The sequence below is a fragment of the Kitasatospora sp. NPDC053308 genome, from assembly GCF_055585785.1.
Window position 1 is genome coordinate 1 of the sequence record NZ_JBVJJY010000008.1, and the last position, 55381, is coordinate 55381.

The 55381-nt window shown below is 73.1% G+C and carries 53 protein-coding genes (1 of these 53 cut by a window edge); 14 read left to right on the plus strand and 39 right to left on the minus strand.

Annotated elements, in window-relative coordinates; all coding sequences use genetic code 11:
* Positions 1-488: 488 nt before the first annotated feature.
* Positions 489-1757, minus strand: a complete 1269-nt coding sequence (gene tyrS / locus ACZ6Y7_RS19410; protein WP_465759385.1) for a tyrosine--tRNA ligase — start codon at positions 1755-1757, stop codon at positions 489-491.
* A gap of 290 nt (positions 1758-2047) precedes the next feature.
* On the opposite strand from tyrS, the gene ACZ6Y7_RS19415 reads away from it, so the two are divergent.
* On the plus strand, positions 2048-2578 hold the full coding sequence (locus ACZ6Y7_RS19415; protein ID WP_465759134.1) for an HNH endonuclease: 531 nt from the start codon (positions 2048-2050) through the stop codon (positions 2576-2578).
* A gap of 113 nt (positions 2579-2691) precedes the next feature.
* Here the strand turns inward: ACZ6Y7_RS19415 and ACZ6Y7_RS19420 are convergent, their stop codons facing one another.
* From ACZ6Y7_RS19420 to ACZ6Y7_RS19450, 7 genes are all read right to left on the minus strand, one after another.
* Positions 2692-4758: an outer membrane protein assembly factor BamB family protein gene (locus ACZ6Y7_RS19420; RefSeq protein WP_465759135.1), complete on the minus strand. Its 2067-nt coding sequence runs from the start codon at positions 4756-4758 to the stop codon at positions 2692-2694.
* A 97-nt stretch (positions 4759-4855) separates the two neighbouring features.
* Positions 4856-5161 carry a 4a-hydroxytetrahydrobiopterin dehydratase gene (locus ACZ6Y7_RS19425; RefSeq protein ID WP_465759136.1) on the minus strand — a complete coding sequence of 102 codons (306 nt, stop codon included), beginning with the start codon at positions 5159-5161 and terminating at the stop codon, positions 4856-4858.
* A gap of 55 nt (positions 5162-5216) precedes the next feature.
* Positions 5217-5396, minus strand: coding sequence for a DUF1272 domain-containing protein (locus tag ACZ6Y7_RS19430; protein ID WP_465759137.1), 180 nt, complete (start codon positions 5394-5396; stop codon positions 5217-5219).
* A 134-nt stretch (positions 5397-5530) separates the two neighbouring features.
* Entirely contained in the window at positions 5531-6289 is a 759-nt protein-coding gene (locus ACZ6Y7_RS19435) for a sulfite exporter TauE/SafE family protein (protein ID WP_465759138.1), read from the minus strand.
* Between the two features lie 185 nt (positions 6290-6474).
* Complete coding sequence (locus tag ACZ6Y7_RS19440; protein ID WP_465759139.1) at positions 6475-7527, minus strand: SPFH domain-containing protein; 1053 nt, start codon at positions 7525-7527, stop codon at positions 6475-6477.
* Positions 7528-7537: 10 nt separating this feature from the next.
* A complete protein-coding gene (locus ACZ6Y7_RS19445; RefSeq protein ID WP_465759140.1) occupies positions 7538-7960 on the minus strand; it encodes an NfeD family protein in 423 nt (140 codons plus the stop codon).
* Between the two features lie 173 nt (positions 7961-8133).
* Positions 8134-8925 (minus strand): ABC transporter ATP-binding protein, encoded by a 792-nt coding sequence (locus ACZ6Y7_RS19450; RefSeq protein ID WP_402226527.1) that lies wholly within the window; start codon positions 8923-8925, stop codon positions 8134-8136.
* Positions 8926-9073: 148 nt separating this feature from the next.
* On the opposite strand from ACZ6Y7_RS19450, the gene ACZ6Y7_RS19455 reads away from it, so the two are divergent.
* Entirely contained in the window at positions 9074-9877 is an 804-nt protein-coding gene (locus ACZ6Y7_RS19455; RefSeq protein WP_465759141.1) for a hypothetical protein, read from the plus strand.
* Between the two features lie 993 nt (positions 9878-10870).
* On the opposite strand, the gene ACZ6Y7_RS19460 is transcribed toward ACZ6Y7_RS19455, so the two are convergent.
* From ACZ6Y7_RS19460 to ACZ6Y7_RS19470, 3 genes are all read right to left on the minus strand, one after another.
* Entirely contained in the window at positions 10871-11527 is a 657-nt protein-coding gene (locus tag ACZ6Y7_RS19460) for a response regulator (RefSeq protein ID WP_402226531.1), read from the minus strand.
* Complete coding sequence (locus ACZ6Y7_RS19465; protein ID WP_465759386.1) at positions 11520-12617, minus strand: GAF domain-containing sensor histidine kinase; 1098 nt, start codon at positions 12615-12617, stop codon at positions 11520-11522. The genes ACZ6Y7_RS19460 and ACZ6Y7_RS19465 overlap by 8 nt, the downstream gene beginning before the upstream one ends.
* 407 nt (positions 12618-13024) lie before the next feature.
* On the minus strand, positions 13025-15601 hold the full coding sequence (locus ACZ6Y7_RS19470; RefSeq protein WP_465759142.1) for an FHA domain-containing protein: 2577 nt from the start codon (positions 15599-15601) through the stop codon (positions 13025-13027).
* 223 nt (positions 15602-15824) lie between these two features.
* On the opposite strand from ACZ6Y7_RS19470, the gene serB reads away from it, so the two are divergent.
* The gene (gene serB, locus ACZ6Y7_RS19475) at positions 15825-17087 is read left to right on the plus strand and encodes a phosphoserine phosphatase SerB (protein ID WP_465759143.1); all 1263 of its coding nucleotides are present in this window, start codon (positions 15825-15827) and stop codon (positions 17085-17087) included.
* A gap of 154 nt (positions 17088-17241) precedes the next feature.
* On the opposite strand, the gene ACZ6Y7_RS19480 is transcribed toward serB, so the two are convergent.
* From ACZ6Y7_RS19480 to ACZ6Y7_RS19490, 3 genes are all read right to left on the minus strand, one after another.
* Positions 17242-17769, minus strand: coding sequence for a SixA phosphatase family protein (locus tag ACZ6Y7_RS19480; protein WP_402226539.1), 528 nt, complete (start codon positions 17767-17769; stop codon positions 17242-17244).
* Positions 17770-17914: 145 nt separating this feature from the next.
* A complete protein-coding gene (locus ACZ6Y7_RS19485) occupies positions 17915-18037 on the minus strand; it encodes an SGM_5486 family transporter-associated protein (RefSeq protein ID WP_402226541.1) in 123 nt (40 codons plus the stop codon).
* A 138-nt stretch (positions 18038-18175) separates the two neighbouring features.
* Positions 18176-19519, minus strand: a complete 1344-nt coding sequence (locus ACZ6Y7_RS19490; RefSeq protein ID WP_465759144.1) for a CynX/NimT family MFS transporter — start codon at positions 19517-19519, stop codon at positions 18176-18178.
* A gap of 124 nt (positions 19520-19643) precedes the next feature.
* Between ACZ6Y7_RS19490 and ACZ6Y7_RS19495 the strand changes: the two genes are divergently transcribed.
* Positions 19644-20318 carry a FadR/GntR family transcriptional regulator gene (locus tag ACZ6Y7_RS19495; protein ID WP_465759145.1) on the plus strand — a complete coding sequence of 225 codons (675 nt, stop codon included), beginning with the start codon at positions 19644-19646 and terminating at the stop codon, positions 20316-20318.
* 157 nt (positions 20319-20475) lie between these two features.
* On the opposite strand, the gene fabI is transcribed toward ACZ6Y7_RS19495, so the two are convergent.
* Both fabI and fabG read right to left on the minus strand, forming a co-directional pair.
* A complete protein-coding gene (gene fabI, locus ACZ6Y7_RS19500; protein ID WP_465759146.1) occupies positions 20476-21243 on the minus strand; it encodes an enoyl-ACP reductase FabI in 768 nt (255 codons plus the stop codon).
* 2 nt (positions 21244-21245) lie between these two features.
* Positions 21246-21965, minus strand: coding sequence for a 3-oxoacyl-[acyl-carrier-protein] reductase (gene fabG, locus ACZ6Y7_RS19505; protein WP_465759147.1), 720 nt, complete (start codon positions 21963-21965; stop codon positions 21246-21248).
* Between the two features lie 314 nt (positions 21966-22279).
* Here fabG and ACZ6Y7_RS19510 point away from each other — a divergent pair, with 314 nt between their 5' ends.
* The 6 genes from ACZ6Y7_RS19510 (at position 22280) to ACZ6Y7_RS19535 (ending at position 28230) form a co-directional block, all read left to right on the plus strand.
* A complete protein-coding gene (locus tag ACZ6Y7_RS19510; protein ID WP_465759148.1) occupies positions 22280-23425 on the plus strand; it encodes an MBL fold metallo-hydrolase in 1146 nt (381 codons plus the stop codon).
* A 213-nt stretch (positions 23426-23638) separates the two neighbouring features.
* Complete coding sequence (locus ACZ6Y7_RS19515) at positions 23639-25207, plus strand: TldD/PmbA family protein (protein WP_465759387.1); 1569 nt, start codon at positions 23639-23641, stop codon at positions 25205-25207.
* Positions 25207-26604, plus strand: coding sequence for a metallopeptidase TldD-related protein (locus tag ACZ6Y7_RS19520; protein ID WP_465759149.1), 1398 nt, complete (start codon positions 25207-25209; stop codon positions 26602-26604). Before ACZ6Y7_RS19515 ends, ACZ6Y7_RS19520 begins: the two co-directional genes overlap by 1 nt.
* 32 nt (positions 26605-26636) lie before the next feature.
* Complete coding sequence (locus ACZ6Y7_RS19525) at positions 26637-27185, plus strand: RNA 2'-phosphotransferase (RefSeq protein WP_402226587.1); 549 nt, start codon at positions 26637-26639, stop codon at positions 27183-27185.
* A 165-nt stretch (positions 27186-27350) separates the two neighbouring features.
* Entirely contained in the window at positions 27351-27743 is a 393-nt protein-coding gene (locus tag ACZ6Y7_RS19530) for a DUF3099 domain-containing protein (RefSeq protein ID WP_465759150.1), read from the plus strand.
* A 262-nt stretch (positions 27744-28005) separates the two neighbouring features.
* Positions 28006-28230, plus strand: coding sequence for a hypothetical protein (locus tag ACZ6Y7_RS19535; protein WP_465759151.1), 225 nt, complete (start codon positions 28006-28008; stop codon positions 28228-28230).
* A gap of 9 nt (positions 28231-28239) precedes the next feature.
* On the opposite strand, the gene moaA is transcribed toward ACZ6Y7_RS19535, so the two are convergent.
* The 4 genes from moaA to ACZ6Y7_RS19555 form a co-directional block, all read right to left on the minus strand.
* Entirely contained in the window at positions 28240-29229 is a 990-nt protein-coding gene (moaA, locus tag ACZ6Y7_RS19540; RefSeq protein WP_465759152.1) for a GTP 3',8-cyclase MoaA, read from the minus strand.
* 74 nt (positions 29230-29303) lie between these two features.
* Positions 29304-30923, minus strand: coding sequence for a solute symporter family protein (locus ACZ6Y7_RS19545; RefSeq protein ID WP_465759153.1), 1620 nt, complete (start codon positions 30921-30923; stop codon positions 29304-29306).
* The gene (locus ACZ6Y7_RS19550) at positions 30920-31276 is read right to left on the minus strand and encodes a DUF485 domain-containing protein (protein WP_465759154.1); all 357 of its coding nucleotides are present in this window, start codon (positions 31274-31276) and stop codon (positions 30920-30922) included. Before ACZ6Y7_RS19550 ends, ACZ6Y7_RS19545 begins: the two co-directional genes overlap by 4 nt.
* 260 nt (positions 31277-31536) lie before the next feature.
* Positions 31537-32580 carry a zinc-dependent alcohol dehydrogenase family protein gene (locus tag ACZ6Y7_RS19555; RefSeq protein WP_465759155.1) on the minus strand — a complete coding sequence of 348 codons (1044 nt, stop codon included), beginning with the start codon at positions 32578-32580 and terminating at the stop codon, positions 31537-31539.
* 127 nt (positions 32581-32707) lie between these two features.
* On the opposite strand from ACZ6Y7_RS19555, the gene ACZ6Y7_RS19560 reads away from it, so the two are divergent.
* Both ACZ6Y7_RS19560 and ACZ6Y7_RS19565 read left to right on the plus strand, forming a co-directional pair.
* On the plus strand, positions 32708-33691 hold the full coding sequence (locus tag ACZ6Y7_RS19560; protein WP_465759156.1) for a DEDDh family exonuclease: 984 nt from the start codon (positions 32708-32710) through the stop codon (positions 33689-33691).
* A 31-nt stretch (positions 33692-33722) separates the two neighbouring features.
* A complete protein-coding gene (locus ACZ6Y7_RS19565) occupies positions 33723-34511 on the plus strand; it encodes an SURF1 family cytochrome oxidase biogenesis protein (protein ID WP_465759157.1) in 789 nt (262 codons plus the stop codon).
* Here the strand turns inward: ACZ6Y7_RS19565 and ACZ6Y7_RS19570 are convergent.
* Both ACZ6Y7_RS19570 and ACZ6Y7_RS19575 read right to left on the minus strand, forming a co-directional pair.
* A complete protein-coding gene (locus ACZ6Y7_RS19570; protein ID WP_465759158.1) occupies positions 34508-34840 on the minus strand; it encodes a thioredoxin family protein in 333 nt (110 codons plus the stop codon). The two genes, ACZ6Y7_RS19565 and ACZ6Y7_RS19570, sit on opposite strands and share 4 nt — an antisense overlap.
* Positions 34841-34843: 3 nt before the next feature.
* On the minus strand, positions 34844-35251 hold the full coding sequence (locus tag ACZ6Y7_RS19575) for a MerR family transcriptional regulator (RefSeq protein ID WP_465759388.1): 408 nt from the start codon (positions 35249-35251) through the stop codon (positions 34844-34846).
* Between the two features lie 244 nt (positions 35252-35495).
* Here ACZ6Y7_RS19575 and ACZ6Y7_RS19580 point away from each other — a divergent pair, with 244 nt between their 5' ends.
* A complete protein-coding gene (locus ACZ6Y7_RS19580; RefSeq protein ID WP_465759159.1) occupies positions 35496-36257 on the plus strand; it encodes an SDR family oxidoreductase in 762 nt (253 codons plus the stop codon).
* 86 nt (positions 36258-36343) lie between these two features.
* Here ACZ6Y7_RS19580 and ACZ6Y7_RS19585 read toward each other — a convergent pair whose 3' ends face one another.
* The 9 genes from ACZ6Y7_RS19585 to ACZ6Y7_RS19625 form a co-directional block, all read right to left on the minus strand.
* Positions 36344-36997, minus strand: coding sequence for an alkaline shock response membrane anchor protein AmaP (locus ACZ6Y7_RS19585; RefSeq protein ID WP_465759160.1), 654 nt, complete (start codon positions 36995-36997; stop codon positions 36344-36346).
* Positions 36994-37626 (minus strand): DUF6286 domain-containing protein, encoded by a 633-nt coding sequence (locus ACZ6Y7_RS19590; RefSeq protein WP_465759161.1) that lies wholly within the window; start codon positions 37624-37626, stop codon positions 36994-36996. Before ACZ6Y7_RS19590 ends, ACZ6Y7_RS19585 begins: the two co-directional genes overlap by 4 nt.
* Positions 37627-37766: 140 nt before the next feature.
* The gene (locus ACZ6Y7_RS19595; RefSeq protein WP_465759162.1) at positions 37767-38063 is read right to left on the minus strand and encodes a hypothetical protein; all 297 of its coding nucleotides are present in this window, start codon (positions 38061-38063) and stop codon (positions 37767-37769) included.
* A 104-nt stretch (positions 38064-38167) separates the two neighbouring features.
* Positions 38168-38359 (minus strand): hypothetical protein, encoded by a 192-nt coding sequence (locus tag ACZ6Y7_RS19600; RefSeq protein WP_189916289.1) that lies wholly within the window; start codon positions 38357-38359, stop codon positions 38168-38170.
* 107 nt (positions 38360-38466) lie between these two features.
* Positions 38467-39000 (minus strand): Asp23/Gls24 family envelope stress response protein, encoded by a 534-nt coding sequence (locus ACZ6Y7_RS19605; protein WP_465759163.1) that lies wholly within the window; start codon positions 38998-39000, stop codon positions 38467-38469.
* Positions 39001-39248: 248 nt separating this feature from the next.
* Complete coding sequence (locus ACZ6Y7_RS19610; protein ID WP_465759164.1) at positions 39249-40055, minus strand: enoyl-CoA hydratase/isomerase family protein; 807 nt, start codon at positions 40053-40055, stop codon at positions 39249-39251.
* 251 nt (positions 40056-40306) lie between these two features.
* On the minus strand, positions 40307-40540 hold the full coding sequence (locus ACZ6Y7_RS19615) for a helix-turn-helix domain-containing protein (RefSeq protein ID WP_030059940.1): 234 nt from the start codon (positions 40538-40540) through the stop codon (positions 40307-40309).
* A 327-nt stretch (positions 40541-40867) separates the two neighbouring features.
* The gene (locus ACZ6Y7_RS19620; protein ID WP_465759165.1) at positions 40868-42466 is read right to left on the minus strand and encodes an ABC-F family ATP-binding cassette domain-containing protein; all 1599 of its coding nucleotides are present in this window, start codon (positions 42464-42466) and stop codon (positions 40868-40870) included.
* Between the two features lie 215 nt (positions 42467-42681).
* Entirely contained in the window at positions 42682-43779 is a 1098-nt protein-coding gene (locus ACZ6Y7_RS19625) for a hypothetical protein (RefSeq protein WP_465759166.1), read from the minus strand.
* A 367-nt stretch (positions 43780-44146) separates the two neighbouring features.
* On the opposite strand from ACZ6Y7_RS19625, the gene ACZ6Y7_RS19630 reads away from it, so the two are divergent.
* Complete coding sequence (locus tag ACZ6Y7_RS19630) at positions 44147-45403, plus strand: glycoside hydrolase family 26 protein (RefSeq protein ID WP_465759167.1); 1257 nt, start codon at positions 44147-44149, stop codon at positions 45401-45403.
* Positions 45404-45407: 4 nt separating this feature from the next.
* Here the strand turns inward: ACZ6Y7_RS19630 and ACZ6Y7_RS19635 are convergent, their stop codons facing one another.
* From ACZ6Y7_RS19635 to ACZ6Y7_RS19670, 8 genes are all read right to left on the minus strand, one after another.
* Positions 45408-46568, minus strand: a complete 1161-nt coding sequence (locus tag ACZ6Y7_RS19635) for a GNAT family N-acetyltransferase (RefSeq protein ID WP_465759168.1) — start codon at positions 46566-46568, stop codon at positions 45408-45410.
* A complete protein-coding gene (locus ACZ6Y7_RS19640) occupies positions 46565-47494 on the minus strand; it encodes a Wzz/FepE/Etk N-terminal domain-containing protein (RefSeq protein ID WP_465759169.1) in 930 nt (309 codons plus the stop codon). Before ACZ6Y7_RS19640 ends, ACZ6Y7_RS19635 begins: the two co-directional genes overlap by 4 nt.
* Before the next feature lie 49 nt (positions 47495-47543).
* Positions 47544-48659, minus strand: a complete 1116-nt coding sequence (locus ACZ6Y7_RS19645; protein WP_465759170.1) for a glycosyltransferase — start codon at positions 48657-48659, stop codon at positions 47544-47546.
* Positions 48656-49516 (minus strand): polysaccharide deacetylase family protein, encoded by an 861-nt coding sequence (locus ACZ6Y7_RS19650; protein WP_465759171.1) that lies wholly within the window; start codon positions 49514-49516, stop codon positions 48656-48658. The genes ACZ6Y7_RS19645 and ACZ6Y7_RS19650 overlap by 4 nt, the downstream gene beginning before the upstream one ends.
* Positions 49506-51245 carry a lipid II flippase MurJ gene (locus ACZ6Y7_RS19655; RefSeq protein WP_465759172.1) on the minus strand — a complete coding sequence of 580 codons (1740 nt, stop codon included), beginning with the start codon at positions 51243-51245 and terminating at the stop codon, positions 49506-49508. Before ACZ6Y7_RS19655 ends, ACZ6Y7_RS19650 begins: the two co-directional genes overlap by 11 nt.
* The gene (locus ACZ6Y7_RS19660) at positions 51242-52552 is read right to left on the minus strand and encodes an O-antigen ligase family protein (RefSeq protein ID WP_465759173.1); all 1311 of its coding nucleotides are present in this window, start codon (positions 52550-52552) and stop codon (positions 51242-51244) included. The genes ACZ6Y7_RS19655 and ACZ6Y7_RS19660 overlap by 4 nt, the downstream gene beginning before the upstream one ends.
* Positions 52553-52557: 5 nt before the next feature.
* A complete protein-coding gene (locus ACZ6Y7_RS19665) occupies positions 52558-54081 on the minus strand; it encodes an exopolysaccharide biosynthesis polyprenyl glycosylphosphotransferase (RefSeq protein ID WP_465759174.1) in 1524 nt (507 codons plus the stop codon).
* 392 nt (positions 54082-54473) lie between these two features.
* On the minus strand, positions 54474-55381 hold the 3' portion of the coding sequence (locus tag ACZ6Y7_RS19670) for a glycosyltransferase (protein WP_465759389.1). The gene runs 247 nt beyond the window's last position; only the last 908 of its 1155 coding nucleotides appear in the window; its start codon lies off the right edge, out of view — the gene reads right to left on this strand; the stop codon is at positions 54474-54476.

A 55381-nucleotide genomic window follows, 5' to 3' on the forward strand; every position in this document is an offset into this window, starting at 1 on the left:
AAGGAATCTCCAACCCCGATCAAACGACCGAGGCCGGGGATGTCAACATATCTGGCGTTGACTTTTGGCACGCTGTTGAGTTCTCAAGGAACGGAAGCTTCCTTCGAGCCGCCTTCCAGCGGGCCCTCCAGGCTTCATTCTTTCGTGTTTCCAGCTTATCAGATGTTTTCCGCTCCGTTTCCCGGAGTTTCATTCATCAGATTTCCGAACTGGCCGGGTCGCTTTCCGCGACGACCACCACGTTAGCGCATTCCGAGACTTACTCGAAATTCACGCTCACCCCTCGGTTGACGCAACGCCAACCAGCCCAACTGAATGGGTTGAGAAGAGTGAGAGTGGGTCTTGCTGAGTGGGATGGCCGCTCCAGCGACTCGTTCAACACTAGGCCACCTGGAGGACACCGTCAAACGCCGAGGGCCGGATCTGTCCAGATCCGGCCCTCGGTGCTCTGAGCCGCAGCTCAGAGCAGGTGTGCTTTCAGCCAGGCGTCAGCCGGCGGAGACCAGCTCCGCCGCCGCCAGGTTCCGCTTGCCACGCCGCAGCACCAGCCAGCGACCGTGCAGAAGATCGGCCTCGGTCGGCACCGCCTCCTCGTCCGTCACCTTGACGTTGTTGAGGTAGGCACCGCCCTCCTTGATCGTCCGGCGGGCGGCCGAGCGGCTCGGGGCCAGGCCGACGGCGACCAACAGATCGACCACCGGCTGGAGTTCGGCCACCTCGGCCTTCGGGACCTCGGCCAGGGCGGCGGCCATGGTCGGGGCCTCCAGGTCGGCGAGGTCACCCTGGCCGAACAGCGCCTTGGACGCGGCGACGGCGCGCTCGTACTGCTCGGCGCCGTGGACGAGGGTGGTGAGCTCCTCGGCGAGGGCCCGCTGGGCGAGGCGGGCGGCGGGGCGCTCGGCGGTCTCACGCTCCAGCTCCTCGATCTCCTCCTTCGAGCGGAAGCTGAAGATCCGCAGGAAGTTGGAGACGTCCCGGTCGTCCGCGTTCAGCCAGAACTGGTAGAAGGCGTACGGAGTGGTCAGTTCGGGGTCGAGCCAGACCGTGCCGGACTCGGTCTTGCCGAACTTGGTGCCGTCGGCCTTGACGATCAGCGGCGTGGCCAGCGCGTGGACGGACTTGCCGTCGGCCTTGCGGACCAGGTCCGTGCCGGCGGTCAGGTTGCCCCACTGGTCACTGCCGCCGGTCTGCAGGCTGCAGCCGTAGCGGCGGTTCAGCTCCAGGTAGTCCATGCCCTGGAGGATCTGGTAGCTGAACTCGGTGTAGCTGATGCCCGCGTCGGAGTTGAGCCGTCGGGCGACCGCCTCCTTGGCGATCATGTTGTTGACCCGGAAGTACTTGCCCACGTCACGCAGCAGGCTGATCGCCGACATCCCGGACGTCCAGTCCAGGTTGTTGACCATGCGCGCCGCGTACGGGCCCTCGAAGTCCAGGAAGCGCGAGATCTGGCCGCGCAGGCGCTCCACCCAGCCGGCCACGGTCTCGGGGTCGTTGAGCACGCGCTCGGCGGTCGGCTTCGGGTCGCCGATCAGGCCCGTGGCGCCGCCGACCAGGCCGAGCGGGAGGTTCCCCGCCTGCTGGATGCGGCGCATGGTGAGGATCTGCACCAAGTTGCCCAGGTGCAGACTGGGGGCCGTCGGGTCGAAGCCGCAATAGAACGTGACCGGGCCGTCCGCGAACGCCTTGCGCAGTGCGTCCTCGTCGGTGGACAGGGCGATCAGCCCACGCCACCGCAGCTCGTCGACGATGTCCGTCACGGTCACGCTTCTCCTTCTATCGGGCGCCCTCCCGGTGGCGGCCCGTTCGGTCGGGCCCCGGGTCGGTGCGACTCCAGCCTGTTAGAGCCTACGCGGTTCCGGCCAGCGAGTTTTCCCCGAGGCGCGCCATCGGGCCCCGGCGCACTCCCCCGGGCCCCTCGGCGATACCGGAAATTCCGTTGTTCGTCGGCTGTGTGCCCATTCAGAGTGGTGTCACCGCCGTGCGGCGGCAGTGACGTGTGTGGAGACGGTCGTGCCGCCGTGGCACGCCCGGGGGAAGGGTGTGCCGAGTGCGCAACACGCTGGTTCTGAACGCGAGCTACGAGCCCCTGACGACGGTGTCGCTCCAGCGCGCCGTCGTCCTGGTGCTCCAGGACAAGGCGGTGGTGGAGCAGGCGCATCCGCTGCGCTCGATCAGGGGGACGGGCATCGCCGTCCCGGTCCCGAGAGTGATCAGGCTGCAACGGTACGTACGGGTGCCGTTCCGACAACAGGCTCCGTGGTCGCGGCGAGGAGTTCTGGCCAGGGACCAGCACCTGTGCGCGTACTGCGGGCGGCGGGCCACGACGGTGGACCACCTGCACCCCAGGTCGCGCGGTGGTGCGGACAGCTGGCTGAACACCGTGGCCGCGTGTGCGGAGGACAACCAGCGCAAGGCGGACCGCACACCGGAGCAGGCCGGGATGAAGCTGCTGCGTCGCCCGTTCGTGCCGACCCCGCAGGCCAGCCTGATGCTGGCGCTCGGGCTGCGCGGCTCGGAGGCGAGGGAGCTCGCCGACTGGCTGCCGCCCGTGACGGGCGTTCCCGTGACAGCCGCGTAGCCGCCGCCGTACCAGCCGCATAGCCGCCGGGGAGGGTACCGGCCGTCCTCCATCGCCACCCGCTCGGGCAGCCGCGCCGACCGGAAGCCGACCGCCGGGCGCGGGGCGCGGGCTCAGCCCTTCGCCTGGTACCCGGCCGCCGTGCCGTAGGTCGTGGAGTGCTCGGGCACCACGACCACCTGCCCACCGCCGATCAGCACCCGCCCGGAGAGCAGCAGCGAGCCGGTCCCCGGCGGGAAGTTGCCGCCGGTCGCCTCCTGGCCGCCCGCCAGCGGGAACCGGTTGAGGTGGGCGGGCTGGTCCCGGCGTTCGTCGGCGGCGAGCACCAGCGAGCCTCCGTCGATGCCGACCGCCCGGACGGTGCCCTTGGCGGCGGTCGGGACCTTCCAACGCTGCTTGCCGGTGTCCAGGTCGTAGCCGACCGCGGCCGCCGGGCCGGCGCCGTTCACCGGGGTCAGGGTGGTGGCCATGGTACGGCCGTCGAAGAACACCTCGGGGGTGGCCGCGAAAGTACCGTGGGCGACGTCCAGCCGACCGCCGTCCGTGACCACCGGGATCTCCGCGGCGGGGTCACCGGCCGGGCCCCAGGCGAACACCCGGTCGTTCGCCACCGTGTCGCCGGTGGTGAGGACCACGGCCGGCTCGGCGGACAGCACGGTCACCGTCTTCGGCTGGTTGTTCAGGCCGCGCCACCAGCTGACCTTGCCGTCCGCGGTGTTCAGCGCGACGGCCTGGTCCGCGGGGGTCGAGTCCGCGCACGTGGAGGCCACCAGCACGGTCTTACCGCTGACGCCGCCGGAGAGGGTGCAGAATTTTCCCTGCCCCGTGTACTGCCAGACGTCCTTCCCGTCGGCCGACTCCCAAGCCACCGCGTGATCGTCGCCGACCGCGACCACCTTGTCCTCGGTGACGCCGATCCGCGCGGAGTAGGTGCCCTTGGCATCCGACAAGGTCTTGGTCCACGCCGTCTTGCCGGTCTTGGTGTCCACGACGGCCACCAGCGCACAGGGGCTCTTCGGATCGGCCTGCGGACGGAACAGCGCCGCACCCAGGCCCGCCCCGTTCACGCCCGCCGACAACCCGCACGGGACGGCCCCGGCGGCCGGCGGCTCCACGGACCACGTCGGCTTGCCGCCGGCGCGGTCGTACGCGTGCACCCCGGAACCATCGGCCCGGACCACGGCGTCCGCCAGCAGCCAACTGCCCACCAGCGTGTCGTCGCCCGCGGGCTGCCCGGCCGCGACGGGCCGGGCGGACCACACCCGGGTGTGCGCCACCGTGAACCCGGGCTCGCCACCACTGCTCGCCGCCGCGCTGCCGCCACCGCCCTCGGTACCGACCATCAGCCCAGCCGCCACCAGCACCGCCAGCGCGGCCACCCCGGCGCCGGCCCGCACCAGCAGGGCCTTCCGGCTGGGCACGTGCTCACCGGTCAGCACCGCATCGGCGGCCTTGCGGGCCCTGGCCGAGAACGACGAGCCGGAGGCGGCGCCGGAGCCGCTGTCCGAGCCAGCGCCACCGTCACCGCCCCGGCGACCGGCGGCCCGGGAGCGCGCGGCGGGCCCGGCCGAGGGCTTCCGGGCTTCCTCCGGCGCTTCCCCCGCCGCGGCCGGCGCCGCCTCCTGCTCCAGCTCCTGGTCCTGGTCCTGGTCCTGGTCGGCCTGGTCGAGGTGCACATAGCCGTCGGCCGAGTACTCCGCGCCCGCCGGGACGTACAGCCCCTCCCCGGTCGGTTCCTGCAGGACGGCGTACGGCGGCGCGTAGTGGTGCTGCGCGTGCTCGGGGTACGGCTGGGGCTGCGGGTACGGCGCGAACTCCGGGAGCGGCTGGTACGGCTGTCCGACGTCGTACGGCCCCTGGCCGTAAGCACCCTCGACGTAGCCGGTCTGCCCGTGGACGCCCTGGTCGTACTGCGGGTGCTGCCCGTAGCCCGCCTGGCCGTAGCCCGCGTGGTCGTACCGAACCTGGTCGTAGCCCGGCTGTTGCCCGTACCCGCCCGGGCCGTAGTCCACCTGCGGCTGCCAGTGCGGCTGTTCGCCGTAGTACCCGCCGCCCTGCCAGTCCGCCTGCCCCTGGCCCTGGTCCTGAACCAGCCGGTCCTGAACCGGCTGCACCGGCTGCCCCTGGGGGTACCACGGCTGCTGCCCGGCGTGGGCGTCTCCGAAGGGCTCCTGCGCCATCGTTCCGTCCCTCCCGGGCCTTGCCAGCCTGCCGATTGCGGCAGTCAGCATCTCACGCCCGTCCAGAGCGACGATCTGGGCCCTCAGCCCGGAAAGCTCAGCCCGCGGACTCGGCGCGCAGGGCCTCGTCGATGCGGGCGGCCATGGTGAAGTCCAGCCCGGTGAGACCGCCGGCGCTGTGGGTGGAGAGGACGAAGCGAAGGGTGCGCCAGCGGATGTCCATGTCGGGATGGTGGTCGAGCGCCTCGGCCTGCTCGGCGACCGCGACGACCACCCGGATCCCGGCCGGGAAGTCCGGGGCGTCGGCGGTGCGGACGATGCTCTCACCGTCGCGAGTCCAGTGCGGCAGCTGCGCCAGGGCCGCCGTGATCTCGTCCTCGCTCAGCCGTGCCCTGCTGCTCATCGCTGCGCTCCTGGTGCATCGTCGGTCCGGGGGATCCCGGTCCGGGGTGCCGGGATCAGGCGGCCTTCCGGCGCGGGCGGGTGACCAGCTCGCCGCCGCAGTTGGGGCAGGTGGCGGCCATGGTGTCGGTACAGTCCGCGCAGAAGGTGCACTCGTAGGAACATATCGAGGCGGGGCCGTCAGCGGTCAGCGACACCGCGCAGCGCTCGCAGGTCTCGCGCATCTCCAGGGCCATCACGCACTCCTCCGGTCTCGTACCACTGCCATACGAACGTCCCACGAGTCCCGCACGGCCGCACAGCCTTTTGACCTCATGATCCTATGACCCCAGGGATTGGCGTCCTGACGCCCCCTCGCCCTGACGTCCGCTCACCCCGCCAGCAGCTTGGCGACGGCCGCGAGGCCGACCACCACGATCACCCCGCGCAGCACGGCCGGCGACAGGCGGCGCCCGACCTTGGCGCCGACCAGTCCGCCCACCAGCGAGCCCACGGCGATCAAACCGGCCGCAGCCCAGTTCACGGTCGAGGTGAACAGGAAGAACAGCGCGGCGACACCGTTGACGATCATCGCGAGAGCGTTCTTCACCGCATTGATCCGCTGCAGGTCCTCCTGCAGCAGCATGCCCATCAGCGCCATCAGCAGGACGCCCTGCGCAGCGCCGAAATACCCGCCGTAGATGCCGGTGAGGAACACCCCGGCCAGCAGCACGAGGCTGCCGTCCGGGTCACCGCCGGGGCGGCGACGGGCGGCGACGGCCTTGGCCACCCGGGGCTGGACGACCACCAGGACCAGCGCGAGCAGGATCAGCACCGGGACGATCGCGTCGAAGGCACCGCTGGGCAGCTTGATCAGCAGCAGGGCGCCGACCAGCCCACCGAGTAGCGAGGCGGAGCCCAGGCGCAGCACCCGACGGCCCTGGTCGGCCAGCTCACGGCGGTAGCCGATCACGCCGCTGAGCGAACCGGGAACCAAACCGAAGGAGTTGGAGACGTTGGCGGTGACCGGCGGGATGCCGACGGCCAGCAGGACCGGAAAAGTGATCAGGGTCCCGGATCCGACGATCACGTTGATCATCCCGGCCCCGACCCCGGCCGCCAAGACGGCGATCGCCTCCCAGAGCGTCACGGGTCACTTCTCCTCTCGGTCCTGTCCGATGGGATCATGCCGGACCGCCATCCCACCGGACCAGGCCCGCCCACCATTCGGGACGTACGCCACACCGCCACCTCGCACTCCCGAAAGACCCGAGGGCCAGCCGCCGTACGTGAGGCGTACGGCGGCGGGCCCTCAGCGAAGCACGGCTCAGCCGTTCACTCCGGGTCGATCTTGGGGTACTCCCGGGTCGGGTCCACCCGGGGGCGCGCGGCGCCCTTGTCGGTGTCCACCGGCCGCGGCCCGGAGGCCGGGTCGATCGGCACCTGGGTGGCCGTCGGTGCGGCCTGCGGGACGCTGGGCGCCGCGACCGCGCCACCGTTCACGCCGCCACCGTTGCCGGTCAGACCGGTGAAAGCGCCACCGAGGCCCTTGAGCGCGTCGCCGACCTCGCTGGGAATGATCCAGAGCTTGTTGGAGTCGCCCTTGGCCAGCTCGGGCAGGGTCTGCAGGTACTGGTAGGCCAGCAGCTTCTGGTCGGCGTCGCCGTCGTGGATGGCCTCGAAGACCGTCCGGATCGCGGCGGCCTCACCGTCGGCGCGCAGCACCGCGGCCTGCGCCTCACCCTCGGCCCGGAGCACGTCGGCCTGCTTCTCACCCTCGGCCTTGAGGATCTGCGCCTGGCGCTGACCCTCGGCGGTGAGGATCGCGGCACGCTTGTCCCGGTCGGCGCGCATCTGCTTCTCCATCGAGTCCTGGATGGAGGTCGGCGGCTCGATCGCCTTCAGCTCGACGCGGTTGACCCGGATCCCCCACTTGCCGGTGGCCTCGTCCAGGACGCCGCGCAGGCCGGCATTGATGACCTCGCGGGAGGTCAGGGTGGACTCCAGGTCCATCGAACCGATGATGTTGCGCAGCGTGGTGACGGTCAGCTGCTCGATCGCCTGGATGTAGCTGGCGACTTCGTAGGTGGCTGCGCGCGGGTCGGTCACCTGGTAGTAGATGACGGTGTCGATGTTGACCACCAGGTTGTCCTGGGTGATCACCGGCTGCGGCGGGAACGGCACGACCTGCTCGCGCAGGTCGATCCGGTTGCGGACCCGGTCGATGAACGGGACGACGATGTTCAGCCCTGCGTTGAGCGTCCGGGTGTAGCGGCCGAAGCGCTCCACGATCGCCGCGCTGGCCTGCGGGATGACCTGAATCGTCTTGATCAGCGCGATGAAGGCCACCACGACCAGGACGACCAGGACGATAAGGACGGGTTCCACGGACTCTCCCCTAGACGACCAGGGCGGTCGCGCCCTGGATTTCGACGACGTCGACCTGCTGCCCGGGCTGGTACACCTGCTCCGGGTGGAGCGCGCGGGCCGACCAGATCTCGCCGTTCAGCTTGATCCGTCCGCCCTCCCCGTCGACGGTTTCCGCGACGACCGCGGTGGCGCCGTGCAGCGCCTCGATGCCCATCTTGACCTGCGGGCCCTTCTGCAGCTGCCGGTAGGCGATGGGCCGCACGAAAACCACCAGCGCGACCGACACCACGAGGAAGGTCAGGGTCTCCAGGACCACTCCCCCGCCCAGTCCGGCCACACCCGCGGCGGCCAGCGCTCCGACCGCGAACATGGCGAACTCCGGCATCGCGGTGAGTACCAGCGGTATGCCGAGCCCTGCGGCGGCCAGGAGCCACCAGATCCAGCTGTCCACACGTCCATCCTAGGGAGCGAAGGCCTTCGAGGCGGACAGTTCCCGCAGGTCGAGGGGCGGAAACCGGTCGCACGTGCGACCGGTTCCCGAGGCCTTCCGAAGGACGGGGCGAGGCGTGGTGGAGGAGCGGCGGACGGGGAGTGCCGGGAGGGCCGGAAGCGGCCGACGGGGCCTCAGCCCAGGGGCAGGCCCTGGGCCGACCAGCGGTCGCCGTGCCGTTCCAGGGTGAGCGGCAGGCCGAAGCACTTGGAGAGGTTACGGGCGGTCAGCTCGGTGTCGATCGGGCCGGCCGTGAGCACCTTGCCCTGGCGGATCATCAGGACATGGGTGAAGCCCGGGGCGATCTCCTCGACGTGGTGGGTGACCATCGCCATGGCCGGCGCGAACTCGTCCTGGGCGAGTGCGCCGAGCCGGCGGACCAGGTCCTCGCGACCGCCGAGGTCCAGGCCGGCCGCGGGCTCGTCGAGGAGCAGCAGCTCGGGGTCGGTCATCAGGGCGCGAGCGATCAGGGTGCGCTTGCGCTCGCCCTCGGAGAGGGTGCCGAACTTACGGTCGGTGAGACCTGCCATACCAAGACGGTCGAGCAGCGCGAGCGCACGGCTCTCGTCCGACTGCTCGTAGGACTCCTGCCAGCTGACCGTCATGCCGTACGCGGCGGTGAGCACGGTCTGCAGCACGGTCTGCTCGGCCGGCAGCTTGTCGAACATGGCGGCGCCGGCGAGGCCGATGCGGGAGCGCAGCTCGAAGACGTCGATCTCGCCCAGCTTCTCGCCCAGCACGGTGACCTTGCCCGAGGTCGGGAACAGGTACGAGGAAGCGATCTGCAGCAGGGTGGTCTTGCCGGCGCCGTTCGGCCCCAGGATGACCCAGCGCTCACCCTCGGAGATGGACCACGAGACCTGGTCGACCAGCGCGCGCCCCTCCCGGACCACGGATACGTCCACCAGCTCCAGCACGTCGCTCATGCCTACGCCTTCCCCAAAACAAGATTCTCGGCCGTCGGTGCGGGCGGCACGCCCACTCCGGCAGCCGGTGGGCACGGGGTGGGTGCGCCGCACGCGCATGGGCAAACCTACGCCACGCGGATGACCGCCGATTCCGTAGGCTGGCCGGATGCTCGCGACTCCTGCCGACAATCCGTACGAAGAGCCCCGTTCGGGGCGCCTGGCCGCCTGGGGCAACGCCCTGCTGACGGGCCTGGTGCCGCCCGACAACGCCGCCGAGGCCGTGCTGGGCTCCGACGAGAGCCACCGGGTGACCGGCCTGCCCGGAGACGAGCCGGGCGAGCAGCACGGGCTCACCTGGGCTCTGGGCCGGCTCCGAGTGCTGGGCGTGAAGGGTCTACGGCTGGCGTTGCCGTCGGCCGGCCATCCGCTGGGCCTGACCGGCCCGGCAGCCTTCAACGAACGCGCCATGAGCGCGGGCGAGGCCGTCCTGGCAGTGGGGGTCCCGCTGGGCCTCGTCCCCGAGGTTGACGTGCACGGCCCGGCCGGTGACCGTGTGGCAACCGTGTTGTGGCGCTGCTCCGAGGTCAACGACACACCGCCTGCGGACGTACCGTCGCTGCACGAAGCCGAGCGTGAGCTGGCCGACGGGCTGCGCGAGGCGACCGTCCTGCTCACTCGGCTTGATGTCGCCGGTGCCGGGCCGGAGGCTCTGCGTGCCCTGGAGGCCTACCGTCGGCGCGGGCACGCCGAGCTGCTCGCCCCCGGCTACCCGCCCCGCGCCGTCCGCGTGCTCGAGTCGGCCCGCCAGGTGTCCGCCCTGCTGTCGATCGCTTCCGGTGGGCACGGCTCGGCTGTCAGCGCCTCCGAGATGGCCGCTCGGCGGTCCGTCCTGGCTCCGCTGCACCGCACCGCACGGCGCGCTCAGGTGGCCGCCTACAACGCTCTCGTCGACGAGCGCGACGAACGCTGACGTGCCCCGGCACCACGGATCGGCGGAGGCGAGCGCCATCACCTCGGCTCGCTCGTAACGGCCGTCCGGTCCTACTGCCAGACTCCCGTCAGACGTGACCGCCGCCAGGCGGCGGAGGGACCACCCCAGCGTCTCCGCCGCCTCTACGGCCGAAAAGCTCTCGGCGAGGCGCCGGCGCAACGCCTCGGCCGCAGCCCGTGCGCGGGCCTCCTCTCGACGCAGGCGGTCGATGACTGCCTCTTCGATCGCGTCGCGCCGAACTGCGGCCAAGGCCTCCCGGCTGTACGTCGGCCACCCCCGGAAGCCCCCGCAGGGCTGCAGCACCCCGGCCTCGGCCAGTCGCCGGACGTCCTCGGCGATCACCGGGAGGCCTGTGGCGTGCTCCAGGACCGTTGCCGCCTTGACCGCTCCCACGGACGGCGCGGCACCCACCGCCAGGATGATCTCGGCGGCGCGGCGGCGCAGCTCTCGCTCAACGGCCGCCGACCAGCTGCCGCCGGCGAGGTCAGGCTCAGGGATCAGCCCGCGCTCGCGGGCCAGGTCGAACTGCCAGCGTCGTAGGAGGAGCCTTCGCCTCAACAGCTCCGGACCGTAGCTGTCCCGGTCCCGAACCGCCTCTCGGCCCGACCGCGCCGCGCGTTCGACGGCCGCCGGCCGGGAGACTCCGGTCCCCCTGCCCGAGGATCCGCTCCGCTCTCGGACCGGCCGCCGCGGCTCAGGGCCAGGATCTGCTGGCCCGTCGGACAAGCGGTACGTCAGCTCCAGCTCGCTGGCGACCACAACGGGCCCGCACTCACGGCACGACGCGTTCATCCGGCCCTCCCTGGGATCGGTGTGGCCGCCCACCCTGGCACATCCGGCTGACAGCGCATCACCACAATCCAGCGCGACCCTGCCGAACGGCACAGGCTGAAGCCCTGTCCGCCGCCTGTTCGCCCTGAATACCTGCCGAACGGCACGGCGCGCGCACCACCAGCCGGCGCCCCCAGCGCACTACTCCGTGCGTGCCTCTCCGTTCCGGACGGCCCAGAGCGCGGCCTGGGTGCGATCCGCCAGGTCCAGCTTCATCAGGATGTTGGAGACGTGGGTCTTCACCGTCTTCTCCGAAAGGTGCAGGCTGCGCGCGATCTCCCGGTTGGAGCGGCCGTCGGCGATGTGGCCGAGCACCTCGCGCTCGCGCTCGGTGAGGGTGCCGCCGCGGCCCTGCGGCGCACGTGGGCCTTCGTCGGAGAGCAGGGCCTCGGCCAATTCCGGCTGGAGGAGCACGTGGCCGGCGTGCACCGAGCGGATCGCACCGGCCAGCGCTTCCGGGTCCACGTCCTTGTAGACGTACCCGGCGGCGCCGGCCCGCAGGGCGGGGACCATCGTGCGGTGCTCGGTGAAGCTGGTGACGATCAGGATCCGGGCCCGGCTGCCCTCGCCCTTGAGCGTGCGCAGCGCCTCGATCCCGTCCACGCCGGGCATCTTGAGGTCCATCAGGACGACATCGGGGTCGAGTGCGCGGGCCCGCTCGACACCCTCGGCCCCGTCGGCGGCCTCCCCCACCACCTCGATATCGTCCTGGACCTCCAGGAACGTGCGCAGCCCGCGCCTGACCACCTGGTGGTCGTCGACCAGCAGGACGCGGATCGACGGTGTGTTCTCAGGCACCGGGCACCTCCATCTCGACGAGCGTCCCCCGGCCGGGGGCCGACTTCAGGGTGAGCGTGCCGCCGACGGCGGCCGCGCGGTCGCGCATCGAGGCCAGGCCGAGGTGGCGGCCGGCCCGGCGGACGGATTCCGGGTCGAAGCCACGCCCGTCGTCGTGCACCCGGAGTACGGCGCCACGCGCGGGCGTTCCGGTGAGGGTGACGGTGACCCGGTCGGCGCCGGAGTGGCGGAGCGCGTTGTGCAGCGCCTCCTGGGCGACCCGTAGCAGCGCGGCCTCCTGCGCGGGCGGCAGGGCGCGCACCCCGTCGGCCGTGAAGCCGACGTCGGCGGTGTGCGCGCGGTCCAGCACCTGCACCTGGGAGGCGAGGGTGGCGCTCAGCCCGTCCTCCTCCAGCGCAGCCGGGCGCAGTTCCACCACGACGGCGCGCAGTTCGTCGGCGGCCTCGGCGGCCAGCCGGGCGACCTCGGCGAGCTCCGCACGGGCCCGGGCCGGATCACGGTCGACGAGCTTCGCGGCGGCCTTGGCGGTGAGCCGGAGCGAGAAGAGCTTCTGGGAGACGGCGTCGTGCAGGTCATGCGCGATCCGGGCACGCTCGCCGGCCAGGGTGAGCTCGCGGCTGCGCTCGTAGAGCCGGGCGTTGGAGAGAGCGAGCGCGGCGTGCGCGGCGAGGATCCGCAGCAGTTCCTCGTCGTGGTCGGTGAACAAGCCGCCGCCGCGCTTGTTGGCGAGGAAGATGACGCCCAGCACCTGCGACTCGTCCTCGGCGGCGTCACTGTCCAGGATCGGCATGCCGAGGAAGGCGTCCATCTGCGGGTGGGCGGAGGGCCAGCCACCGAAGGCGGGAGCCCGGCGGACGTCGGCGAGGCGGGTCGGGCCGGTCTCGTGCAGCATCGCGGCGAGCACGCCGTGCTGACGGGGCAGCGGGCCGATCGCGCGCCACTGCTCATCGGTGACGCCGTCCACCACGAACCGAGCGAAGCCTCCGTGGTCGTCGGGCACGCCGAGGGCCGCGTACTCGGCGCCGAGCAGTTCCCGGGCGGAAGCGGTGATGCGGCGCAGCACCTCGCGGACCTCCAGGTGCTGGCTCATGGCGAGGAGTGCCTGGCTGACGGCCTCGATCCCGGACAGGCAGGGGTCGCAGGCGGGCAGCGGGCCGTGGTGGGCCCGGTGGTCTCCGGTGGTGCTGGACATACGGCCAAACTACCGCCGCGCCCGTCGCGGTCGCGTCCGCCTCCGGCCGTGCGGGAGGCAGGCCCGCAGACCTAGGCCGCTGGGCCCACGCGCTCGGCCCCGGTAAGGCAACAACAGGGGCAAACGGCGAAAAGGCGCAGCCAAAGGGAACCCGAGCCGGGGCCGGTCCCCGGCTGGAGGTCCGGCTGGATCAGCCGTGGAGCGCCGATCGTCGGCACCGGACGGTGCGTGCGGAGGCGAGCGGGGCATGACGAAGGGGCGGCCCTCCCTTGCGGGAAGGCCGCCCCCAGGCGGTCGGGAAGGGCTCAGCCCTTCTGCATGACCTCGGGCTCGTGCCGACGCTGGAGCCGGGTGACGAGGATGCCGATCAGGACCGAGATCACGATCAGCACGCCCGCGTCGATCGCCCATTGGGCGACGGAGTGGTCCCAGAGCGGGTCGTACTTGGGGTTCTGGAAGTCCTTGTTCCAGGGGCCCATGAGCACGGAAAGGTTGAGCGTGGTGGACACGATGCCGGTGCCCCAGCGGGCGGGCATCAGCCAGGCGACCTGCTCCAGGCCGGGCTTGCTGAAGATCTGGAAGAGGCAGCCGGTGAAGACGACCTGGACGATGGCGAACATGACCAGCAGCGGCATGGTCTTCTCCGCGGTCTTCACCAGTGCGGAGATCATCAGGCCGAACATCATCGCGGCGAAGCTCAGCAGGATCATGCCGATGGTCATCTCGACGATCGGCAGGTTCTTGACGATCAGACCGTGCTCCGGCAGCTTGCGCGGCAGGAAGCCGACGGCGGAGATGATGGCGCCCTGGATCACGCTGAAGAAGCCCAGCACGATGATCTTGGACATCATGTACGCCGAGCGGGAGAGCCCGGTGGCTCGTTCTCGCTCGTAGATCGCCCGTTCCTTGATCAACTCGCGGACCGAGTTGGCGGCTCCGGAGAAGCAGGCCCCGATCGCCAGGATCAGCATGATCGTCGCGGCGCCGCTGTTGAGGTGGAGCTGTGTCTTCGGGTTGGGCGCGAGCCCTGGTTCGTTCGGGATCAGCACGCTGACCGCGCCGATGACCGCGGGCAGCAGCACCGACAGAGCGAGGAAGCCGCGGTCTGAGGCGAGCACCGCCATGTAGCGCCGCATCAGCGTCCACAGCTGGGAGCCCCAGCTCTGCGGCTTCGGCGGCCGGATCGCCTCCTGGGCGACCTGCGCGTGCTGCACCTCGCCCGCCTCCACGGTGGGGGCGGAGTACTGCTGGTAGTGCACCGAGCCGCGGTAGCGGCCGGCCCAGTCGTGGTCGGGGTAGTTCTCGAAGGCCTGGAAGACGTCCGCCCAGGTCTCGTACCCGAAGAAGTGCAGCGCCTCGTCCGGCGGGCCGAAGTAGGCCACCGAGCCGCCCGGCGCCATCACCAGGAGCCGGTCGCAGAGTGCGAGTTCGGCCACCGAGTGGGTGACGACCAGGATGGTGCGGCCGTCGTCGGCGAGACCGCGCAGCATCTGCATGACCTCGCGGTCCATGCCCGGGTCGAGGCCCGAGGTGGGCTCGTCCAGGAAGATCAGCGACGGCTTGGTGAGCAGCTCCAGGGCGACCGAGACGCGCTTCTGCTGGCCTCCGGAGAGCGCGGTGATCTTGTTGTCGGCGCGCTTGTCCAGGCGCAGCTCGTAGAGCACCTCGTCGATCCGGGCCGCGCGCTCACTGGCCTCGGTGTCGCCCGGGAAGCGCAGCCGGGCCGCGTACTTGAGGCCGGAGCGGACGGTGAGCTCCCGGTGCAGGATCTCGGACTGCGGCACCAGGCCGATGCGCGAGCGGAGCTCGGCGAACTGCTTGTAGAGGTTGCGCCCGTCGTACAGCACCTCGCCGCGGTCGGCCGGGCGGTAGCCGGTGAGGGCGCGCAGCAGCGTGGACTTGCCGGAGCCGGACGGGCCGATGACCGCGACCAGGGACTTCTCCGGGACGCCGAAGCTGACGTCGTTGAGCAGGATCTTCTTGGCGCCCTTGTGCTCGACCTCGACGGTCAGGTGGCGGGCGGAGAAGGAGACCGCACCGGTGTCGACGAACTCCTGCAGCTGGTCGCCGACCAGCACGAAGCTGGAGTGGCCGACGGTCAGCCGGTCCTGCGGGCCCATAAGCTGGCGCTGGACCCGCTGGCCGTTGAGGAAGATGCCGTTGTGACTGCCGAGGTCGACGATCTCGTAGCGGCCGTCGGGCAGTTGGCGCAGTTCGGCATGGTGGCGGGAGACCTGCAGGTCGGACACCACGACGTCGTTGTCCAGCGCACGACCGATCCGGACGGTGCGCATGCCCGCCGTCAGGTTGCGGATCATGGTCGGCTGCGGACCTCCGCCACCGTGCTGCGGCTGCGCGAAGCCCTGCTGCTGCGGGAAGCCGCCCTGCTGCGGGCCGGGCTGCTGGGGCGGCGGCGCGTACTGCTGCTGCGGGAACGGCTGCTGGGCCTGCGGCTGGCCCGCCCAGGCCTGCTGCTGCGGCTGCTGGTACGGGTCCTGCTGGTGCCAGGGCGGCTGCTGGGCCTGCGGCACCGGGCCGCGGCTGGTGGCGGCCTCGTGGATCGGGGTGGCCTGCGGGGCGGCGGCGTGCGCTGGTGCGGAGAAGCCGAGCCGGGGGCCGTTCTCCGGGTTGCCCAGGTTGACGACCGCTCCGGGGAACAGCTGCGCCTGCATGGTGCGGGCGCCGGCCACGTAGGTGCCGTTGGTGCTGCCGTGGTCGTCCAGCTGCCAGCCGCTGCCGTTGAAGCTGATGGTCCCGTGGTGCCAGGAGACCCTGGCGTCGTCGAACGGGAAGTCCGACTGCGGGTTGCGCCCGATGGTGTAGGACCGCCCGGGCTCCAGAGTCCGCTGCTGTCCGTTGATCTCAATGACGAGTTGCGGCACTGCTCGCCTGCCCCGCTCTCTCGGTTCCCCCGAATTGTGGCCCCCGGCCGGGGGTGCGATGTTCCTCTGACTGACGGGGGAATCATTCCAGCCCGCCGACCGTCGATGAAAGTCGCCCCGGGTGACTGTGACCAGGCTGCTACCGGACGGCGGACCGACGGCGTCCCGCGAGTTGGGACGGGTGCTCTGGGGCCACCGGGCGACGGGTAGCGTGGGAGGCACCATGAACGCATCGCCCCTGGCCGCTGAGCCCCTCCCCGCCGCCCAGCCCCGGACCTCGGACGAGCGCACCCTGCTCGTCAAGGTGTTCGGCAAGGACCGTCCCGGCATCACCGCCGGCCTCTTCGCGACGCTGGCCGGATTCGGCGTCGACGTCATCGACATCGAGCAGGTCGTGACCCGTGGCCGCATCACGCTGTGCGCCCTGGTCACCCCGCCCGCCGCGCCCGGCGCCGAGGGCGGCCTGCGGGCCACCGTCCACCGCTGGGCGGACGAACAGAAGCTCCAGGCCGAGATCATCTCCGGCATCGGCGACAACCGGCCTCGCCGCGAGGGCCGCTCCCACGTGACGGTGCTCGGCCACCCGCTGACCGCCGCCGCCGTCTCCGCGCTGACCTCCCGGATCACCGCGGCGGGCGGCAACATCGACCGGGTCTTCCGGCTCGCCAAGTACCCGGTGACGGCGGTCGAGCTGGCCGTCTCCGGTGTGGCCACCGAGGAGCTGCGGGCCGAGCTGGCCCAGGAGGCGGCCACCCAGCGGGTGGACGTCGCGGTGGTGGCCGCGGGGCTGGAGCGCCGGGCCAAGCGGCTGGTGGTCATGGACGTCGACTCCACGCTCATCCAGGACGAGGTGATCGAGCTGTTCGCCGCCCACGCGGGCTGCGAGGAGCAGGTCGCCGAGGTGACGGCCGCGGCGATGCGCGGCGAGCTGGACTTCGCCGAGTCGCTGCGGGCCCGGGTGGCGCTGCTGGCCGGGCTGGACGCCTCGGTGACCGAGAAGGTCCGCGCGGAGGTCCGCTTCACGCCGGGGGCGCGCACCCTGGTCCGTACCCTGCGACGTCTGGGCTTCCAGGTCGCGGTGGTGTCCGGCGGGTTCACCCAGGTCACCGACCACCTGGTGGAGCAGCTGGGGCTGGACTTCGCGGCGGCCAACACCCTGGAGGTGGTGGACGGCAGGTTTACCGGCCGGGTGGTCGGCGAGATCGTGGACCGGGCCGGCAAGGCCCGCTGGCTGGCCCGCTTCGCCGAGCAGGCGAACGTGCCGCTGGAGCAGACGGTGGCGATCGGCGACGGTGCCAACGACCTGGACATGCTGAACGCGGCCGGGCTCGGGGTGGCGTTCAACGCCAAGCCGGTGGTGCGCGAGGCGGCCGACACCGCGGTGAACGTGCCGTTCCTGGACACCGTGCTGTATCTGCTGGGCATCACCCGCGAGGAGGTCGAGGCGGCCGACCTCCTGCACGGCACCCCGACCGAGGACGATTAGCCGAGAGCAGGCATCCGCGCACGGGGAACGACCGACCCGGCGGCGAACGACCGAGCAGCGAACCGGACAGGGCCGGGCCCGCCGAGGACGGCCTGCGGACGTACATGAGGGGCGCGCGGATCGGTCCGCACGCCCCTCATCCACGTTCCGGGGCTCAGTCCTGCGGCGTGTGGTACGAGACCAGCTCGGCCACGCCCGGCTCGACGCCCTTCCACGAGCCGCTGAAGCTGAGCACCGCGATCGCCGCCGTCGGGAAGCCGCCGAGCCGCAGCCGTTCCAGCGCGTCCCGGTCGCCCGCGTCCCCCGCCAGCACCTGGGTCAGACCCAGCACGCCCGGGTTGTGCCCGACCAGCACGAGATCCGCGTACTCGTCCGGGGTCTCCTGGAGAACGGTGATGATCTCGCCGGGGCTGGCCTCGTAGATCCGGTCCTCGTACACGGTCTTGAGGGGCCGGCGCGGCAACTCGTGCACCGCCAGCTTCCAGGTCTCCCGGGTGCGCAGGGCCGTGGAGCAGAGCACGTAGTCGGGGCTGATGCCGGAGTCGACCAGCCAGCGGCCGGCGTCCGGGGCCTGGTGGCGGCCCCGGTCGGCCAGCGGCCGCTCGTGGTCGTCCACACCGTTCGGCCAGTCGGCCTTGGCGTGGCGGAGAACGATGATCCTGCGGGGCGTGTCGGCGCTCATACCCAGCAAGCTTGGCAGAAAAGCCGCCGGGCGGCGCGATGCTCCCGGTTGCCGCCACCCCCAGGGGTGTCGGGTGCCATCATGCCCCGTTCACCGGCTCGCCACCGGACGTCCGACAGCGGTACGGCGACGGTACGGACGGCGCTCAGCCGATCTGCGAGGCGATGGAGGCGATGACCGCCACCAGCACCACGATGGCGCCGAAGGCCAGGGCGATACGGCCGAGCTGCTTGCGGCCGTCGGTCGGGTTCGGGTCGAGAACAGGCATGTCCGGAATTCTCCCACCCCGAACACACCCGCCCTCAGGCGGCCCCGCAGCCTTGGCCGGCCCTTGACCCTGCCGGTCGATCCTTGACCCTGCCGGTCGGTCCTTGACCCTGCCGGGGTCGGCTCTCGACCCTGCCGGTCAGCCCTCGACCCTGACGACCCGCTCCGCCGGGCGGACCGCCTCGTCCTCGATGTGCCGGGCCATGGCGGCCCGCAGCCCGAACAGCATCTGCGGCACCAGCAGCAGCGCCAGGAAGCCCAGCGGCCCGTACCACTCGCCGGTGACCTGGTAGATCCGGCCGATCAGGATCGGCCCGGGGATGGAGATCAGGTAGCCGACGCCCTGGGCGAAGGCGGACAGCTGCGCCACCCCGCCCGCCGTCCGGGCACGAAGCCCGATCATCGTCAGCACCAGCGGGAACGCGCAGTTGGACAGACCCACCAGGACCGCCCAGACCCACGGGGCTCCGGCCGGGGCGAGCGCCAGACCGGCGTACCCGGCGATGCCGCAGGCGGCCAGCACCACCACGAACAGCCGCTGGTCGCCGCGGCGGGCCGCCAGGTTGGGCAGCACGAAGGAGACCGGCACGCCGATCACCATGGTCACCGCGAGCAGCACCCCGGACGTGCCCTTGTCGACACCGGCGTCCTGGAAGATCTTCGGCAGCCAGCCCATCACCACGTACGCACCGGTCGCCTGGAGACCGAAGAAGCAGGCCATCGCCCAGGCCGTACGGCTGCGGGTGATCGGCAGCTTGGCCGGGATCGCGGCGCCACCCGCCCGCTCGCCGCGCTCGCGCTTGGCGATCAGCACCGGCAGCCAGAGCACCAGGGCGAGCGCGCCGAGCGCGGCCCAGACGCCCAGCCCGTAGCGCCAGTCGCCGCCGAGGGAGCTGGTCAGGGGCACGGTGACGGCGGCGGCCAGCGCGGTGCCCGCGGACAGCGCCATCGAGTACAGGCCGATCATCGGACCGACCTTCTCCGGGAAGTACCGCTTGATCACCACCGGCAGCAGCACGTTGGAGACCGCCACACCGGCCAGGGCGAGCGCGGTGAGCAGCAGGAACACCGCGGCGCCGCCGGCGAAGGAGCGGGCCAGCACGCCTGCGGTGATGGCGCCCAGGCCGGCCGTGATCACCGCGATCGGGCCGATCCGGCGGGCCGCCGCCGGGGCGGCGAAGCCGAACAGCCCGAAGCACAGCGACGGGACGGCGGTGAGGAGCCCGGCAAGGGTCGGGTTCATCCCGAGGCCGGCGCGGACCTGGTCGAGCAGCGGCCCGAGGCTGGTCACCACGGGGCGCAGGTTGAAGGCGGCGGCGGCGATCGCGACGGCGAACAGCCAGCCGAGGTACCTGGAGGAGCCGGAGGAGGAAGGGGCGGAAGAGGAGGGCGAGAAGGGGGCGGGCCGCTCGGTCTGCGGCCCGGCGCCGTTCCGCGGGGACGCGGTGGAGGCGGCGGAAGCGGTGGTCTCTGCTGCGGGCATGCCGCCCATCATAGAATGATGGGATGAATTGACGCACCTCGGAATTGGCATGATGTGCCGACCGTTCATCCACCGGCCACATTCGACCCAGGCCGCACCCGAGCCGCCGTCCCAAGGAGTACCCGTGGCGCTGTCCTCGCCGAGGCGCACCCCGCTGTCCGACCAGGTGATCGCACAGCTGCGCGCCCAGATCACGTCCGGGGAGTGGCCGGTCGGCTCGCGCATCCCCACCGAGGCCGCCTTGGTGGAGCAGCTGGGCGTGGCCCGCAACACCGTGCGCGAGGCCGTCCGGGCCCTCGCGCACAACGGTCTGCTCGACATCCGCCAGGGCTCCGGCACGTACGTGCTGGCCACCAGCGAGCTCGCCGGGGTGATGCACCGCCGCTTCGCCGACGCCGACCAGGCGCAGGTCGCCGAGCTGCGGGCGGCGCTGGAGACCTCGGCGGCGGGCCTGGCGGCCCGCCGCCGCACCGAGCGGGACCTGGAGCTGCTGGACAGCGCGCTGGCCCGCCGGGAGAGCGCCTGGCACTCCGGCGACGCCGAGGACTTCGTCCAGGCCGACGCCGCCTTCCACCAGGCCGTGGTGGCCGCCGCCCACAACGACGTGCTGCTCGCCGTCTACTCCGACCTCGGCGAGGTCACCCGCGCGCACCTGCGCAACGACGTCGGCCCGGAGCTGATCGCCGAGCGCTACATCGGCCACGACACGATCCTGGACGCCATCCGGGCCGGCGACGCCCAGCGCGCCTCGGTCGAGGCCGGCCGCGCCATCGGCGCCTGCGGAACGGCCGAGGGCTGAGCCCCGGAACCCGCGCGTCCCCCCAGCACACGAACCGCACGCCGCGGCGCACCCGGACCGCGCTCGCGAGCCACGAACCACCCGCCCCGGTACCACGAACGCCGCTGCCCGGCACCCCCTCCACGGGGGCGCCGGGCAGCGGCGTACGGGCGGAGCGTCAGGCGCCGATGGCGTGCAGACCGCCGTCGACGTGGATGATCTCGCCGGTCGTCTTCGGGAACCAGTCCGACAGCAGCGCCACGACGCCACGGCCGGCCGGCTCCGGGTCGCTCAGGTCCCACTTCAGCGGGGAGCGGTGGTTCCAGGTGTCCGCCAGGTCGCCGAAGCCCGGGATGGACTTGGCGGCCATCGAGCCGATCGGGCCGGCCGAGATCAGGTTGCAGCGGATGTCCCGCGAGCCCAGGTAGCGGGCCAGGTAGCGGTTGGTCGACTCCAGGGCGGCCTTGGCCGGGCCCATCCAGTCGTACTGCGGCCAGGCGTACTGGGCGTCGAAGGTCAGGCCGACGACCGAGCCGCCGTCCTGCATCAGCGGCAGCAGCGCCATGGTCAGCGACTTCAGCGAGTACGCCGAGACGTGCATCGCGGTGGCCACGGACTCCCACGGGGTGTCCAGGAAGTTGCCGCCCAGCGCGTCCTGCGGGGCGAAGCCGATCGAGTGGACGACGCCGTCCAGGGTCGGCAGGGTCTCCCGGACCTGGTCGGCGATGCCCGCCAGGTCCTCCGGGTTGGAGACGTCCAGCGACAGCACCTTGACCGGGTTCGGCAGCTTCTTGGCGATCCGCTCGGTCAGGCTCGGGCGCGGGAACGCGGTGAGGATGATCTCCGCGCCCTGCTCCTGCGCGAGCCTGGCGGTGTGGAAGGCGATGGAGGACTCCATCAGCACACCAGTAATCAGGATCCGCTTGCCCTCGAGGATTCCACTCATGATCAGTGACCCATGCCCAATCCGCCGTCCACGGGAATGACGGCTCCGGTGATGTACGCGGCCTCGTCCGAGCCGAGGAACCGCACGGTGGAGGCGACCTCGGCGGGCGCCGCGTAGCGGCCCAGCGGCACTTCCGCGACGATCTCCGCACGGCGCTCGTCGCCGAGCACGGCGGTCATGTCGGTGTCGACGAACCCGGGGGCGACCACGTTGACGGTGATGTTGCGCGGGCCGAGCTCGCGCGCCAGCGACCGGGCGAAGCCCACCAGGCCGGCCTTGGAGGCGGCGTAGTTGGCCTGGCCCGGCGAGCCGGACAGGCCCACCACGGAGGAGATCAGTACGACGCGGCCCTTGCGGGCGCGCATCATCAGCTTGGAGGCGCGCTTGACCACCCGGAACGTACCGGTCAGGTTGGTGTCCAGGACGGAGGTGAAGTCCTCCTCCGACATGCGCAGCAGCAGGGTGTCGTTGGTGATGCCCGCGTTGGCGACCAGCACCTCGACCGCCCCGTGCTTCTGCTCGACCTCGGTGAAGGCGGCGTCGACCTGCGCGGCGTCCGTGACGTCGCAGCGGACCGCGAGGACGTCGTACTTCTGCAGGGCCTCGGGCACCTCGCCCGAGCGGCTGGTGATGGCCACCTTGTCGCCCGCTTCGGCGAAGGCCTGGGCGATCGCGAGGCCGATGCCCCGGTTTCCTCCGGTGACGAGAACCGAGCGGCTCAACGATCCACCTCTCTCCTGTGTGAGCGCGTACGTCGGAATGCGTACGCAGTGTGACGCTATCGGGCGGTCGGCGGCGGCGGCGCATCGGGCTCCCACAGCGCCGCACCGAAGGAACTGTCGCAATCCGACAATCCGCGTCCGCCCCCGCGCTCCGGCCCGGCGACACCGCCCTGGCCCGGGCGCTGCCCGGATCCGGGGCACTGTACGGGAACAACACGGGCGCGTGCACCCGTTGCCCCCGTGGTACGGGTCGGTGCGGGACCGGCAGTACCGTTTCCCCCGACCGATCCCGGCGAGCGACGAAGGCAGAGCGGATGACCAAGGCACGGCCCGGGAGCACTCCCCGACGCGGACGACTGCTGGCCCTCACCACCCTGGCGGCCGGCCTGGGCGCAGCCGCCTGGTCGCTGCGCGACGTGCCGGCGGCGTTCGGACGGCGGCCGGACGGCGAGCGCGAGGAGCGGGTGCGCAACTCCCCCCAGTACCGCGACGGCGTCTTCCACAACGCGCCCTCCACGCTCGCCCGCGCCTCCGCCGCCCCCGGCTTCGACGGCGCCACCGCGCGCCGGATGCTCTTCGAGCGGGAGGGCCGCGTCCCCGCCCACCCGGTGCCGACCGTCCGCCCCGCCACCGCGCCCGGCCCGGCGGCCGAGGGCGTGGAGATCACCTGGTACGGGCACGCCTCCGCGCTGGTGGAGATCGAGGGCTTCCGCGTGCTGCTCGATCCGATCTGGAGCGACCGCTGCTCCCCCTCCGCGCACATCGGCCCCAAGCGGCTGCACCCGGTGCCGGTCGAGCTGGAGGAGCTCCCCCCGGTCGACGCGGTGCTGATCTCGCACGACCACTACGACCACCTGGACATGGCGACGGTCAAGCGCCTGGTGCGCAGCCAGTCCGCGCCCTTCGCGGTGCCGCTCGGCATCGGCGCCCACCTGCGCCGCTGGGGCGTCCCGGAGCACCGGATCATCGAGCTGGACTGGGACGAGACCTGCAACCTGGGCGAGCTGGTGCTCACCCTGACCGCCGCGCACCACTTCTCCGGCCGCGGGCTGACCCGCAACACCACCCTCTGGGGCTCCTGGGTGATCGCCGGGCCCGAGCGCAAGGTCTTCTACACCGGCGACTCCGGCTACTTCGAGGGCTACGCCCGGATCGGCGGGCAGCACGGCCCGTTCGACGCGGCGCTGGTCCAGATCGGCGCGTACGACGCGGCCTGGGCGGACATCCACATGACCCCGGAGGACGCCGTCCTCGCCCACCGGGACCTCACGGCCGGCCTGCTGGTGCCCGTCCACTGGTGCACCTTCAACCTCGGTCTGCACCGGTGGTCCGAGCCGATCGAGCGGCTGGTGAAGGCGGCCAAGGAGCACGCCGTCCCGCTGGCCGTGCCGCGCCCCGGCGAGCGGGTGGACGTCGACAGCCCGCCGGAGCTCGACGGCTGGTGGGAGTCCGTGGGCTGACGGCCCGGCAGGCGGCACGCCGGACGGGGGCCTTCCTGGGGCCCCCGACGACCCTCCCCACGCCCCCGATCTGACAGTCGTACTGGCCGAAACCCCAGCGCAGCGGACGAAATGCGCTGGCCGGGAACCCGGTGGACGGGAAATGATGCGGTGCGGGCGCCCCTGTGGCGCCACACCGCCACCCTCCGCGACCTGGGAGCCCGATTGCCTCCGATCCCTCCGGCCGACCGCGCCGGCGCCGCGCCCGCCGGTGCCGCGCCCGTCCGCGCCGTCGACCCGGTGTTCCTCGCCCTGCCGCTGCGCGCCCTCGCCGACGCCGCCCTCACCCGGGCCCGCGAACTCGGCGCGAGCCACGCCGACTTCCGCCTGGAACGGATCCGCAGCGCCTCCTGGCGGCTGCGCGACGCCCGCCCGGCCGGCACCTCGGACAGCGTGCAACTGGGCTTCGCCGTCCGGGTCCTGCTGGACGGCGCCTGGGGCTTCGCCGCCGGCGTCGACCTCACCACCGCCGCCGCGGCGAAGGTCGCCGAGCAGGCCGTCTCGGTGGCCCGCCTGTCCGGCGGGATCAGCCGGGCGGCCGGCTCCTCCGAGCGGGTCGAGCTGGCCGACGAGCCGGTCCACCGGGACGTCAGCTGGGTCTCCTCCTACGAGGTCAACCCCTTCGAGGTGCCGGACGCGGAGAAGACCGCCCTGCTCGCCGACTGGAGCTCCCGGCTGCTGGCCGCCGAGGGCGTCTCGCACGTCCAGGCGTCCCTGCTGACCGTCCAGGAGAACAAGTTCTACGCGGACACCGCGGGCACCATGACCACCCAGCAGCGGATCCGGCTGCACCCCGCGCTGGAGGCCACCTCGGTCGACGAGCGCACCGGCGCCTTCGACTCGATGCGCACCCTGGCCCCGCCGGCCGGCCGCGGCTTCGAGTACCTGCGCGGGACGGGCTGGGACTGGGACGCCGAACTCGCCGAACTACCCTCCCTGCTGGCCGAGAAGATGAAGGCCCCGAGCGTCGAGGCCGGCCGCTACGACCTGGTCATCGACCCCTCCAACCTGTGGCTGACCATCCACGAGTCGATCGGCCACGCCACCGAGCTGGACCGCGCGCTGGGCTACGAGGCCGCCTACGCCGGCACCTCCTTCGCCACCTTCGACAAGCTCGGCTCGCTCAGGTACGGCTCGGAGCTGATGCACGTCACCGGCGACCGCACCGCCGAGCACGGCCTGTCCACCATCGGCTACGACGACGAGGGCGTCGCCACCCAGTCCTGGGACCTGGTCAAGGACGGCGTCCTGGTCGGCTACCAGCTGGACCGGGGCATGGCCAAGCTGAAGGGCTTCGAGCGCTCCAACGGCTGCGCCTTCGCGGACTCCCCCGCGCACGTGCCGGTGCAGCGGATGGCCAACGTCTCGCTGCAGCCCGCCGCCGACGGCCCGGACACCGAAGGCCTGTTCGCCGGGGTGGAGAACGGCCTGTACATCGTCGGCGACCGCTCCTGGTCGATCGACATGCAGCGCTACAACTTCCAGTTCACCGGCCAGCGCGCCTACGCCATCAGGAACGGCGAACTCGCCGGCCAGGTGAAGGACTTCGCGTACCAGGCCACCACCACCGACTTCTGGGGCTCGATGGCGGCGGTCGGCGGCCCGCAGACCTACGTCCTCGGCGGCGCCTTCAACTGCGGCAAGGCACAGCCCGGCCAGACCGCGGCGGTCAGCCACGGCTGCCCCTCGGCACTGTTCCGGAACGTCAACGTGCTCAACACCCAGCAGGAGGCGGGTCACTGATGACCGCGATGCAGCCCCACGAACTCGTCGAGCTGGCGCTCGGCCTCTCCCGCGCCGACGGCTGCGTGGTGATCGCCGACGAGGAGTCCACCGCCAACCTGCGCTGGGCCGGCAACGCCCTGACCACCAACGGCGTCACCCGCGGCCGGCGCCTCACCGTGATCGCCACCGTGGCCGGCGCCGAGGGCACCGCCTCCGGCGTGGTCTCCCGCGAGGCCGTCACCGCCGAGGACGTCGAGGGCCTGGTGCGGGCCGCCGAGGAGGCCGCCCGCGCGGCCGGCCCGGCCGAGGACGCCCAGCCCCTGGTCGCCGACCGGCCGTCCTCCCCGGACTTCACCGAGCCGCCCGCAGAGACCTCGATCGAGGTGTTCGAGGCCTTCGGACCGGCCCTCGGCGAGGCCTTCGCCCGCGCCGCCGCCCAGGGTGAGCTGCTGTACGGCTTCGCCCGGCACGAGCTGACCACCAGCTACCTGGGCAGTTCCACCGGCCTGCGGCTGCGCCACGACCAGCCCACCGGCATGGTCGAGATCAACGCCAAGACCGCCGACCTGTCCGGTTCGGCGTGGGCCGGCGCCGCCACCCGGGACTTCACCGACATCGACGTCCCGGCCCTGCACGCCGAGCTGACCAAGCGCCTCGGCTGGGGCGCCCGCAAGATCGACCTGCCGGCCGGCCGCTACGAGACGCTGCTGCCGCCCTCGGCCGTCGCCGACCTGATGGTCTACCTCAGCTGGTCCGCCGGCGGCCGGGACGCCCACGAGGGCCGGACGGTCTTCTCCAAGCCCGGCGGAGGCACCCGGATCGGCGACAAGCTCAGCGGCCTGCCGCTGACGCTGCGCTCCGACCCGCGCGAGCCCGGCCTGGAGACCAGCCCGTTCGTGCTCGCGCACTCCACCGGCGGGGACGTCTCCGTCTTCGACAACGGCGAGCCGGTCAGCGCCACCGAGTGGATCCGCGAGGGCGTGCTGAACGACCTGGTCACCAACCGCCACTCGGCCGGCCTCACCGGCCTGCCGGTGCGCCCGGCCATCGACAACCTCGTGCTGGAGACGGCCGACCAGGAGTCGGCGCCGAGCCTGGACGAGATGATCGCCCGCACCGAGCGCGGCCTGCTGCTCACCTGCCTCTGGTACATCCGCGAGGTGGACCCGGCGACCCTGCTGCTCACCGGTCTCACCCGGGACGGCGTCTACCTGGTGGAGAACGGCGAGGTCGTCGGCGCCGTCAACAACTTCCGGTTCAACGAGTCCCCGGTGGACCTCCTCGGCCGGATCACCGAGGCGGGCCGCACCGAACGCTGCCTGCCCCGCGAGTGGAGCGACTGGTTCACCCGCACCGCGATGCCACCCGTGCGTGTCGCGGACTTCAACATGAGTTCGGTCAGCCAGGCCTCTTAGCCGTCGGCCGACGGGGGGATACGAGAGACATGATGGACGAGAAGCGGCTGGTCCGGACGAGCAAGATGCTGTCGCGCATCCTGCGGCACGAGCCGGAGCTGGTGGGGATCACCCTGGACGGGTCCGGCTGGGTCCGGATCGACGCCCTGCTCACCGCCCTCGCGGCGAAGGGCAGGCCGGTCACCCGGGCCGAGCTGGACCACGTCGTGGCCACGAACAACAAGCGCCGCTTCGGCTACTCGCCGGACGGTCTCTCGATCCGCGCCAACCAGGGCCACACGGTGGCGGTCGACCTCGGCCTGACCGCCACCGAGCCGCCCCACGTGCTGTACCACGGCACCGCGGACCGGCACCTGGCGGCGATCTTCCGCGAGGGCCTGCGCCCGATGGCCCGCCAGGACGTCCACCTCTCCGCGGACACCGAGACGGCCACCCGGGTCGGCGCCCGGCACGGCCGCCCGGTGGTGCTCACGGTGAACGCGGCCGCGATGACGGCGGCCGGCCACGAGTTCCGGCTCAGCGAGAACGGCGTCTGGCTCACCGACGCCGTCCCCCCGCAGTACCTCTCCCGACGCTCCTAGAGCGCATGTCACCCACCGAGGGCCTGTCCGCTCCGCCGGACAGGCCCTTCGCGTACCCGACCGGGTGGGTCCGCCCCACCCGGTCTCGTCGTCGCCCACGCCCGGGCGTACCGTGAGGAAGCCGCGCGGCCAGGCGCGGGGAGCGTGACGAGGGCGGTAGGACACATGGGCAAGAGCGCCGGCGACGGGCAGGTCTTCCGGATCACGGGAGCGCGCAGCAGCCTCACCGAGGACGTCCGGGGGCGCCAGCGGCGCTACGTCATCTCGATGCTGCTCCGTACGGTCTGCGTGCTGCTCGCGGTGGTGCTGTGGGACGTCCAGCGCGTGCTGGCGTTCGCGGCGCTCGCGGGCGCCGTGCTGCTGCCGTACTTCGCGGTGCTGATCGCGAACGCGGGCCGGGAACGGGCCCCGGGGCTCCCGAGCACCTTCGACATCCCGCTCGACACCCCGCTGATGCTGGGCCCCGGTGGGACGGGTGGGGCCGGTGGGGCGGCTGCGCCCGGCGGTACAGGAGAGGCAAAGACCGCTGCCACCGATCCTTCACAGCACGTGGACTGACCGTCCGCTTTTCTCCGGTTCGCCCCGCTCCCCCTGGGAGAAAGCTCAAAAGAACCTCAGATTAATCATGCAAGACCTCCCCATTCGGGGTCCTCGGCGTGACATACTGCGTACGCGCTCCGCATCCCCCGTCGGAGCGACGGACCGACGCCGGGCAGCTCCCCCCGTGGCTGCCCGGCGTCGCCATGCCCGGCTCCGGCCGCCCCGACCAGGCGTGACAGACTGGCGGGGCAGATTCGCCCGCTACCGCTGAGGACGGCCCATGGACACCCCGCAGACGCCGATCTGCTCCGCCAAGGGCTGCCGGGCGGACGCCGGCTGGGTGCTGGTGTGGAACAACCCCAAGCTGCACACCCCGGACCGCCGCAAGACCTGGCTCGCCTGCGACGAGCACCGCGAGCACCTGTCCCAGTTCCTCGGCGTGCGCGGTTTCCTCAAGGAGGTCGTCGCCTTCGCCGACTGGACCCCCGAAACCCCCGGCGCGTAGGAGGGGGGCCTAGCCGCCGATCGCAGACATCGGCCGCTGCGGCTGCAGGAACTCCGGGTCGTCGATCCCGGCGCCGGCCTTCTTGCCCCACATCGCCGCCCGCCACAGCGCGGCCAGCTCGGCGTCGTCCGCGCCGGAGCGCAGCGCGGTGCGCAGGTCGGTCTCCCCGGTCGCGAACAGGCAGTTGCGCACCTGGCCGTCGGCGGTCAGCCGGGTCCGGTCGCAGGCCCGGCAGAACGGCCGGGTCACGGAAGCGATCACACCCACCCGGCCCGGACCGCCGTCCACCAGCCAGCGCTCGGCGGGCGCCGCGCCCCGGCGGGCGGACGGCTCCGGGGTGAGCGCGAAGCGGGCGCGGAGCAGTCCGAGGATCTCCTCCGCGGTGACCATCGAGCTGCGGTCCCAGCCGTGCTGGGCGTCCAGCGGCATCTGCTCGATGAAGCGCAGCTCGTAGCCGCGCTCCAGGCACCAGGCCAGCAGGTCGGCCGCCTCGTGGTCGTTGACCCCGCGCATCAGCACCGCGTTGAGTTTCACGGGCGCCAGCCCGGCGGCCTCGGCGGCGGCCAGGCCGTCCAGTACGTCCTGGTGCCGGCGGCGGCGGGTGAGGGTGTGGAAGACCTCGGGGTCGAGGGTGTCCAGCGAGACGTTGACCCGGTCGAGCCCGGCCTCGCGCAGGGCCGTCGCGGTCCGCGCCAGTCCGATGCCGTTGGTGGTCAGCGAGAGCTCGGGGCGGGGTTCCAGCTCGGAGCAGGCGGCGACCACGGCGACCAGCCCGGGGCGCAGCAGCGGCTCGCCGCCGGTGAAGCGGACCTCGCGGACGCCCAGGTCGCGCACGGCGATCGTGACCAGCCGGACGATCTCCTCGTCGGTCAGCAGCTCGGGCTTGGCCAGCCACTGCAGGCCCTCCTCCGGCATGCAGTAGGTGCAGCGCAGGTTGCACCGGTCCGTGAGGGAGACCCGCAGGTCGACGGCCTGGCGTCCGAAGGTGTCGAGCAGCACGTGCGTCCTTCCCGAAATGCGGCCGGCCCGGCCACCGTCAGGCGGGCCGGGCCAGCATAGTCATCGCGGGACGATCAGTGGGCGCCCAGTCCGGTCAGCGAGCGGACCTCAAGTTCAGCGTACTTCGCCGGGTCGGGCCGTTCGGTGGACAGCAGGGTGCCGATCCAGCCCGCGAGGAAGCCGATCGGGATGGAGACCAGGCCGGGGTTCTCCAGCGGGAACCAGTGGAAGTCGACGCCCTGGAACAGCGAGTTCTTGCCCCCGGACAGCACCGGGGAGAAGACCACCAGCAGCACGGAGGAGGCCAGGCCGGCGTAGACCGAGCTGACCGCGCCCGCGGTGGTGAAGCGCTTCCAGAACAGCGAGTAGAGGAGGGTCGGCAGGTTCGCCGAGGCGGCCACCGCGAAGGCCAGCGCCACCAGGGCGGCGGTGCTGAGCTTGCCCGCGTAGAGGCTGAGCACGATGGCGACCGCGCCGATCGCCACGGCCGCCCACTTCGCCGAGCGCACCTCCTCCTTCTCGCTCGCCTTGCCGCGCCGGATCACGTTGGCGTACAGGTCATGGGCGAAGGAGGCGGAGGAGGCCAGGGTGAGCCCGGCGACCACGGCGAGGATGGTGGCGAAGGCGACGGCCGAGATCACCGCGAGCATGATCGCCCCGCCGGTGGTGCCGGCTCCGCCGCCGAGCTGTTCGGCGAGCAGCGGCGCCGCGGTGTTCCCGGAGGGCGTCTTGCCCTCGACGGCGACCATGCCGCTGCGGCCGACCAGCGCCGCCGCGCCGAAGCCGAGGGCCAGGGTCATCAGGTAGAAGACGCCGATGATGCCGATCGCCCAGAGCACGGACTTCCGCGCGGCTTTGGCGGTGGGGACGGTGTAGAAGCGGACCAGGATGTGCGGCAGCCCGGCGGTGCCGAGCACCAGCGCGATACCGAGGCTGATGAAGTCCAGTTTGGAGGTGTTGCTGGCGCCGTACTTCAGCCCGGGTTCGAGGAAGGCCGTGCCCTTGCCGCTCGCGGAGGCGGCGGCGCCGAGCAGTTCCGAGGGGTTGAAGTGGTACTTGGCGAGCACCAGGACGGTCATCAGCGCGGCGCCGGCGATGAGCAGCACCGCCTTGACGATCTGCACCCAGGTGGTGCCCTTCATACCCCCTATCACCACGTAGATGATCATCAGGGCGCCGACCGCGAGGATGGTCCAGCGCTTGGCGGCGTCCCCGGTGACGCCCAGCAGCAGGGCCACCAGCGCCCCGGCGCCGACCATCTGGGCGAGCAGATAGAAGATCGACACCACGATGGTGGAGACGCCCGCCGCGGTGCGCACCGGGCGCTGACGCATCCGGAAGGCGAGGACGTCCGCCATGGTGAAGCGGCCGGAGTTGCGCAGCGGCTCGGCGATCAGCAGCAGCGCGACCAGCCAGGCGACCAGGAAGCCGATCGAGTAGAGGAAGCCGTCGTAGCCGTTGAGCGCGATGAGGCCGGCGATGCCGAGGAACGACGCCGCGGACATGTAGTCGCCGGAGATGGCCAGGCCGTTCTGGAAGCCGGTGAATCCCCGGCCGCCGGCGTAGAAGTCGGCGGCGCTCCGGTTCTGCCGCCCGGCCCAGACGGTGATGACCAGGGTGGCCACCACGAAGACCCCGAACAGGGTCATCGTCAGGCCGCGGTGCTCGGTCGCGGAACTGGCGAGCGGGATCATTCGGCGGACTCCCGGGGGGCGTGGACGACGGCTCCGTGCGCTTCGCGGATCGCGGTGGCGGCGGGGTCGATCCGCCGGTCGGCGTAGCGGGCGTACCAGGCGGCGATCGCGAAGGTGGTGACGAACTGCAGCAGTCCGAGCACCAGGGCGACGTTGACGTGCCCGAGGACCTTGGTGCCCATCAGGCCGGGGGCGAAGCACGAGAGCAGGACGTAGAGCAGGTACCAGAGCACGAAGCCGATGGTGACCGGGAAGGCGAAGCTCCGGAACGAGCGCCGCAGGGTACGGAACTCCTCGCTGTCATCGATGAGTTGGACTTCCGTAGCGGTAGTGGTGATCGGCGGCGATTCCACTCTCTCTCCTCACTCCTTCGGCGTAGCTGGCACAGGGGGAGAACGATCGAACGTGAGGGGCATCACATGTCGCGAGTGCGCCGCGCAATGCTAGGAGCGTCGTGCCCACCCCGAAAGGGGTTGACCGCGATCGGCCAGCCGTTCACCCCCTCGCAGCATCCAAATGGCCGAAAACCACCACCTGTGCCATCACCCTCCTCCCCCGCCCCATACGAAAAGGGGCGGCACCGACCAGCGGTGCCGCCCCTCTCAACGCGACGTCAGAAGGCGATCCGGACCTTCAGCGCCGAGCGGTCGTCCATCGCCCGGTAGCCGTCCGGCACGCCGTCCAGGCCGACCGTGCGGTCGAAGACCAGGCCCGGCTCGATGGCCCCGGAGAGCACGTCGGGCAGCAGCTCGGGGATGTAGGCGCGGGCCGGAGCGACGCCACCGTTCAGCGAAACGTTTCGGCCGAACATCTGACCGATGTCCACGCCCGCGCTGCCGCCGTGCGGCACGCCGACGTACCCGACCGCGCCGCCGTCCCTGGTGATCGAGATGGCCGTCCGCATCGACTCCTCGGTGCCGACCGCCTCCAGCACCGCGTGCGCGCCCTGGCCGCCGGTCAGCTCCTTGACCGCCTCGACGGCCGCGTCCCCGCGCTCGGCCACCACGTCCGTCGCACCGAAGCGCCGGGCCAGCTCCGTCCGGGCGGTGTGCCGGCCCAGCGCGATGATCCGGCCCGCGCCCAGCCGGTGCGCCGCCAGGACGCCGCACAGGCCCACCGCGCCGTCGCCGACCACCGCGACCGTCGACCCGGGACGCACCCCGGCCGAGACCGCCGCGTGGTGCCCGGTCGACATCACGTCCGACAGCGCCAGCAGCCCGGGCAGCAGCTTCTCGTCGCCCGCCGCCTCCTTCGGCAGCTTCACCAGCGTGCCGTCCGCGAACGGCACCCGGACCGCCTCGCCCTGACCGCCGTCCGAGCCGACCTCGCCCCAGAACCCGCCGTGCGGGCAGGAGGTCTGCAGTCCTTCGCGACAGAAATCACACGTCCCGTCCGACCAGACGAACGGCGCCACGGCCAGGTCGCCCTTGGCGAAGCCGCGCACCTCGGCGCCGACCTCCTCCACCACGCCCAGGAACTCGTGCCCGATCCGCTGCCCCGCCACCCGCTGGGCCACCCCGCGGTAGGCCCACAGGTCGCTGCCGCAGATGCAGGCGTTCACCACGCGGAGCACCACGTCCGTCGGGTGCTTGATCACCGGGTCCGGTACGTCCTCGATCCGGATGTCGTTGGGGCCGTGAATCACGGTGGCACGCATGCGCTGTTCCTTACAAGAAGACGATCTCGACCAGGTGTACGACACCCCCGACGACCACTCTATTCCGGCCGGTCGGTCGGAACATTCCGGCCGGACCCCCGCGGCCCGCCCCTTATCCTGTTGGACCATGCAACCGATCCAGCCCGCGCCGAGGACCGCCCCGGTCCCCGCACAGCGCTCCGCCGCCCCGACCGAGGGCTTCGCGGTCGTCGACGTCGAGACCACCGGTCTCGGCCGCTCCGACCGCGTCATCTCGGCGGGCGTCTACCAGCTGGACCCGGACGGCGAGGTCACCGACCACTGGTACACCCTGGTCAATCCCGAACGGGACCCGGGCCCGGTCTGGATCCACGGCCTGACCGCCGAGCTGCTCGCCACCGCGCCGACCTTCCCGCAGATCGCCGACGAGTTCGCCGACCGGCTTCGCGGCCGGGTCCTGGTCGCGCACAACGCGCTCTTCGACTGGAACATGATCTCCCGCGAGTTCTCCCGGGCCGGCCTGAACGCCCCCGTCGAGCAGCGGATCTGCACCATGGTCCTCTCCCGCGACCTGCGCCTGCCGCTGCCCAACGGCAAGCTGGCCTCGCTTGCCGCCCACTTCGGCGTCCGGCAGCTCCAGGCCCACAACGCCCTGGACGACGCCCGGGTGCTCGCCGAGGCCTTCCGCCCCAGCCTGCGGCTCGCCCGACTCGGCGGCATCCCGCTGCCCCTGCAGAACTGCGTCGCGGTCACCGACCTCGGCGAGGAGGAGCCCGCCTCCCCGAGCCGCGCCTCCTGGACCGGCGCGAACTACCGCCAGTCCAAGAAGCGCCCGCCCTGCCCGTACCCCAACCCGGGCCGCTGGCAGGACGGCCAACCGCTGGTCCAGGGCATGCGGGTGGCCTTCACCGGAGACACCGCCACCGACCGCGAGGTGCTGGAGGATCGCGCGGTCGAGGCCGGCCTGCACATCGCGAGCTCGGTGAGCCGCCTCACAAGTCTGCTGGTCACCAACGAGCCGGACAGCTGGAGCGGCAAGGCCCGCAAGGCCCGCGAGGTCGGCACCCCGGTGGTCACCGAGGACGCGTTCCTCCAGCTCCTGCGCGAGGTCGCCCCGCACCCCGGTGCGTGAGCCGGTTGTGAGGTCGGCGTACCGTTCCCATGTGTACCGTTTTCTGCTGACCCGCCAGTGGCTGATCACCATGCTGATCGCGCTGCTGCTGATCCCCGCGACGATCAAGCTGGGCTTCTGGCAGCTGCACCGCCACGAGGCACGGGTGGCCCGGAACGAGCTGATCGGCAAGGCCCTCACCGCCGCCCCGGTGCCCTTCGACTCCCTGTCGCCCACCCCGGGATCCGCGGTCCCCAAGGACCTCACCTGGCGCGCGGTCACCGCCACCGGCCAGTACGACCCGGCACACGAGTTCGTGGTCCGCAAGCGCACCGACTCCAGCGGCGACACGATCGGCTACTTCGTGGTGACCCCGCTGAAGCTCTCCGACGGCAGGGGCACCGTCCTGGTCAACCGCGGCTGGGTCGCCTCCGGCGCCACCGCCACCGAGTACCCGCCCGTCCCGGCCGCCCCCACCGGCGAGGTCACCCTCACCGGCCGCCTGCGCGCCGACGAGACCTACGGCGCCAGCGGCATCAAGGACCGCACCGGCCTGCCCGCCCGCCAGTTCAACCTGATCAACACCGACGAGCAGGCCAAGGAGAGCGGCGCCACCCTCCTCGGCGGCTACCTCGAACTCTCCGCCACCACCCCGGCACCGGCCGACCAGCCCCAGCTGATCCCCGAGCCCAACCACTCCGACATCGGCCCGCACATGGCCTACGCCATCCAGTGGTGGCTGTTCACCGCGATGATCCCGGTCGGCGTCTGGATCCTCGCCCGCCGCGAGGCCAAGGACCGCGCCAAGCAGGCCGCCGAACCCGAGCTCGTCCCGGCCTAGAGCACGTCGTCCAGCTCCCGCAACAGCCGCGCCTTCGCCCGCGCCCCCACCACCGACCGCACCGGCTCCCCGCCCCGGAACACCGTCAACGTCGGCATCGACAGCACCCCGTACGCCGCCGGCGTCCGCGGATTGCGATCCACGTCGACGCTCACCACCCGCAGCCGGTGCGCCTCCTGCCGCGCGATGTCCGCCAGCACCGGCGCCATCATCCGGCACGGCGGGCACCAGTCCGCCGTGAACTCCACCAGCACCGGCCCGTCCGCCGCCAACACCTCCGCCGCGAACGTCTCGTCCGTCACCTCCGGCACACCCACGATCCGCACCATCGCCTACTCCTCCGTCAGTTCACACAGTGGTGGTCGCTCGGAAGCCGCGAGATCGTCCCGCGCCCGCACCGCCCGCTCGAACTGCCCGGCCACCCGCGCCCGCACGTCCCGCAGCTTCGCGATGCAGTCGTCCAACTCGGCGAGCTTGCGCTCGTAGACCTCCAACGAGGCCGGACACGAGTCCCCCTCCGGGTGCCCGGCCCGCAGACACTCCACGAACGGCCGGGTCTCCTCCAACCCGAACCCGAAGTCCTGCAACATCCGGATCTCCCGCAACAGCCGCAGGTCCCCCTCGTCGTACGCCCGGTACCCGTTGCCCGCCCGACGAGCCGGCAACAACCCCAACTGCTCGTAGTACCGCAACGCCCGCGTGGTCGTCCCCGCCCGCTCCGCCAACTCCCCGATCCGCACGCCGCCCCACTCCTCCCGCGCTTCCACCCCGACCGTAAACCTTCCCCCGGACGTCAACGCCAGCCCCCACCCGAAGCCCCACCCACACGACCTTCCCACCCCCACCCCCTCCCCCGACCCAGCGAGAGGGACGCGCTGCGGAAGGGGCGGCGCAGGGGGTGGCCGCCCCGCCACCCACCCTCCCGAGAGCCACCCCCCACGCCCCAGCCCCGCGCAGCGGCCCCCACCCGGCACAATGACCCCCATGGACCTAGGACTCAAAGACAAGGCCTACATCGTCACCGGCGCCACCCGGGGCCTCGGCCTCGCCGCCGCCCGCGAACTCGCCGCCGACGGCGCCCGCGTCCTCGTCAGCGGCCGCACCCAGCAGGCCGTCGACAAGGCCGTCGCCGAACTCACCTCCGTCGGCACCGCCCAGGGCCTGGTCGCCGACAACGCCTCCCCCGACACCCCCGAACGACTGATCGCGGCCGCGACCGAGCGCTTCGGCCGTTTCGACGGCATCCTGATCAGCGTCGGCGGCCCCCAGGCCGGCCCGGTCGAGACCACTCCCGAGGAGGCCTGGCGCGATGCCTTCGAGTCCGTGTTCCTCGGTGCTCTCCGCCTCGCCCGCGCTGCCGCGGCCGCGCTCCCCGAGGGCGGTGTGATCGGCTTCGTGCTCTCCAGCTCGGTCCGCCAGCCCATCCCCGGCCTCGGCATCTCCAACGGCCTGCGTCCCGGTCTCGCCATGGCCGCCAAGACCCTCGCCGACGAGCTCGGCCCCCGTGGCATCCGCGTGGTCGGCCTGCTCCCGTCCCGGATCGACACCGACCGGGTCCGCGAACTCGATTCCCTCGCCACCGATCCGGAGGCCGCCCGGGCCGCCGCCAACGCCGCCATCCCGCTGGGCCGTTACGGCACCCCCGAGGAGTTCGGCAAGGTCGCCGCCTTCCTGCTCTCCCCTGCCGCCTCCTACCTGACCGGCCTCATGGTCCCGGTCGACGGAGGCGCCCTCCGCACCCTCTGATCCTCAACCTCCCCCACCCCACCCTCGACCTCCCCCCAACCCACACTCGACCTCCCCCAACCCATCCGCACCCCCGGCCCCCACCCCTACTCCACCCTCGGATGCCTCCGCCGCCCCCGCCGCCGAGGCCACCGGCGCCGCGGTTCGGCGGGGGCAGCCTGCAACACCCGGATCCGCAGGTCCGCGGGCAACTCCGCCAGCCCCAGGCTGCCGCACGCATCGGCCCGCGGCCCGTCCTCGAAGTGCTCGACCAGCCCGGCCGGATCCCCACCCGGCGTCAGCCGCACCGCGCCCCGCAGCCGCGGATGCCCCGGGGCCCGCACCAGCCGGACCCCCACTCGCTCGACCTCGGGCAGCACCACCGTCCCGGTCTCCAGCGCCTCCTCCAGCGCCCGTGCGCTGACCCGCAGTCGAAGCCCGCTCACTCCCGGCGTCGGCACCGCGATGCTCGACAGCCCGGTGCGCCGAAGCTGCGCCACCAGCCACCACACCATTCCCGCCACCAGGACGACCAAGCCGCCGATCACCGCCGGCCACCACCACGTCGAGGACACCCACCGCCCCCGCGTCCGCCCACTCACCACCGGCTGGTCCGGCGACGTCAGCGGCCACCACCCCGGCGGATCCACACCCAACCGCCGGTACAGGTCGAGCCCACCCGCCAGCACCAACACCCCCACACCCAGCAGCAGCACCCCCGCCACCCCCAGCAGGACCCGGTTCACGACCACGCGCCTCACCCGGCCACCTCCGTCCCGGTGGGCTGAACCGCGCTCCCACCGACCCCGCCGGCCCCACCCGAACCATCCACCCCACCGGACGGACCACTCCCGCCATCCCCACCAGCCCCACCAGCCCGGCCATCCCCACCGGTTCCGTCCACTCCGTCACCCCCGGCCGCCCGCCGCCCCGCCGTCCGCACGTCCAACCGCAACGGCCGCGCCAACCCCACGCGCTCCAGCTCCTCCCGCAGCTGCCGCTGCACCGACGCCGGGTCCGCCGGCCCGACCAGCGCGACCCGGACCCTCCGCCGTCCGACCCGGATCCGCAGGTGGTCGATCCCGGCGAGCCCCGCCGCCCGGTCCACCAGCAGGTGCCCGATGCCGCCCCGGTCGATGGCCGCGGTCGTTCCCCCGTACGGCCGCAGCACCAGCCACCTCCGCAGCCCGGGCGCGATCGCCAGCCACAGCAGCCACCCGCCCAGCAGCGTCGCCGCTCCGGCTCCCAGCAGCACCCACGGGTCGTCGAGGTGCCGCGTCGCCAGCTCGTCCGCGATCTGCGCCCGCCACCTCCGCGCGGGCCGCCCGGCCCGTACCGCGATCACGTCGTACAGGAGCGCCCCCGCGACGACCAGCACCACCGTCGCCACCGACGCCGCAGCCCCCGTCCGCGACGCCCGCAACCGCCGTACCCTCCCCCTCCCTTCCCCACCGCCGACCGCCGCCCCGCCCCCGGCCCCACCGCCGACCGACTCCCCGGACGCCGAACCCAGGCCGGCCGCCTCAACGCTCACGAGGCACCCCCCGCCACCAACTTCTCGACCACGACCACCACGTCCGACACCCTGGTCCCGGTCAGCCCGACCACCCTGGCGGCGATGGAATCCCGGACCGCCCGCGCCAAGGCACCGACATCCGCCGGAAAGGGGAACTCCAACTCGACCCGCACCCGCACGGTGCTGCCCGGCACCGTCACCGAGACCCGCGGCGGCGCCCCCTTCACCCGCCCGGCGGGCCAGGCGCCGGCCAACGCCTCCCGCGCGGCGCGGGCGGCGATCCGCGCGTACACCCGGTCCGCGACTCGCAACCGCCCCCGCCGACCCGAACCAGCCCCCACACCGGACCCCGCACCGGCCCCAGACCCAGACCCGGACACCGGCCCGGACACCGGGCCCGAGGCAGCGGCCCCCATCAACGGCGCCGGTCGCGGCCGCGGAGCAGGTCCCCGAGTTCGCCCAATTCGATGTCCCCCTCCAGCAGGCGCCCGACCACGAATCCGACCAAGCCGAGCGCGGCCACCAGCAGGAACGCCGCGAACCCCCCGAAGTACCCGGCGAAGCCGAGGGCCATGCCCACCACCAGGCCGACGATGGCCAGGTTCATCCGCTACTCCCTCGTTCCACGCGCTTCGTCCGGCTGCTTCGTCCCGCTGCCTGGTCCCGCTGCCTGGTCCCGCCGACCCCCGGCACGAACGCCGCCCGCACCGACCGCTACTTGAGCTTGGGTCGTTGCCCCGGCGCCGACACCGGCTCCTCTTCCTCCTCGAACTCCGGTTCGTCCGGGAGGTGGACGTCATTGACCGCGATGTTGACCTCGACGACCTCCAGGCCGGTCATCCGCTCGACCGCCGTGATGATGTTCTCCCGCACCTGGCGGGCGAGTTCGGGAATGACCACGCCGTACTCGACCACGAGGGCGATGTCGATGGCGGTCTGCTTCTCGCCGACCTCGGCCTTGATGCCCCGGCCGACGCTGGATTTGCCACCGGGCACCCTGTCCCGCATCGCGCCGAAGGTACGGGCGAGCCCGGAGCCCAGCGCGTGGATCCCGGAGACCTCCCGGGCGGCCATTCCGGCGATCTTCTCGACCACGCCGACGGCCAGCGCCGTGCGTCCGCGCTCGCCGACCCGCTCGGTGCCGGTGGAGGCGCCGGAGGCGCCCGGCGGCGGGCCGGGGGTGGGACCGGGGGTGGGGGTTCCGCCGGCGTTCTTGTGCAGGGTCGCGGGCGTCGGAGTGTCAGGCATGGACGATTCTCCCGTCGTACGGCTCCAGCTATATCGCAAACCTCCCCAACTCTGGCATTTCGCCACGTACCGCGCCCGCCGAGCGACACCGACCCGCGCACCCATCCGCGCACCCCCGCAGACTCCGACCGAACCCGACCGAACCCGACCGAACGCCGGAACGGCCCGGGCCGTTCCGGCCCCGGGAACGCCAAAAGGCCCGGCCCGGGGCATCTCCCCGGGCCGGGCCTTCGGCGCAAGCCGAGCCGTCAGTCGCCGATGCCGGCGAGCTCCCGCAGTCGTCGCGCCTGCGCCACCCGTTCGGCGGAGCGCTGCTCCTCGAACGAGCGCCCCGCGGCGCCCTGCAGCAGGGCCTTGGTCTCGATCACCGCTCCGCGCGGAGCGGCCAGCAGGGCCGCCGCGAGGTCACGGGCGGCGGCGTCCAGCTCCGCGAGCGGCACGGCCAGGTTGGCCAGCCCGATCGCCGCGGACTCCTCGGCGCCGACCCAGCGACCGGTCGCGCAGATCTCCAGCGCCCGGGCGTAGCCGACGAGCTCGGTGAGCGGCTTGGTGCCCGCCAGGTCGGGGACGAGACCGAGCGAGGTCTCCTTCATCGCGAACTGGACGTCCTCCGCGACCACCCGCAGGTCGCAGCCGAGGGCCAGCTGGAAGCCCGCACCGACGGCGTGGCCCTGGACGACGGCGATGGAGATCAGGTCCGGGCGGCGCCACCAGGTGAAGGCCTCCTGGTACGTGGCGATGGTGTCGTCCAGCTCCTTGTCGCTCGCGCCGGCGAGCTGCAGGAAGGTGGGCTCGCCGGGGATTCCCTCGGCGGTGAACATGGCCCGGTCCAGCCCGGCCGAGAAGGAGACGCCCTCCGCGCGCAGCAGGACCACCCGGACGCTGCCGGGCAGGTCGCGGCCGGCGTCGGCGAGGGCGCGCCAGAGCGCGGGTGACTGGGCGTTGCGCCGTTTGGGCTGACAGAGGGTGACGACGGCGAGTTCGCCGTCGATCTCCAGGCGGACGCCGTCCCGCTCCCAGCTCGGGGCCTGCGGGTCGGTGGCGGGAGCGGTCATGCGGGGACCTCCGGTGGCGGGGGATGTGGCTACCGGAGAGTAACAAACCTGGACGCGCGTGGGCAGGGGCCCGGCCCGGAAAGATCGACGGAGCCCACGCGGAGAGGGGAGCGGGGGCGGGCGGCACCCCGGACATGACGATCGGCGGCCGGTCCACACGACCCGAGGGCGGACGTCCAGCTGACGGTCAGCTGTCGCCTCCTCGGCCGGCGCCCTGCCGCCGCGTCATCCGGCCCATGGCTGACGAACCGTCAGGAACCGGCCCCGGCAGTCGCCTTGTTCTTGCCCCGCGTGGCACCGCCGCGGCCCCGGAGGATCACTCCGGACTCGCTCAGCATCCGGTGCACGAAGCCGTACGAACGACCGGTCTCCTCCGCGAGAGCGCGAATGCTCGCCCCGGAGTCGTACTTCTTCTTGAGATCGGCCGCGAGCTTCTCACGCGCGGCACCGGTCACCCGGCTGCCCTTTTTCAGAGTCTCGGCCACCCGTGCCTCCTCGTAGCGTTGCTCGGTCAGATTCCCATGATCACCCATCCACCGCGTCCTGGCCACCCATTCGACAAGGTCGATGTCGGAAATGCGTGGTCCTCCGGTGGTGATCCGAGCGCACCAGGGCGCTCACGCAGAGTGCACGCCCCCGGGCGGGTGCCGCCGCCCGCCGAGAAAGAGCTGATCAGCAGCATCGGCCCGACCACGATCGAGTGGCGGGCCGACGGGAAGTCCTCAAACGGAATCCGGGTCTACTTCATTCCCGGACACGCCGTAGGGACTAGTTTTTCTGGTCCGAAAAGCGGATGCCGTGTCTACTTCCGGTCAGGTCAGCGAGACCAGATCGGCGTACGACGGGTTCCACAGGTCCTCCACGCCGTCCGGCAGCAGGATGATCCGCTCCGGGTCGAGCGCCTCGACGGCGCCCTCGTCGTGGGTGACCAGCACGACCGCGCCGGAGAACTCGCGCAGCGCGCCCAGGATCTCCTCGCGGCTGGCCGGGTCGAGGTTGTTGGTGGGCTCGTCGAGCAGCAGCACGTTGGCGGAGGAGACCACCAGGGTGGCCAGCGCCAGACGGGTCTTCTCGCCACCGGAGAGCACCCCGGCGGGCTTGTCCACGTCGTCGCCGGAGAACAGGAAGGAGCCGAGGATCTTGCGGATCTGCACCAGGTCGGTGTCGGGCGCGGCCGAGCGCATGTTCTCCAGGACGGTGCGCTCGGGGTCGAGCGTCTCGTGCTCCTGGGCGTAGTAGCCGATCTTGAGGCCGTGGCCCGCGATGACCTCGCCGGTGTCCGGCGCCTCGACCCCGGCCAGCATCCGCAGCAGGGTGGTCTTGCCGGCGCCGTTGAAGCCCAGCACGACGACCCGCGAGCCGCGGTCGATCGCCAGGTCGACGTCGGTGAAGATCTCCAGCGAGCCGTAGGACTTCGACAGGCCGCTGGCGGTCAGCGGGGTCTTGCCGCACGGGGCCGGCTCCGGGAAGCGCAGCTTGGCGACCTTGTCGTTCACCCGGACCTGCTCCAGGCCGGCGAGCAGCTTGTCGGCGCGGCGCGCCATGTTCTGCGCGGCCACCGTCTTGGTGGCCTTGGCACGCATCTTGTCGGCCTGCGCGTTCAGGGTCGCGGCCTTCTTCTCGGCGTTGGCCCGCTCGCGCTTGCGGCGCTTCTCGTCGTCCTCGCGCTGCTGCTGGTACTGCTTCCAGCCCATGTTGTAGATGTCGATGCAGGAGCGGTTGGCGTCCAGGTAGAAGACCTTGTTGACGACCGTCTCGACCAGGTCGACGTCGTGCGAGATGACGATGAAGCCGCCCTTGTACGTCTTCAGGAAGTCCCGCAGCCAGACGATCGAGTCCGCGTCCAGGTGGTTGGTGGGCTCGTCGAGGAGCAGCACGTCGGAGTCCGAGAAGAGGATCCGGGCCAGCTCGACGCGACGGCGCTGACCACCGGAGAGGGTGTGCAGCGGCTGGCCGAGGATGCGGTCCGGCAGGCCCAGCGCGGCGGCGATGGTGGCGGCCTCGGCCTCGGCGGCGTACCCGCCCTTGGTGAGGAACTCGGTCTCCAGCCGGGCGTACTTCTTCATCGCGTTGTCGCGGGTGGCGCCCTTGCCGTTCGCCATCCGGTCCTCGTTCTCGCGCATCTTCTTCAGCACGGTGTCGAGGCCGCGGGCGGAGAGGATGCGGTCCTTGGCGAGGACGTCCAGGTCACCGGTGCGCGGGTCCTGCGGGAGGTAGCCGACCTCGCCGGAGCGGGTGACGGTCCCGGCGGCGGGCAGGCCCTCGCCGGCCAGCACCTTGGTGAGCGTGGTCTTGCCGGCGCCGTTGCGCCCGACCAGGCCGATCCGGTCGCCGGCGGCGACCTTGAAGTTCGCGGACTCGATCAGGATCCGGGCACCGGCGCGCAGCTCTAGGGCGTTCGCGGAAATCATGGCTGGGAACTACTCCTGGGACGTGGGCGGGCGGCCGGGCCGGGGCTCGGGGCCGGGCGAGCGGAAAGGGGCTTCGTCGGCGGTCGGCGCGCTGAGGGGCGCCGCGGCCCGCTAGTGCCCGGAGAAGATAGCCATGGCGGCAAGTCTACCGGGCCGCGCGGGACGCCCCGGGGGCCGACCGCCCCGCGGTGCCCTCCGCCCCGACGACCCTTCGGTTACGGCTGCTGCGCGCCCGTCCCGTCGTCCGCGGGCACCGTGGAGGTGGCGGGGTCGGCCGCCGCCGGGGCGTCCGTCGGGGCCGGGGTCGCCGGGGCGGCCGGGGCATCCGTCGCCGCCGGGCTCGCCGGTGCCGCGGGCACCGGGTCGGCGGGCGCCGGAGGGGCGCCCGCCACCGGGGCGCCGGACGGGTCGACGCAGCCGCCCTGCGGACGGACGGCGGCGAAGGGCGCGTCGAGGGCGCCGCAGGCCGTCTCGGGCGCCGCCGCCTTGGTGTCGAAGACCTTGGGCGGGACGATCGGCCCGTCGGTGATCTCCACCCGGCTGCGGTCCAGCACCTTGACGGTCGCGGCCGGGCCCGTGCTCATCGCCCAGCCGTTGCTGTCCAGCCGGTAGCCGGTGATGCCGCCGGAAACGGCCTGCCCGCTGCTGTTGGTGCAGGTGCGCGGGATGAGGACGGCGTAGTCGGTGTGCACGGCGCGCAGCGGGTCGTAGACGCAGCCGTTGGCCGGCTTGTCGTTGTAGCGCAGGTCGCCGTCGGCGTCGCGCAGGCCCATGGTCAGGTTCGGCGTCACCAGGGCCAGCCAGGGCGAGCCGTCCCGCTGGACGGTGTGCAGGGCGCCGGCGGCCCGCTGTTCGGCGAGCTGCTTGCGCTGGGCGTCGGTCCGCTTGTCGGCGCCGGGCTCGCCGTCGCCGCGCAGCCAGTCCGCCAGTCCCGGCACCGCGCGGTGCCAGCGCACCGAGTGGTCGCCGGGGCGCACGGAGGTGACCATGCCGTCGTCCCAGACCACGATCGCGTTGTCCCCGGCCATCGCCAGGTAGAGCGCCTCGGCGCCCTCGCGGCGGTATGACCAGGCCTGCTCGCCGGTCTGCTTGTGGAAGGCCTCCAGGCCCGGGCCCACCCGCAGGTCCAGGTCGGCCGCGCTGAGCGACTCCGAGTTCACTGGGGTCGCCTCGGCTCCCGGCCCGGCCACCCGGTCCCCGAAGGGCACCGGCTTGTTCGCGTGGGCCGCCGCTCCGGCCGCAAGGACCAGCATCACCGCCAGGGCAGGCAGGATCGAGCGGGGGGTCAGTACACGCAGCGGCTTCCGGGACACGGCCGGAGCGTACCTTTCGGCGGGCGGGCGAGTCAGCCCGGTTGCGAGCGCCGCCGGCGCCGCGCACCGCGCGCCCGGTCGCGCGCGCCCCGCCCGCGCGCCCGCCCGCCCACCTGCGCCGTCGGCACGCCGACCGCTCGACGGGATCCGCCGGAGCGGGTCGTACCGGCCCGGCCGGACCGTTACAGATCTGATACACGGCGGCCGTTCGGGGGTGGTTGCGGCAGACGGCGTTCGAATCGCGCCCACTTTAGGGTGACATTCGGCTTTTCCGTCCCCCGGCGGGCCTACTGTCGGCGACCGGGGCGCCACGATCCGTCCACGCCGGAGCGGGCGCCCCGACCCCGCGACGTCCGGAGGAGAGACCATGCGAATCGGCCGCCTGACGCTGGCCGCCGCCGCCCTGCTGCTGATGGCCACGGCCAGCGTCCCGGCCGGGACGCCGCTCAGCCAGACCGACCGGCACATCCTCTCCTCGGACGCCTTCGAGCCGCGCGGCGCCGCCCCCCGCCCACCGGTCCAGCGCCCCAGGCACGAGCCGCCGTTCGGCGCCTTCGTCGGTTCCTGGGACAAGTACATCCCGCAGATCGACCGGTACGCCCAGTGGCTGGGCGGCGCGAACATGCAGGTCGGTCACACCTACCTGGCGGGCAACGGCTGGGCCGACATCGAGGGCGAGCCGGTGGTGCTCGGCATGTGGTCGCAGTGGCGGCTGGCCGACCCGTCCCGGCTGCTGGTGCTGGGCGTGCCGATGCTGGTGCCCAACGAGGCGAACGTGCCGGACGGCGAGGTGGCCAAGCTGCTCGGCCGGGGCGTCCGGGGCGATTTCGACGCCCACTTCCTCAAGCTCGCCCGGCGGCTGGTCGCGGTGGGCGGCGCGGATACCGTGCTCACCCTCGGCTGGGAGATGAACGGCGTCACCTACACCCACCGCTGCAAGCCCGACCCCTCCGCGTGGAAGGCGTACTGGCGGCGGATCGTCGGGGTGATGCGCTCGGTGCCCGGGCAGCGGTTCCGCTTCGACTTCGCCCCCAACCGGGGCCTGGACGCGATCCCGTGGACCAAGTGCTACCCCGGCGACGACGTGGTCGACATCATTGGCATGGACAGCTACGACCAGCCCGCCGGCGGCACCTTCGACGACTACGTGCGCGAGCCCTACGGCCTGCAGGACCAGGTGGAGTTCGCCGCCAGGCGCGGCAAGCCGGTGTCGTACCCGGAGTGGGGGCTGTTCCGCAACGGCGACAACCCCGAGTACGTCCAGCGGATGGTCGACTGGATGCGCACCCACGACACCGCCTACCAGACGGTCACCGACTACTGCCCGCACGGCTTCTTCGGGTGCTCCGGCAATCCGCGCTCGGCGGCGCGGTTCAAGCAGCTGATGTCCGGGTCGAAGGGGGCGCCGGCGGCGGTCCCGACCGCACCCCCGGCTCCGACCGTCCCCCCGCTCCCCTCCCTGCCGGCGGTGCCGGGCGTGCCCGCGCCGCCGAGCGCGGGCACCGACGCGACCGCGACACCGAACGCGACGCCGAACCCATCCGCGACGCCGAGGCCGACTCCGGGGCCGTCCGCGAGCCCGGCCGCGAGCCCGTCGGCGGCTGCGACGCCCGCCCGGCGCTGACCGGTCAGGCGCGGCGGCGGGCCAGCAGCGCTTCCTTGAGTCCGGGGAAACGGGTGCTCAGCTGGTGCGCCGCCGCCTGCCGGGCGCGCACCGCCCCGGCCCGGACGGCCGCGGCCGGCGCCGGGCCCGCGGGGCCCAGCAGCAGCCGCTGGTTGGGCAGCCGGTCCGGGCGCCAGCGCTGCTTGTACGGCTCCTGGCCGCGCAGCAGGCCGAGCACCGGGATTCCCGCGCCGACCGTCTCCTCCAGAGCCGCGCTGAACAGCAGTCCGGCGATGTCCAGCCGCTCGCGCAGCACCGGGTGCGCCCCGTAGAGGTACAGCCCGCCGAAGGACGGGCAGAGCAGCAGCAGGTTCACCGCGACCAGCTCGCCGTCCAGGTGGAACTGGTGGACGGCGGCCCTGCCGGTGGCGACCAGGCCGGTGGTGGACTCGGTCAGGTGCCGGGCGAACCGCTCGCGGCGGTGCTCCGGCGTGACACCGCGCTCCTGCCACTGCAGGAAGTGCAGCCGCAGCAACCCCGCCAGCGCCTCCGGCACCTCCTCCGGCGGAGTCGAGCGGACCTGCACCCCGGCCTCGGCGATCTTGCGCAGCTTCACCCTGCTGCGCTGGGCGGTCTTGCCGGGCACCCGCTTGAGCAGCCGCTCCATCGGGACGGCCGGCAGGTACTGGCAGAGCGAGTCCTCGAAGCGGCGGCGGCTGCCGCGCCACTGCGCGTACACCCGCTGCACCGCCGCCTCGGGGTGCACCTCGCGCAGTTCCAGCCAGTGCCAGGGGCGGGTGAGCGGGAGGGCGGCGGCGAGCTCGGTGGCGGCCCGGTCGGCGCACTCGTCGTCGAGCAGGACGTCCGTGTAGTCGGCCAGGCCGTCGCCGAGGCCGGTCAGGCCGCCGAGCGGGCCGCCGCGGCGGCGGAAGGCGCCCGCGCCGACCAGCCGGCCGTCCCGGCGGACCAGCACCACGACCAGGCCCCCCGGCCGGCCGTAGTGGCGCCACCAGGAGCGCTGCCAGGCGGCGGCCTGGAAGAAGGTGGCGGTTCGGCAGCGGGCGGCCAGGTCGTCCCACTCCTCGGCGACGGCGTCCAGGGCGTCGTCCTCGCAGCGCAGCTCGGTGGTCCAGGACGGCGCCGCCGCCTGGGCCGGCAGGCCGGCGCCGCGGGTCTCGGTGCTCATCGGTTGCTCCCGGCCGCGGACTTCTCCGCCGCCCCGGCCCGGCCCCCGGCCTTCGCACCGGTCTTGGCCCCCGTCTTCGGCTCGGCCTCCGCCGTCCCGGTCTTCGCCACGGCCTGCTCGGGCGCTTGCTCGGCGGTCTTCTCGGGAGCCTTCTCGGCGGTCGTCTCGGGCGTCTTCGTCGAGCCCTTCGCGCCGGCCCCCCGCTCGTTCTTCGGCCCGGCCCCCGGTGCGGTCCCCGTCGCGCCGATCGCGGCCCCGGCCGGCTGCTCCTCGCTGCGCGGGCGCGGCGGCGCCGGGGTCGTGGCTGGCTCGGCCGCCGCCGGGGCGTCCTGGCTCACGGCGGCCGCGGCGGCCTCCGGGGCCTGCGTCCCGCTCCGGCGGCGGGTCATCATCACCAGTGCGCCCAGCAGCAGCCCGGCCGCGCCGCCGACCGCGACGTCCAGCTTGCCGGAGGGCGTGGTCGGCTTGTCCGGTGCGGCGGCCGGCGACAGCGTCACCAGCCGGACGTTGGTGTCCTTGCTGCTGGTGTTGGCGAAGGCGACCAGCGAGTGGGCCACCGCGTCGGCGGTCCGGGCGGCCTCCTGGCCACTCGTCCCGGTGCCGGTGATCTCGATCATCGGGGCGTCCGGCGAGGTCGTCCCGTGCACCAGCGACTCCAGTTCGCCCCGGGTGTGACCGGTCTCCGCGGCCGCCACCGCGAGCACCTGCGGCTGGCCCGCCAGCCGTCCGTACGCCTGGGCGAAGTTGGTCGCGGTCGCGGCCTCCCCCGGGTTCTGCGGGACCACCAGGACGTAGGCGTTGGCGGCGTAGGAGGGGTGCGCGACGACGGCGTACCCGGCGCCGGCCGCGGCGCCCAGCGGAACCGCGAGCACCACCGGCCACCAGCGGCGGACCAGGCTGCGGGCGCTTCGGCGCGGTGTGGTCATGGGTGTGGCTCCTTGGGTATGGGACGGCGGATCCGGCGGCGGCGGGCGGTCAAGCGCGGGCCAGCCGGTCGTAGAGGGCGCCCAGGTCGGCGGCGACCCGGGCGATGTCGTAGTGGCCGACGGCCGGCGGGTGCGGCAGCGGGTCGGCGGTGTGCTCGCTCAGGTGCCGCAGGTCGCGCAGCTCGGCCGCGTAGGCGGCCGGCTCGGAGGGGATGCGGCGGGCCTGCGGGGCGGCCCGGGGCGGCAGTTCGTCGAGCGCCGGGCAGGCGCTGTGCCGCACCGGCAGGCCGGCCGCGAGGCCCTCCAGGACGCCGAGGCCGAAGGTCTCCGCGGTGGACGGCGCGGCCAGCACGTCCAGGGCGGCCAGCAGCTCGGGCACGTCGTCGCGCTCGCCGGTGAGCACCAGCCGGTCCCGGACGCCGAGTTCGGCGGCCCGGCGTTCCAGCCCGGTGCGCTCCGGGCCCTCGCCGACCAGCACCAGCCGGGTGGCCGGGTCCAGCTCGACGAGTGCCTCGACCAGCACCTCGAAGCGCTTGCCGGGCACCAGCCGGCCGACCCCGCCGACCACCCAGCTCTCCTCGGGCAGGCCGAGTTCGGCCCGCAGTCGGCGGCGCGCGGCGGTCCGCTCGACGGGCGCGAGCCGGTAGCGGCCGCTGTCGATGCCGTTGGGGATCAGCTCGATCCGGGCCGGCGGCACGCCCCAGGAGCGCAGCGTCTGGGCGACCTGGCGGGACACCGCCACGGTGGTGCTGCCGAGCCGCTCGGCCGCCAGGTAGAGGCCCTTGACGCCGCGGGTCACCGGCCTGCCCTCGATCACCCCGGCGTGCAGCGAGTGCTCGGTGGAGACCACCGCGCGCACCCCGGCCAGCCGCGCGGCCAGCCGGCCGTACAGCTGTGCCCGGTAGAGGTGGGTGTGCACCAGGTCGTAGCGGCCGGCCCGGACCAGCCGGACCAGCCGGGGCAGCGCCCGGAGGTCCCGGTTGCCGCGCATCCCCAGGTGGTGGACGGTGACGCCGTCGGCCCGCAGGGCGGCGGCGACCGTGCCGGGGTTGGTCAGGGCGAGCACCTCGCACTGCTGGTGCGGCGGCAGGTGCCGTAGCAGCAGGTGGAGTTGGCGCTCGGCGCCGCCGGAGGCGAGCCCGGTGACGATGTGCAGCACCCTCATGGCAGGCGCTCCCGGCGCTCCCGCCGCGCGCGGCGCAGCTCGGTGACGGCGTCGCGCAGCCGGTGCCGGCCCTTCTTGGCGCGCAGCCGCCAGGCGCCGTCCCGGTCGCCGACGTAGCAGCGGGGCAGCGCGAAGCGGCCGGTGAGCGGGGAGTGCGCGATGGCGCAGGCGTAGTCGTACCCGGCGTCGCGGACGGCCAGGGTGGCGGGCAGGTCGACGGCGCCGTACGGGTAGCAGAAGCCGGTGACCGGGCCGCCGACGACCTCCTCCAGCAGGCGCCGGCTCTCCCGGGCCTGCACCGCGAGCGCCTCGGCCGGCAGTCCCGGCAGCGCCTGGTGGCCGAGGCCGTGCGAGCCGATCTCCCAGCCGGCGGCCGCGAGTTCGGTGACCTCCTGGACGGTGAGCAGCTTCTTGCGGGGGCCCTCGACGTCCCAGTCGTTGGTGCGGCCGAGCAGGTCGGCGACCACGTACGCGGTCGCGGTGAAGCCGTAGGCCTGCAGGATCGGTACGGCGTACCGGGCGAAGTCCGCGTAGCCGTCGTCGAAGGTGAGGCCGACCAGCTTCTCGTCCCGGCCGAGGGCGCGGGCCCGCATCAGCTCGCGGACCGAGACGCCGCGCCGGCCGCGCCGGTGCAGCCAGGCGATCTGCTCGGCGAACCGCTCGGGGCTGACGGTGAGCCGGTACGGGTCCTCCTTCTCGACCGCCACCGAGTGGTACATCAGGATCCACGGCGAGGAGGGGCCGGGGATCGGCGGTTCGCCGACCGGGTGGCGACTCCTCGGCAGTCGCGCCCGGTGCGGCGGGGCGTTGCTGACGCCCGCCCGGGCCGAACGGACGGTGCCCCGTTCATTGTCCATGGGGACGCTTCCCTTCTTCGGCGACGGTGGCGACGGTTGGCGGGTTCAGGGCCCGGGCGGCGGCGAGGACCGGGCCGCGCACCTCGCGGGCACCGAACCCGGTGCCGAGGGCGGCGAAGGCCAGTGCCACGGTCAGGCCCCCGAGGAGGGTCGAGAGCAGGGGGTCGGCGACCAGTCCGGCGGCGGCGGTGCCCAGCAGGGTGGCCCCGGTGGCGGCCGCCACCAGCCGGCCGTGGCCGCCGAGGACCCGGCGCAGCCGCAGCGGGATGCCGCGCAGCACCAGGCCGCGCAGCAGCAGCGCGGCGGTGGTGGTGATGCCGGCCGCGTTGCCGGCGGCGAGCCCCAGGGCGCCGAAGCGGGGCGTGGCGAGCACGCCGGTGGCGACGGTGACGCCGAGGCCGAGCACCATCACCGCGGCCGGGTACCAGTCCAGCAGCCGGCGGCGGCCGTCCTCGGGGCCGGGGTCGTCGGCCCGGCGGACCACCGGGCGCAGCGAGAAGTACGGGCGGATCATCACGCCGATCAGCGCCTGGGCGGGCAGGCCGAAGCTGTAGACCCGGATGACGTCGGCGGTGGCGGCGGTGTCGCGCGGGCCGAAGGCGCCGCGCTCGAACAGCAGCGAGACGACCGAGGGGGCGCAGGCCATCAGGAAGGCGGTGCCGAGCAGGACGACGGCCGCGGCCTGGCCGAGGTCCTTCTCCACCCGGTCGCGGGCGGCGGCGAGGTCCCCGGCGGCGAGCGCCCGGGCGACCAGCGGGAAGGTGACGGTGCAGATCAGGATGCCCGCCGTCATGGCGAGCTGGGAGACCTTGGCGGCGTAGTTGAGGTGCGAGATGGTGCCGGGCGGAAGTGCCGAGCCGAGGTAGCGCTCGACGAAGACCTGCGACTGGCGGGTCAGGGTGAAGGCGGCGACGGGCAGCAGGGCGAGCGGCATCAGCACCAGGGCCTTGCGCGAGCGGCGGCCGCGAGCGGCGGCCGCGCTCTGGCCGCGGCGCAGCCGGCGCAGGAACGGGCCGACCAGCAGGCCGGCCATGAGCAGGCTGCCGGCCGCGACGCCGAGGGCGGCGGAGCGCACGCCGAGCGCGGCGTGGAGGGCGAGCAGGACGGCGAGGATGCCGAGGTTGTAGACCACGTAGATGCCGGCCGGGGCGGTGAAGCCGTGGTGGGCGCGCAGCGCGGCGGCCAGGTAGCCGGCCACGCCGAAGGGCAGCACGGTGACCGCGGTGATCCGGGTGCAGGTGACGGCGAGGCCCGGGTCGGGCAGGCCGGGGGCGAGCAGCTCGACGAGCTGCGGGGCGCCGAGGGCGGCCGCCAGGGCGAGGCCGCTGAGCCCGAGCAGCAGCCAGGGCAGCGTGGCGCGGACCACCTGGCGGACCGGGTCGGGGGCGTCCGGATCCTCCTCGCGCAGGACCAGGGCCAGCGCGAAGGCGGGCACCATGAGGAAGGACATGGCGTCCTCGATCAGCAGCGGTGCGGCCGTCTCGGGGACGGTCCAGGCGACCAGGAAGGCGTCGGTGCCCTGGTTGGCGCCGAAGTAGCGGGCCAGCAGGAGGTCGCGCAGCAGGCCGAGGCCGGAGCCGGCGGCGCTGAGCACGGCGGTGATGCCGAAGGCCCTGGCGAGGAAGCCGCTGCGGGGCGGCGGGTCGGACGCGGGGCCCGGGTGCCGGCCGGGGGCCGGGCGCGGGGCGGGGAGGGGGGCGGCCAGCGCGGCCGGCCGGTCGGTGCTCACCGGTGCGCCTCCCCGGCGGCGGCGCGGGCGGCGAGGCCGAGGACGACGGAGGTCAGCACGGTGGTGGTGCCGCCGATGTCGGCGTACAGGTAGTCGACCAGGACCCACACGAGCAGGGCGAGCGCCGCGAGGCCGATGCCCCGGGAGCGGCGCAGGCAGCCGATCAGGAGGGCCAGGAAGAGCGCGGCGTAGGCGGTGATGCCGATCAGGCCCTGCTCGCTGAGGACCAGGAAGTACATGTTGTGCGGGGAGAGCAGCGGTTCGCGCTGGAAGCCGATGGTGGCGTCGGCGGCGTCGCTGCCGGAGGACAGCCGCAGCGGGGCGTGGCTGTCGCGCAGCTGCTGGAAGGCCTTCGGTCCGGCGCCGTGGACGGGGTGGTCCTGCCAGATCCGCCCGGCGGTGGCCCACAGGTCGTAGCGGTCGGAGACCGACTGGTCGGGGGCGGCGGAGACGGAGCCGATCGAGCTGAGCCGCTGGGTGATCCCGGAGCCGCCGAGGCCGAGGCCGCCGACCAGGACGACCGCGGCGGCCAGCCCGAGGACGGCGCTGCGCACGGCGAGCCGGGCGTCCGCGCGCAGCAGCAGCACGGCGGCGGCGACGCCGGTGGCGATCCAGCTGCCGCGGCTGAAGGAGACGGCGAGCGGGAAGGCGAGGAAGGCCGCGGCGGCGGACATCGACCACCGGAACCGGGCGTCGCCGCCGGGCCCTCGTTCGCCGAGGGCCAGGGCCAGGGCGGCGAGCAGTCCGAAGCTGACCACGGTGGACATCGCCATGATGTCCAGCGCGCCGAAGGTGCCGACGGCCCGGATCGGCTGGCCGGTGTAGGAGGCGCCGGTGTGGGTGAGGTACTGCTTCGCGCCGACCGCGCCCTGGATCAGGGCGGCGAGCACGAAGGAGCCGAGGACCAGGCGCTGGTCGGTGCGGTCGCGCAGCGAGCAGAGCACCGCGGCGGGCACCAGCACGAACACCTGGACCAGCCGGACGAAGCCGGTGACGCTGGTGGCCGGGTCGATCGAGCCGACGGTGGCGACGGCGGCGGCGGTGACGATCCCGCCGAACAGGGCGCAGGTGGTCCGGTCCACGGCGGGCAGCCGGCCGCGCAGCAGGTCGAACGCGGTGAGGGCGACCAGGGCCAGCGAGGCGAGGTCGGCGGCGGTGATGTGGACGGCGGCGGTGACGTCCTTCTCGCCGGTCGGGACGCAGACCAGCAGGACGGTGGCGGCGGCGAGCAGGCTGGGCCGCTCCGCGAGCGCGGGCAGCGCCCGCCGTAAGGCCGGTCGGGGAAGGGCCGTGAGGGTCAGGGCCACGCGGGTCAGCTCCCGTCCGGGTGGAGCAGCAGGACCGCGGTGCGGCACAGGATCTTGATGTCCTGCCAGAAGCTCCAGCTCTCGATGTAGCGGTTGTCGAACCGGGCCCGGTCCTCGATGGAGGTGTCCCCGCGCAGACCGTTGACCTGGGCGAGGCCGGTGAGGCCGACCGGGACGCGGTGCCGGTCGGCGTACTCGGGGTAGGCCTGGCCGAACCGCATGACGAAGTACGGGCGCTCGGGGCGCGGGCCGACCAGGCTCATGTCGCCGCGCAGGACGTTCCACAGCTGCGGGAGTTCGTCCAGGGAGCTCTTGCGCAGCAGCCGGCCGACGGCGCCCATGCGGTGGTCCTGGGAGATGTTCCAGCGGGTCGCGGACTCGTGCTCGTTGCTGGGGCGCAGGGTGCGGAACTTGAGGACGGTGAAGACCTTGCCGTCGAGGCCGGTGCGCTGCTGGCGGAAGAGCACCCCGGGGCCGGTGTCGAAGCGGACGGCGAGGGCGCAGAGCCCGAGGACGGGGGCGAGCAGTAGCAGGCCGAACGCGGCGGCGGTGATGTCCAGGGCGCGCTTGGCGGCCCAGCCGGGGCGGCGCGTCGCCTGGCGGCCGACCGGAAGGCAGGGGAAGCCCCACAGGTGGTCGCCGCCGGCGATCGGGGCGACGGGCAGCGAGCCGAACTCGCGCAGGGCGGGCACCAGCCAGACCTGGCAGCCGAGCCGGGCGGCCTCGCGCAGGGCGGCGGCGGTCTCGGCCTCGTCGGCGGCGCCGGCGGTGGCGACCACGTGCTGGATCCGGTGCCGGCGCACCTCGCGCTCCAGCACTTCGCGGCCGCCGAGGACGGGCAGGCCGGTGTCGCCCGCCAGCGGCGGCGGGTCGGAGTCGAGGAAGCCGATCGGGCGCATCCCGTACTCGCCGTGCTCGCGCAGGGCGGCGGCGACCCGGCGGCCGAGCCCGCCGGCGCCGAGCACCAGCACGGGGCTGGGGCGGCTGCGGCGGATCCGTCGGACCAGGTGGTAGAGGACGGCGCGGCCGACGGCGGCGATCAGCAGCTGGGCGCCGAGCAGGACGGTGAGGCGGGCCGGGGTGGCCGGGCCGCAGTCGGGCCAGCGGCCGCCCAGGCAGCCGGACAGGGTGACGGCGAAGGCGGCGGCGACCACCGCCCGGGCGGCCAGCGCGGGCAGTTCGTCCAGGACGGACAGGGTGAGCCGGGCGCGGTAGAGGCCGCCGGCCAGGTTGAGCAGGAGCAGCAGGGGCAGGACGGCGGGGACGCCGAGCAGCGGGTCGAGCGGGGCGGACGGGTCGATGGCCCGGTTGGCGATGCCGGTGGCGGAGCAGAGCGCGATGGTGTCGGCCTGGACCAGGGCGAGTGGCAGGGCCAGCCGGCTGCGGACCGCCCCGCGGTGCCTGCGTGCTGCCGGGACCGCCCGGTCGTGTGCCGCTCCCGCCGGACGGTCGAGCAGCCCGGTGCCCTGCCGGCGGGGTCCGGACAGGGGCACGCCCGATCGCGGCACACTGTCGTGGTCAATGGTCATCAGCGCACGATCTCCCCTGCTGTGTGCCCGGGTGACGGTGCCCCGGCACCGGTTGGCGCGGGGCGTCCGTCCCGGCCCGGTGGGCGCGGTCCTGACAGCACCTGCTGCCGCTGGCGGCTTTCGGATGTCCCGTGGCGGGGCCGATCGCTATGAGGCCGGTCGTGGTGGATCCGGTCGCGAGCGGCTCAGCCGTGAATTCCCGGTATGGAAACTGAACGAAGCAGGCAAAATCCGACAATACCGAACGTGGTCCTGCGGGCTGGAAGGTGACTTGCCATTTCATTCCAGCCGCCCATTAATAGGTATTTCGGATTTGACGCCTCGTCCCCATCCGGTTGAGGGTGCGAATACGACAGCGCCGGAGCGGCGGGCATTCACGGCATGTGAAACGATCAGATCCGCTCTGGGACACGGGCCCGGCGCCGCCGCGCCGACGGTCCGGCACCCAGCAGGTGGCGGTAGAGGACGTCCACCTGTTCGACCACGGTGCGCACGTCGTGCCGGGTCACCACGTGGTCGCGCAGCCGGGCGCCGCGTCGCTCGCATTCGATCGGATCGGACAACGCTTCCGCCATTCGGGTGGCGAGGGCCGCCACGTCCTCGGGCGGGACCACCGCGTGCTCGCGCACGGCCGGCGGCAGGCACTCCCGGGCCCCCGGCACGTCGGTCAGCAGCACCGGACGGGCGGCCGCCATCGCCTCCAGCGGGGCCAGCGCCATCCCCTCCCAGCGCGAGGGCAGCACCACCAGGTCGGCCGCCGCCAGCCACGGGCGCGGATCGGCGACGTCCCCCACCAGCCGGACCCGGGCGGGCTCGGCGGTCTCCCGGACCAGCTCCGCCACCCGCTGTTCGTCCGGCCCGCCGCCGACCAGCGCCAGCCGGGCCTGCGGCACCCCGCGCAGCACCTCGGGCCAGGCGGCCAGCAGCACGTCCTGGCCCTTCTGCCGGCACAGCCGCCCGACGCAGACCGCGAGCGGGGCGTCCAGCTCCAGGCCGAGGGCGATCCGGGCGGCCCGGCGGTCGGCGGGCGCGTAGTGCCGGACGTCCACGCCGTTGGGCACCACCGCCCAGTCCGCGTGCACCCCGGCGGCCACGCCGTCGGCCCGCTCCTGAACGCTGACGCAGAGCAGCCGGTGCGCCCAGCGGGTGGCGAAGCGCTCCCAGCGCAGGGTGGCGGCCGCCAGCGGGCCCTCGACGGCGGCGAAGGACCAGGCGTGCGGCTGGAAGACCGTCGGCACGGCGCCGCGCACGGCCAGCCGGCCGGCCAGCCCGGCCTTCGCGCTGTGCAGGTGGACCACGT

What these genes read in the sequence shown, in the direction of transcription:
- ACZ6Y7_RS19420 (WP_465759135.1), bottom strand. Translation starts at nt 4,758, where the DNA reads ATGGCGCAGGAGCCCTTCGGAGACGCCCACGCCGGGCAGCAGCCGTGG.
- ACZ6Y7_RS19425 (WP_465759136.1), bottom strand. Translation starts at nt 5,161, where the DNA reads ATGAGCAGCAGGGCACGGCTGAGCGAGGACGAGATCACGGCGGCCCTG.
- ACZ6Y7_RS19430 (WP_465759137.1), bottom strand. Translation starts at nt 5,396, where the DNA reads ATGGCCCTGGAGATGCGCGAGACCTGCGAGCGCTGCGCGGTGTCGCTG.
- ACZ6Y7_RS19450 (WP_402226527.1), bottom strand. Translation starts at nt 8,925, where the DNA reads ATGAGCGACGTGCTGGAGCTGGTGGACGTATCCGTGGTCCGGGAGGGG.
- ACZ6Y7_RS19455 (WP_465759141.1), top strand. Translation starts at nt 9,074, where the DNA reads ATGCTCGCGACTCCTGCCGACAATCCGTACGAAGAGCCCCGTTCGGGG.
- ACZ6Y7_RS19465 (WP_465759386.1), bottom strand. Translation starts at nt 12,617, where the DNA reads ATGAGCCAGCACCTGGAGGTCCGCGAGGTGCTGCGCCGCATCACCGCT.
- serB (WP_465759143.1), top strand. Translation starts at nt 15,825, where the DNA reads ATGAACGCATCGCCCCTGGCCGCTGAGCCCCTCCCCGCCGCCCAGCCC.
- ACZ6Y7_RS19480 (WP_402226539.1), bottom strand. Translation starts at nt 17,769, where the DNA reads ATGAGCGCCGACACGCCCCGCAGGATCATCGTTCTCCGCCACGCCAAG.
- ACZ6Y7_RS19485 (WP_402226541.1), bottom strand. Translation starts at nt 18,037, where the DNA reads ATGCCTGTTCTCGACCCGAACCCGACCGACGGCCGCAAGCAGCTCGGC.
- ACZ6Y7_RS19490 (WP_465759144.1), bottom strand. Translation starts at nt 19,519, where the DNA reads ATGCCCGCAGCAGAGACCACCGCTTCCGCCGCCTCCACCGCGTCCCCG.
- fabI (WP_465759146.1), bottom strand. Translation starts at nt 21,243, where the DNA reads ATGAGTGGAATCCTCGAGGGCAAGCGGATCCTGATTACTGGTGTGCTG.
- ACZ6Y7_RS19510 (WP_465759148.1), top strand. Translation starts at nt 22,280, where the DNA reads ATGACCAAGGCACGGCCCGGGAGCACTCCCCGACGCGGACGACTGCTG.
- ACZ6Y7_RS19520 (WP_465759149.1), top strand. Translation starts at nt 25,207, where the DNA reads ATGACCGCGATGCAGCCCCACGAACTCGTCGAGCTGGCGCTCGGCCTC.
- ACZ6Y7_RS19525 (WP_402226587.1), top strand. Translation starts at nt 26,637, where the DNA reads ATGGACGAGAAGCGGCTGGTCCGGACGAGCAAGATGCTGTCGCGCATC.
- ACZ6Y7_RS19530 (WP_465759150.1), top strand. Translation starts at nt 27,351, where the DNA reads ATGGGCAAGAGCGCCGGCGACGGGCAGGTCTTCCGGATCACGGGAGCG.
- ACZ6Y7_RS19535 (WP_465759151.1), top strand. Translation starts at nt 28,006, where the DNA reads ATGGACACCCCGCAGACGCCGATCTGCTCCGCCAAGGGCTGCCGGGCG.
- ACZ6Y7_RS19545 (WP_465759153.1), bottom strand. Translation starts at nt 30,923, where the DNA reads ATGATCCCGCTCGCCAGTTCCGCGACCGAGCACCGCGGCCTGACGATG.
- ACZ6Y7_RS19555 (WP_465759155.1), bottom strand. Translation starts at nt 32,580, where the DNA reads ATGCGTGCCACCGTGATTCACGGCCCCAACGACATCCGGATCGAGGAC.
- ACZ6Y7_RS19560 (WP_465759156.1), top strand. Translation starts at nt 32,708, where the DNA reads ATGCAACCGATCCAGCCCGCGCCGAGGACCGCCCCGGTCCCCGCACAG.
- ACZ6Y7_RS19570 (WP_465759158.1), bottom strand. Translation starts at nt 34,840, where the DNA reads ATGGTGCGGATCGTGGGTGTGCCGGAGGTGACGGACGAGACGTTCGCG.
- ACZ6Y7_RS19580 (WP_465759159.1), top strand. Translation starts at nt 35,496, where the DNA reads ATGGACCTAGGACTCAAAGACAAGGCCTACATCGTCACCGGCGCCACC.
- ACZ6Y7_RS19600 (WP_189916289.1), bottom strand. Translation starts at nt 38,359, where the DNA reads ATGAACCTGGCCATCGTCGGCCTGGTGGTGGGCATGGCCCTCGGCTTC.
- ACZ6Y7_RS19605 (WP_465759163.1), bottom strand. Translation starts at nt 39,000, where the DNA reads ATGCCTGACACTCCGACGCCCGCGACCCTGCACAAGAACGCCGGCGGA.
- ACZ6Y7_RS19610 (WP_465759164.1), bottom strand. Translation starts at nt 40,055, where the DNA reads ATGACCGCTCCCGCCACCGACCCGCAGGCCCCGAGCTGGGAGCGGGAC.
- ACZ6Y7_RS19620 (WP_465759165.1), bottom strand. Translation starts at nt 42,466, where the DNA reads ATGATTTCCGCGAACGCCCTAGAGCTGCGCGCCGGTGCCCGGATCCTG.
- ACZ6Y7_RS19630 (WP_465759167.1), top strand. Translation starts at nt 44,147, where the DNA reads ATGCGAATCGGCCGCCTGACGCTGGCCGCCGCCGCCCTGCTGCTGATG.
- ACZ6Y7_RS19635 (WP_465759168.1), bottom strand. Translation starts at nt 46,568, where the DNA reads ATGAGCACCGAGACCCGCGGCGCCGGCCTGCCGGCCCAGGCGGCGGCG.
- ACZ6Y7_RS19640 (WP_465759169.1), bottom strand. Translation starts at nt 47,494, where the DNA reads ATGACCACACCGCGCCGAAGCGCCCGCAGCCTGGTCCGCCGCTGGTGG.
- ACZ6Y7_RS19645 (WP_465759170.1), bottom strand. Translation starts at nt 48,659, where the DNA reads ATGAGGGTGCTGCACATCGTCACCGGGCTCGCCTCCGGCGGCGCCGAG.
- ACZ6Y7_RS19650 (WP_465759171.1), bottom strand. Translation starts at nt 49,516, where the DNA reads ATGGACAATGAACGGGGCACCGTCCGTTCGGCCCGGGCGGGCGTCAGC.
- ACZ6Y7_RS19665 (WP_465759174.1), bottom strand. Translation starts at nt 54,081, where the DNA reads ATGACCATTGACCACGACAGTGTGCCGCGATCGGGCGTGCCCCTGTCC.